The sequence below is a fragment of the Planotetraspora phitsanulokensis genome (genome assembly GCF_016863295.1).
Taxonomy (GTDB): Bacteria; Actinomycetota; Actinomycetes; order Streptosporangiales; family Streptosporangiaceae; genus Planotetraspora; species Planotetraspora phitsanulokensis.
On record NZ_BOOP01000029.1, the window covers coordinates 112,027 to 168,336 of the forward strand.

The following is a 56,310-nucleotide window of genomic DNA, read 5'->3' on the forward strand; positions in this document are numbered from 1 at the left end:
GGCAGACTTGACCTCTGCCGGGCGGATCGCCTCGCAGCGAAACCCCATCCCGGACCGGTTGTTCATCTGCCAGAAGAACGTGACCAGGCCCACCGGACGGACCTGGACACCCTCGGGGATCTGCGGGAAGTCGATCGAGGGGAACGTCACCACGATCACCGGGTTACGCCGGTCGTCGTTCGGCTTGGGCAGCAGCGGAATCGTGTACAGATCCCGGCCTTCGGCGTCCCTCTTCACCTCACCTGTCGCGCGATCCACGATCTTCGGCTCGGGCTCGCCGGCGACCGTGAACGACAGGGCCGAGGTGTCTACCGGAATGTTGCGCATCTCGCCTCCGTTGGACGTTGAATAGAACTAGCTCTATTAAGCCGTACGTGAAGACGGGTGTCAATAGAACCAGCTCTATTGTCTCCAACTATCGCGTCTTAGCAGATAGCGCTAGCCTTATTGGGTACGTCAAGAGGAGGGGATCGCCGTGGGGATCGGGTACCGAGAGCTCGCCAGCGTTCTACGAACGGCCATAGCTGAGGGCGACTACCCGCCAGACACCACGCTGCCGAAGCAGGAGGAGATCGCCACCCGGTATGACGTCAACATCAAGACTGTCCGGCAGGCGATCCAACTCCTTGAGAGCGAAGGCCTAGTAACAGCCATCCGCCGCCGCGGAACCGTTGTCCGTAGCCGGCCTCCCATGAAGCGCCTCGGCGCCGAGCGCTACGCGAAGAGCAAGTGGAAGTTCGGACTCGTAGCCTTCGCAGCAGACCGCGAGGCATCAGGCCGAAGCTGGCAAGCGAGCGACCAGACCAACACCGTCAGAAAGGTCGAGGCTGACGACGATGTTGCAGCCGCCTTGCAGCTCACCCCAGGAGCACCTGTCTACGAACGCGCGCGCCTGGTCAAGGATGGCGAGACACCAACGCACACGCTCACCAGCTACTACCGCCCGGAAGACGTCGAAGGTACGCCGCTCGTTGATTCCGCAGTAGGGCCAGCCGGACGGGGTGGAGGCTTCGCCGTTCTCACCCTGCAAGGGTTGGAACCCGACACCATCACCGAAAGCCTTCATGCACGCATGCCCAGCCCCGAAGAAGCCGAGCAGCTCCAACTGCCTCAGGGGGTGCCAGTCATGGTGCTCACACGCACGACTAGCACTCGCGACGGTCGGGTAGTCGAGTTCGCACGAGGGGTCAATGCCGCCTCGCATTTCGAATGGTCCTACACCTTCAAGATCCCTGACTAAGGGATCAGCTTCGGGAGCTGTGATGTCTGCTGTGATCCCCGACGACCTCAGGACAGACGTGGCAACCCTCTGGGACTACCACGACATGCACCACGAACCGCGGCCATGCGATGTAGGGGTCGGACTTGGCAGTCATGACCTCGGAGTCGCCACCTTCACCGCTGAGCTATTCCAGAAGGACATGTTCCCCCTCGTCGTGTTCAGCGGCGCTAACGCTCCTACGACCGTCGAGCGGTTTCCGCGGGGCGAGGCTGTTCACTACCGCGAGCATGCCATCGCACTGGGCGTCCCCTCAGAGGCGATACTGATCGAACCACGCGCAACCAACACTGGAGAAAACATCCAGTTCACGCGGCGACGCTTGGATGACGAAGGCATACACCCGTCGTTGGTCATGCTGATTTCCCGGCCCTACCAGCAGCGACGTGCCTACGCGACGTGCCGGAAGTTCTGGCCCGAGGTCGAGGTCATCTGCGCATCCCGACCGCTGCCGCTCGACGAGTACGTGCAAGACATCGGCGATGCCGACCGGGTAATCAACATGATCGTTGGTGACACCCAGCGAATCCTTGAGTACCCGAAGCGTGGCTTCGCCATCCCGCAGAAGATGCCCATGGACGTCGAGATTGCTTACAAGAGGCTTGTCGCGGCCGGCTACACCACCAGGCTGATCTAACCGCGATCACCGCGTGCCCAGGACGATGACTGCAGGCAGTACGACGGCGTGCACCTTGTCTAGCTTGCTGTGATCAGGATGGTTCGCCGGATTTAGGTTCGTGCCGGTGCCAAGGCAATTCGCCTCCCGTAGGGAGCCTGATCGCGTAAGTTGTGGCATCTCGAAGATCTGTGCGAAGGAGTGGCAGTGGGCCGGAATCCTCAGATAGCGGCGCTCGCGCAGGTCCTGCCGGCGTCGCAGGGCGTGGATGAGCGGATCGACTGGAGTGAGGTCGAGGAGATCTGGGGGACCCGGTTTCCGGCCGACTATGTCGCCTTCATGGAGGTGTACGGGGCAGGGCAGATCAGCGGGGAAGTCAGGATATTGCTGCCGGTTCCGCGGCCCGACGCATATTCGGACGGGACCGGCCTGCGGCAGGAGACATTGAACGCCCGCGGCAGCTGGGAGATGCGCGGTGGCAGTGGCAGAGCGGCCCTCGACGTGGATCCCGACGCCATCCTGGCCTGGGGCGTTACCACCGGCGCGGACATCTACTGCTGGCTGACCGCAAGCGACGATCCCGACCGATGGCCCGTCCTCGTATACGGGCGGCACACGAATCCCACCCTTCAAGTCCACCCGTTCGGGATGGCGCAGTTCCTGCGCAGACTGCTCACCGACGACGAGTTCCAGGAAGAGACGATCAGTGTCGTCCTTCCGGGAGAACCCTCCTTCGTCAACTGGCGGGAGGAGAAACGGCGGTGGGACGCGGGCCTAGACCCCTCAACAGGGGAGCCCTGGTAACGGCGGCGGAAGTCGAGGCACTTAGCTCGTTCTGATGTCCCGGCCCACCCCCTCCAGAGGACCGGGACCGGTCCATATTCGCCCTATCGCGGGAGCTGTGCAGGACAACCCCGTCCTGTGACGCCAGCCAGCACGTTACGCCGAGTGGCGACCCCTTCATGGGGGAGCTGTTACGACTTTCCATCCGTGGTCAAGCCGCCTTCGGCGGCAAGCACCCGCGCAGGCGCGCTGTGAGAGGTCCGATGGGGCCTATCCAGGATGCCGATCGTGCATCACGCGTACGGGGCTCCCGCCTGCCGCCTCGTACTCCCACCAGTTCGGCTGCCGCCTCAGGCGCCCTCTCGTCACCGTTTGTCGGGATGAAACGAGCGTAGCCCCGGTTGTGGGTCCGATCATTTGGTTTTTGAGGCATGTCGCGACGGGAGACCGCAGCAGGGAGAGGGAGAGAGGAAGGAGCACCGCGGGGAAGACCTGGCGATCGATGCGAGAGGCGGTCCGAGATGGAACGGACGCACCGGAAGAGGAATCGGCGATGTGGCTGGGTGCTTGAGTTGCCTTGCGGGGATACCGCGGAGGGGTCGAGTAGGGGGAAGCACAGCGCAGCCCAGGTTGCCATCACGGCCTGCACTCACGAGAGCACACGGGCGAAGAGTCAATCCGTTGCACCGCGCGCCCGCCCGCCGGCGGGCTGCGGCTCTTCGGCCGGTCCCGCCGTTGGCGGCGCGCACCACGCCGACAAGCGCCGTGGGCGTCAGATGGCGGCATTGCGGCTGGTCCAGATGGGGATCTCTCCCAATTGGTGATTGGTCATGGCCATGAGCAGGCATGAGCCGAATAGACCCGGAAATCAGAGGACGCCACGGGCGAGGAGAGAGAAGGAAGTTAAGAAGGCGGTGAGGGGAAGAGCATTGGGGCGCTGCCCCAAACCCCGGCCAACTTCGGAGATGGGGGGACCCGCGCAAGGGTGCAGGTGGTGGTGTGGGTTCATCTCCTCGCCGGCCCCACAAGGGGTGCCAGACCAGCCACCCACGGTCAAGCCGTCCTGTGCTCGTAGGGCAACCAGCGCGCGAGGAAGGTCACCGGGAGGATGGAACACGCGAAGGACGGCCTGACCCCGGGCGCCCGGCCAGGCATGGCTATGCCCGCCGACGAGGAGATGAACCACCTCTAGAAAGCCGTCAGGCGAGATGCTTCATCAATGCGGAAGTGCTTTTAGCCGCCATTAAGAGGGGTTTTGGTTCGCCGAAAATCTATGTCACAACTCCGTGACATATGCCGTATCCTCTCTACATGTCAGTAGACGGACCGCGTTTACCGCATGCCGAGGTGCAAGCTTGTCTCGGAAGCCAGGCGACCTTCTTAGGCGGAGGCACGTTCGGCGATACATGGCGTTGTGGTAGCGAGGCAGTGAAAGTGTTGTGTGGAGCTGCTTCCGATCCGAGCCAGATTCAACGCGAGATCAACGGGCTGACAAGGGTCAAGCACCCGAACGTGGTCGAGCTTTATGAAGTCAGAATGCTTTCAATTGGTGGCGACTCTTATCCTGCAATGATATTTGAGTATATCGCTGGTGGCGATGTACTTGAGCGTCTACTGCAGGATCAGTGGCCCTCGACGGACGAAGCGGAAGACTTCTTGCGCAATCTCCTGGAGGGAATAAACGCACTCCATGAGACATCTACGATTCATCGGGACATTAAGCCTGCAAACATTGCTCTTCGTAACGGTCGATGGAACGATCCAGTAATTCTCGACCTTGGCCTCTCAAAACAGCTCGACGCGCGGACGATCACAGTGTATCCGAATCTTATCGGAACCCCTTTGTATATGGCACCAGAGCAACTCCGCGGCGAGCGGGCAGTAAAAGCTAGCGACCTATGGGCGGTTGGGCTTGTAACGGCGCAACTTCTCCTACGCGAGCACCCTTTTTATAAGACGGGTGAAAATATAAGCGCGCAGGAATATCTCGATCGTCTTAGAATCGGCCCGCCGTCCTTTCCGCCAAATCTCAAGCAATCAACGTCGGCGGCACTGAAGCGACTTCTCTCCTATGTCGCATATTCGCGAGGAAGTGCACGTAGCAACCTGAGACGCCTCTCGGAAGGAAGGTAGTAGCTGCCGATGACGGACGATCACGAGGACTGGCTGCAGCCACTCTGGGACGATGACGATGAAAGCGACGACAGTTCGGAAGTCTTAGCCGACAATGGCGTGAGCGAAGTAGTCAAGATTCAAACGCCGGACGGCATCGATTTTCTAATTGTTAAAGGTGGAGACTCGGGCGCCATTGTCCACGCGCCGCCGGCCGGCTCCACGACAAGCCCAGGACTCGCTGGTCAAATACCGAACCGTGACGAGGCACTGAGCAGTGGCCGGCCGCTATTTCTGTTCACGGCCGGTCAGCGCAATCATGTCCAAGGGAATGAGGTGCTCAGTCGGCTTTATGCCGAGCATGGCGATCATCTTAGCGTGGGTGTGATAGCCAGCATTCCTCGACACAATGCAAAAAAGATCCACGACACATTCAACTGCGACGTGGCAGCAGTAAGAATCGCGGATCCGGAAGGATTTAAGTCAGATAGAGGTAGTCTCATTCTCGCAAGTGAGAACGCGGATGACTACAACAATGAAGAGACAGGAAAGGCGGCCGAGAAGGAGGCAAAGCGACTTCGTGAAAGGGCGCCCTATCTCGACCGAGTAGGCGACGATGATTACATTGCGCAGGTCCTCGATGCTCAACGTGCTGCGGGAGCAAACCTCTTGCTCACGTCGGGACGCGCTTTGCATGCGGCAGACCTTCGCAAGACGCTCGACGGTGCTGTTGACGAGGGAAACACGGCCCTTGAGTTGCTTAGAGACGGTGAACGGCTCGCCCTCAATCTCACAATTCCGTTCGAATGCATGATAAACGGCAACTATCTGGAGGTACTTCTTAACGAGCTAGTCGAGCAGGATCAGTTTGATATCTGGTACGTTCGAGTGCAGTGGAGGAGATCTACTGATAGCGCTCAGCCTATAGATTCAGAGCTGATAAAAGGCTACAAGGAGCTCTGTAACTTATCTCAGGATGAGGAGCGATTGCTCATCCTGCCGCAGACCGGCCTGACCGGATGGTATTTGATGGCTCACGGTGCAGCCGGTTTTGGTACTGGGACATCCGGAACGGGGCAAGGCTTTTGGGAGCATCGTCCGGTTAGGCGGAGAAAAGGCGCAACAAATGCGGAGCGCCTCTTCGAGTCTTCCCTCCTGCACTCGGTGGAGTACTCTACCCATCAACTGTTGGAGACAGAGCCGGATTATAGGGCTTGCGAATGCCGCTGGTGCGACGCACTTTCCGCATCAGGCGTCTTCAATCAGTCAATCGCAGAGTGGCATGGCGTATACAACCAGGGGATACTTGCGGCTACCATTTCGAGGGATAGTCGCGCAGGCGGATATGCCGGCAGCGTCAGGCGGATTGTGAAGGCAGCGCAGGAGTTCGCCGATGGGAAAGCACTAGCGGGGCGGGAGGAGCCGAAACACATCCCTGTCTGGCGTCAGCATCTATAGAGGAAGTAAGGAATCGACCGAAGACGGGATACACGCCTCCAGTGTTTGAGCCCTGCAAATACAGATTAAACACCCGCTCGACCAATGTCTCCCGATGGATAGATGAGATACGTCCTCTGCGAGGTGCATGAGACTCAATGTTCAGGCTTCCATCACTGACCAGGCCAGCCAGCCCAACTTCTGAGTTCTCAAAGAGATGCTTGTAGGCTATAGCGCTACTGAGCTTCCCATTGCTGAGAACTACCCAGGCATGGTCGGCTCCAGCGCCGTGACGACGGGCTTGCCCAAGCGCTGATTTCCAATCTCGAACTTTGACCTCGACAGTGGCCAATTGGCTTGCCACTGAGGTGAATCGATGTAGCGCGCGCCATTTGCCTCGTCCTCGTCGCTCGATATGACCTAGCCCCTGGAGTCGAGGAAGGATTACGGAGGAGAGGTAGCCGGGCGATACGCCAGCCGTGACTGCTATGTCCGCGGGCGAAAGATGCCCATGTCCCGAGCTACGGTGAAACTCTTGTGAGAGGCTTAGTAGTGCGGCGACATCGGCGGCGTCAACCACTGGAGCAAGGCCATTAGTAAGTCTTTCGTTTAGCGCTCGCTCGTTGAACGCAACAAATACCAGGTCGGGGACTCCCGACATTGACTGGACTTCATAAAAGACCGAAACGGGCAAGCGTGTGCTTGCCAGTCGCCACGCATGCTGGGCCACATAGGCGTACATGTCGGCTTCATACCGGAATGCGAAGTTTGGCATATCGGTCATTTCCTGACCCTACCCATAATCACCGGAAGATCAACCCCGTGGGATGCCTTCAGATTGCTAACGGTGTTGAATCAATTACATTAAGCGACTCTAGCTGTCGCAAGGGTGCGTGTTCGGGTACGGGTTAGGGTCCCAGGTGTGGTCTTGGGTAGCCGCACGGAGCGCTTAGCAGCCGGCTAAAGGCGCGGAATCCCTGCCAGAAACCTTCGCATCGTTCGAGATGGCCAGCCTTGAGGTGTGGATTAGGCAGCTTCTCCGCCTGACCGGGGGCATGCCCGAGCACGCCTCTCCTGCTGACGCCCTCATACTGGGTCGAGGCAGTGAACTCGACGTCGTCACCAGGCAGAGTTCGCTGAAGCTCGGTCTCGAGGACCTGGCGACAGGGTTGAGTGGCCAACTGAGTGACAACCACTGTGAGCTTGCTCCGCTTTGGCGGACACCGTTGGTGTGGTGGTCAGGCGGCCTAGGTGGCTTCGTAGGCGGCGGGGCTGAGCAGCAGAACCGCGCATCATGCAATCACGTCGAATTGGCTTCGCGTCGAAGGGGCTGGGCGCGTCGCCCACGTGTAGGACGCCATGGTGGAGACGTTGCCAAGGGTCACAGGTCATCTGTAGGCAACTTGCTGTGACGCGCACTGTGGTCGGAACGATTCTTAGGCATGAGCAGCGAGATCGACTGGTGGCCGAACCTTCTGCAAGGTGCGCTTAGCGCGGTTGTGGGCGGCGTGGTCGCCGCAGTAACTGCGTGGGCGGTGGTGAGCATCACCGGAAGGCAGGTGCGACGTCAGGCGGCCCACGATAGGGCCATTGCAGCGGCGCAAGCGCTCATTCAGGAGTCGCAGTTCTTGATAGCGGCGGTTGAGATGGTCGAGCCGTGGCGGAGGTGGACATCCCGGGAAAGGCAGTATCAGCGACTCCGTGTGGCCGGCACTCGGTTCTCAACACGGGCCATGTTATATAAGTCAATCATCACAGCGGTTGACCCGGACTTCGGCAGGCGTCTGGATGAGCTATTGGATCCATTGCACAGTGTGCGTCCGATGTACGGGGAGGGGGCTAAGCGCTGGAGTACTGAGGACGGAATGCGGCTCATCCAAGCTGGCGATCTCTTCATCTTTCAGACACGCGGATGGATCGAGGACGAATCTCGAATGAAGAGACGCGACAAGCGAGTGGCAGCCGCTTGAGGTTGCTGTTGTGGCTTCGGAGCAGTCGGCCCAGCAGACCCCGATGTGATGAGGGTGGACGAAGGGGCCCGCGTAGCGCTAGCGCTCCCAAAAGCTGTTATCAGGTAGCAAACCCCAGGTGATTAGTGGAGCAAAAGCGGATTCAAGAATGCTAGCTGTTGGCGTGCTTCGGCCGAGATGTGCCGCCACGACTACTCGCCCAGCTCCAGCGGCTAAGTCGGCTAGCTGGATAGAGGGATGTTCGCTGGATTTTCCTGTTGCGAAAAGTGCAACACGTGCCTTGGGGGCCACCGCCACGAGACTTGGATGCGTCACCCATAGCGCCCGTAGCATTTGCTGAACAAACTCAGGCTTGAATAAAGAGTGCTCATCGTGCAGTAGCCTGAAGTCGCCCGAGATTTGGTACCAGTGGTGGATGCTAAGGGGAATCAGGGCGGCAAGCGGGTCTAGGGACGGTATGGAGGAGGTTCTATCCGCTACGTCGTGCACCAGTCTCTCGGCATAAGGGCGGGTCTCAAGTAATAGGATCAAGATTTCTTCAACGGACCGACGATGGCAGTTCCATCGAGCTTCCTCTAAGCGTCGATAAAATGACGGAACATCTTCCTTGGTGCCCTGCCTTTGTGTCGCTCGGGCAAGACCGACAAAGGCAACAAGTAGTGGTTCCCATGCCTCCCTCAAAGCTCGCGGTCCGTCCTTGAAAAATGTACTGGCCATGCGTCGGGCGGAGCCGTTCCGATACAGGTCAATATCATGGGCATATGCCCATTCTTCAATAAGCAGGTCAATTATCTTCGACACTGCTGTATAGCGCTTCTCTGCAACTACGATATTGGTGCGGTCTGCTAATGGACCGCCTGGCGCAAAAATGTCGGCCAGTTCTCGCGCGGCGCGCTCCTTGCTGAAATGCGAAAATTTTATTTCGGGGGCCTGTGTAATACGCGCTCGCCTTCGTATGTCATCCAGTAGCGGTGCGGCCACGTCGTCGTCGATCTTCAGCGTTGCGTGCGCAATAATCGCCTGCTGATCTACCAAGTTTTCGCCGGTCGCGCCCGACTCGTCCGCAGCTACCCAAGGGAACTTTTGATCATCTTTCGTGGCGGCCTGGTGTGTCACTGGCCAGCTATTAATGTCCCAGTCGTGCCTGCTAGACGCGCGGTCTTCGTAGATAGACATGCACGGATTCTAGCATTGGTCGAGATTTTCTTTGCGATTAATTATCAATAGAAGTGATTTCGCTCTATTGTGGATCTGTCACGTCGCTGTACGTGTTTCTGGCGGCTACCACTGAGTGGAAGTCTCCCTCTTCCAGTTCTCGGCAGTTAGAGTCGTATGACAGAGCGCAAATGCAGGCCCTCGGAGGGAGCTCACATCATGCCACCCAGTTGCTGAATTCTCGCGTCAATGATGGGAATGAGTTTCGAAAGCATGTCCGACGCCTGGAGAAGCACCTTAGACGAGTTATCCAGGTTTAGGTGGGAGAGCGTGTCCGCGGAGACCATGAGGTTATGAGCTGTGCGCTCTTCTACGCCGCCGGGTGCAGTATGCAGAACATCTATGATCTGTCGTAAATCTTGGAGTGCTTCTGCATTAAGTGAACCTGTGCGCTCCAGGCTATCAGCAATTTTTTCGAGTCGGACTACCGGCGGCGTGAAGGCTTCGGCCAGCGCTTCGGTAAGAGCCTCTTCGCTGATGGGGCCTATCGTGTTGAGGGCCGCACCATATTGGCCTTCATGCTTCCTCTTCCATTCATGCAATACCTCTGGTGGGTAGAGTTTTTCGCCCTCTTTCTTGTCGTCGATCTCCGAGTGGTGAGATAGGCAGACTATAATGAGATTCTTGAATGACTCACGCTCGCGCCTCTCTTCCTCGCTGCGACATTCACGAAAGCGGGGAGCGCCGCGTTTTACTCCGCGAATATGCGCTATCTGGGCGTTTTTCTTGAACACTCCGGGCCGAACCTCATTAATCACTGGGAAAGGACAACCGGGCGCGTAGCAACGCCCATTGCTCAGTACCCAGAGAGCAGCCTGAGCGGCAGCAGGAATGGTTAGGCGCTTCTCCATGTGACGAAGGTACGATACCCGTCGCCGATAGCCAAGGTCTCGAGATGGCACTGTTCAGGAGGGAGTGCGTGCCTCGCTCTCGCAGCGCCCGCTGAAGACGAAGGGTAACTTGTGGGGCTAAAGCACCCGAGTGGGGCGAAAAGTCATTAGTGACCGTTCGCGCCTTTTCCTTGTGTGGACGCGGGTGCACGACAGTGGATCACGGGGAGATTGTGCGATACATCCGCAGGCGGCGTATAGGTCCCGGGATCGATGGCCGGGAGAGCGGCGCGTCCGGATTCAACGCGTTCGCCGGCGGCTACGACAGTCGGTCGGGTGAGAGCCTGCGAGTCAGCGAAAAATCAGCAAGACGGCTGACACTGGACCGCGCTAGAGGTCATCTATAAGTATTGTGAGCCGCGGCAGGAGCCCTAGCTAGCAGCCGTCGACACTCCTGATCAAGGCCTTCGGGTATTCACACCGGAGAGGTCTCCGGCCTGATCGCAGTACCGCCGAGTGGCCGATCTTGGCCTGATACGGTGCGGCGAGGCGTGGAGAGGAGACCGGGCTGCGGGAGATGAGCGGCAGTCAGTCCGGCAGCGCGGTTGGCCCGATGGTTGGCCGTCGTCCTCTCCGTCTCCGCGTCAGCCACTCCGTCTCCGCGTCAGCCACTCCGTCTCCGCGTCAGCCACCAGCCACGAACCATGCGTAGATGGCGCCGCAGGTAGAGACAAGAGTCGCTAGTGCGAACATTGCCGACGAAACCCATGTGCTTGACCCAAACGTGCGGGGTCCTCGGCGTTCGATCAATCGGAAGGTATCTAGGTTGAGAGACCGTGCCACTCGATTCTGAATTTCGCGTAGTGGCTCTTCAGCAAGTCGAGCAAGATCACGCTGGCGTCGTCCTGCAAGATATGCCGCCACCGAAACGAAAGCGGCGAGCAGACCGACTGCACCCGCTACAGGTTGTAATTTAGCCTGGAGCGCCGTGACGTATGCTCCGGCCATAACGGCTGTGGCCACTAGATAGAAGTTGAGTACCTGCGTGCCTTGGCCGACTCGGAACTCTAGCCATCTCGAGGCATGCTCCAGAGCTGAGGTCAACAGTGCGGAGTCTTGGGGTTCCAATTGAGTCACACACAGATGATGGCATGGTCCGCGCACTTTGCGGGGCGGGCGAGTGCGGCTGGCTGAAGTCAGCGAAAAGTCAGCAAGACGGCTGATACTGGATCGCGAGAGAGGTCACCCACAAGGACTGCGAGCCGGGGCAAGAGCATGAATTCGCAGCCGTTGACACTCATGATCAGTGCCTTCGGGTATTCACACCGAAGAGGTCACTGGTTCGATCCCAGTATCGCCCACCACGTTTTCGCAGTTCAGAGGCCGTTTCCCTCCCGGAGGGCAGCGGCCTTTCGCGTCTTCTGAGTGACTACCGTTCCAAGGTGAGCTGGGGTCTCTGCCAGCCGTGGTGGCCTGAGCGCTATCCCCGTCGATGCCATGCGAGGTAGCGCGGGCGCTGCCGAAGCGTGCGGGCTGCTCATCGATCTTCGGGACAGCGCTCAGGAGGCGTGGGCGGTCACCTATTTCGGAGCCCAGACTCACCGGCTGCTACGGGTCGCGGTGTGCAGGCAGTAGGTCGCCAGTTCCTTGGACGGAACGTCGGCGCGGGCCCGCCCTGCGTGGATGGCTTCGGTCAGTGCCGCGCGTACTTATTTAAGGCGTTTGACCGGGCCACTACGCATCCGGCTGTCACGACGAGTCGTGGCAGCCGGATGTCGTTCGGTGTTATCCGTCCAGGAGGCCGGCGGGGACGACGGTTTCATGCCGATTCCGCTTGGCGTGCATGTCCCAGAGGATGTCGGCCAGCTCGCCGGGGTCGGCGGCAGCCATGTCGGGCATGGGTTCGCCCTGGGCCCGGCGCCGCTCGTAATCCGCCTCGAAGGGGGTGCCCACGATGCGGGCGCCGATGTAGAGCATGCCGACGTAGACGCCCTTGCGGGCGACCTCGGCCGCGAGCGACTGAAGGTAGTTCCGCTGCGCGGCCAGGGCCACGGGCCAGCCACTCATGTTCGGCCGGCCCCGGACGGCGGCGGCCCCCTGGGCACTGAGGATGGCGCCGTCTCTCCGTTCGACCATGGCGGGCAGGAACTCCCGAACCAGGGCCAGGAGCGTGTGCAACGTGATCGGCATACGGTCCTGAAGCTGCTCCGGGGTGAGGTCGGCGGCGGGAACGAATGCCAGGTTCGAGGGCACCGGGCCGTAGTAGAGGGCCGTGGGGTCCCCGACGCTCTCGCGGATCCGGTCGGCGAGCGCCGGGACGGCGTCGGTCTGGTCGAGGTCGGCGGTGATCACATGGGCGGTGATGCCCTCGGCGGACAGATCCTGGGCGAGCAGATCCAGGGGCGCCTGGCGGCGGGCGACCAGGACGGCATCGTACCCTTCCCTTCCGTATCGGCGGGCGACGGCCTGGCCGACACCCGGACCGGTTCCGAACACTGCGATGGATTTCGTCATGCCGTCCAGCCAACCCCATCGGCGCTCAGACGATCCATGGGGGAACATCCGAAATGCCTTTGCGAACGTCTAAGGTGATTGTGTGGACGTGCTGACAGACCTGCTGCACCGAGCCCGCGCGCAGAACGCCCTGGTCAGGCAGCTGATCCAGCGGCCACCGTGGGGGATGACGTACGCAGACGCGCCGCCGCTCACGGTCGCGGCCACACTCGGCGGCCATGCCACGATCCGGCTCGGGGATCTCGTTCCCACGCGTCTTGCCGCAGGTGACATCGCCCTTATTACTGCCCCTTGCGGGTACACGATCGCGGACGACCCGGCGACCTCACCCCAATTCGTGATCCGCGACGGACGCAAGTACCTCCCCACCGGCGCACCGGCGGACCCACACCCGATGTCGGCACCCCGCACGTACGGTGCCGGCCTATCCGGAGCCACCATCATGCTTCGTGGCGTGTACGAGCTGCATGGCGACGTGGCTTCCCGGCTACTGGACCTGCTTCCGCCGCTGGCGGTCGTGCCCGCGGGGCCACGCACCCAGACGACCCTCGATCTGCTCTCCGCCGAGGCCGCCCGCGACGAGCCGGGCCAGGACGCGGTCCTCGCCCGGCTTTTGGATCTGGTCCTTGTGATCGCGTTGCGGGCCTGGTGCACCAGGCCGGAGGCGACGCCGCCCGCTTGGTACCGGGCGCTGACCGACCCGGCGATCGGCGAGGCGCTGCGCTTCCTGCACGAGGATCCCACCCACAGGTGGACGGTCGCCTCGCTGGCCGCCAAGGTCGGCATGTCCCGCGCCGCCTTCGCCCAGCGCTTCGCCGCCCTGGTCGGCCAGCCGCCGCTCGCCTATCTCACCGACTGGCGCATGACCCTCGCCGCCGACCTGCTCCGCGACACCCGGCAGACCGTCGCCACCGTGGCCCGCCAGGTCGGCTACCAGGACCCGTTCGCGTTCAGCGTGGCGTTCAAACGCGCCCGCGGACGCACGCCCTCGGCCTGGCGCGGCTCCTCCTGGCCGGCCTTACGGTCAGCGGGCACTGCTCGCCCTCGCGCGACGGGGGGTTGATCAGGCGGCGCCATGACGGGCGACGGTAGCCTGGCAGCATGACTGCTGAGCTGCTGCATCACGCCGAGGAAGACTCGGCGGAGATCTTGCGTGTGCTGCCGGAGCGGTGGCACGAGCAGTTCCTCGGCGAGGAACACAGCGCCTTGGACGCAGCCCACGAGGTGTCGCGGTTCCAGCAACTTCGGGAGCTTTTGCGCGTATCCAGGCTGCATGCGGCCACGGTTTCCGATCCCGACTTCGACCGGGCTGAGCAAGCGGTTCACGAGGGTCGGCGCGAGGAGTTCGTGTCGATGGAGGATGCCTTCCCTGGTTGGGCCGATCGTCGATGAGCTACCGCGTGGATCTCCATGTGGCGGCGCTGTCGGCGTCCTGTACTTCAAGGTCGATGAGACCGACGAGCTGATCACCATCTTCAACGTGACATGGGCGGGCTGACGGAAAAGGTCGAGGTACGCACTGCCGCGGGCCTGCACACAGTGTGAGTGACTACTTGAGTGACAACGGCGACGGACGCCTGCAGAGAGAGACGGACGTCCGTGGATGGTTGGCGCAGGTCAGGACCGCTTTCTGACCACGTGGGCGACCTCACTCAGGTGTTTCACACCGAAGAGGTCACTGGTTCGATCCCAGTATCGCCCACCACGTTTCCGCAGTTCAGAGGCCGTTTCCCTGGCAGAGGGAAGCGGCCTTTCGCGTCCCCTGAGTGACTACCGATTCAGGTAGGCCAGTGTTCTAACGGTCGCGTGATCAGTCTCTCCAGTGGAACCAGACGTCGAAGATCGAGTGCGGCTGACCATCACCGAGATTCGTGTCGATCGTGAGATGCGGCAGGGCCTGCTGGCTCACCAGGTGAGGGCCGACGATGGCGATGTGATGTCGATCCAGGACGTGGGAGATCTGCTCACAGCCTCTCTCCCACGCGGGGATCGGCAGTTCAGTGACGGCGTCGAGCCATGGCATTGAGTGCGTCCCGCGACCATCGGGGTGAGTGGAGCGCTCGCCGGGGGACAGGACACATGCGATCGGGGCCAGACGGCACAACACCACCGTGAATCCTTCGACCGTGACATAGCCGTCTGGTTCAAGGTGCCGGGCGGATCCGTCTCGCCTGGTTAGGAAGACGTCGACGTACGATGCATAGCCGGCGTCGTAGTGTGCGAATTCCGCGTGCTCAACGACAAGTTCAGGGATCCGATTAAGGTCGGCGACGACCCGGCGAAGGTAACCCTCTACTGCTTCAGACCCTCCGGCCCAGGGGCCTTCGCCGGCGACCAGTTTGTTCTGAGCGGCGCGTACCTGTGAGTCAGGATCGAGAAGCAGGGCCTCGATATCCGCGGACACATGATCGTGGTCGTGCATGCCGACAGTCTCTCCGATGCTGATGACCAATTCAGGGTTGTGGATATCCGGAGGCCGCTGTGGGAGGCGGCGGTAGCCTGATGGCATGACTGCTGAGCCGCTGCATCACGCCGAGGATGACCCGGCGGAGATCTTGCGTGTGCTGCCGGAGCGGTGGCACGAGCAGTTCCTGAGCGAGTATCACAGTGCGTTGGACGCGGCCCACGAGGTGTGGCGGTTCCAGCAACTGCGGGAGCTTCTGCGCGTGTGGCGGCTGCACGCGGCCGCGGTCTCCGATCCCGACTTCGACCGGGCCGAGCAGGCGGTTAGAGAGGGCCGGCGCGAGGAGTTCGTGTCGATGGAGGATGCTTTTCCCGGTTGGGCCGACCGTCGATGAGCTACCGCGTGGATCTCAGCGCTGTCCCAGATGAAAGGTCTTCCAGAAGAAGCGCTCGACGCGTTGATCTCTCGGACAGTGGACCTCGTCGAGAAGCCTTGGGACGCGCGGGTCCTGTACAAGGATGATCCCGATTTCCGCATGACGACCTTCGGCGATTTCGGTGTCCTGTACTTCAAAGTCGATGAGGCCGACGAGCTGATCACCATCTTCAACGTGACATGGGCGGGCTGACGGAGGGATTGGGGAACGCTATCCCTCCGGGCCCGCTCTCGATCTGAGTGACCATGTGAGTGACAACGGTGGCGGTCGCCCGCAGACCGAGACGGACATCCGTGGATGGTTGGCGCAGGTAAGGATGCTTTCGGCCCACGTGGGCGAACCGGCCAAGACGCTTCACACCGAAGAGGTCACTGGTTCGATCCCAGTATCGCCCACCACGTTTCTGCAGTTCAGAGGCCGTTTCCCTGGCAGAGGGAAGCGGCCTTTTGCATCCCCTGAGTGACTATGACTTCGCGTGAGCAGGGCGACCCCGAGGCCAGTGGCGCCAGTGATCTCCTCTTCGCCGAGGGAGGCGTGGGTGAGGCGGATGGGGGGTGCCTTGAGGAAACCGGTCATGCGATGCGGCGGTGCGCTATCCGTTGGTGTCTTTGAGCGGCCGGCCGTTCTGCAGGTAGACAGTCTGGTTGGCGTTGGCGGCGTCCGCACACGCGGTGATGCGCCGTGCGAGGTGGGGGGCCAGGCGATCGGTCCACTCTTGGCGGGAGGTCCAGGCGACGGCGGTCAGTTCGTCGTCGTGGGGGTGGACAATGGCGGCTTCGGTCGAGGGCTCTCCATGCGGCATCAGGCAGGGCTGGCAAGGAAGACGGGCTGCGTTGCTATTGCAGGCCGACATGACCGAGGCAGCGGGCCCTGGGGTCATGCTCGGCCGGCCGCTTCCCGCCTTATGTCAGTGGTGGCGTCAGGACGGTGGCAGGTCGGTATCAGCGTGGTCGGTGATGGTTGAGCCATGAACGGTTCAGCGATCGCGGCCACGGGGTTGCGAACTGGGCCACACCAGCACAAGGAGTACACGATGCAGAAGTTCGACACCCCCGCCCCGATCTCCGCCGTCCTGGACATCCCCGCGGGGCGCGTCCGGTTCATCGCGGCCGACCGGGCCGACACCGCGGTCGAGGTCCTGCCCGTGGACGCCGCGAAGACCCGAGACATGAAGGCGGCGGAGCAGACCACGGTCGACTACGCCGACGGCGTCCTGCGGATCGAGACCCCGGTGAAGAACCAGTACTTCGGCCCCTCCGGATCCATCGAGGTGACGGTCGAGCTGCCCACCGGCTCCCGCGTCGAGGCCAAGGCGGGCTGCGCCGAGCTCCGGACCGTCGGCCGACTCGGCGACATCGCCTTCGAAGGCGCCTACAAGCAGATCAAGATCGATGAGGCCGCGAGCGTCCGCCTCACCGCGGTCGACGGCAACGTCGAGGTCGGCCGGCTGGGCGGCCCCGCGGAGATCAGCACCGCGATCAGCACCGCAAGGGGCGACATCCGGATCGCCGAGGCCACGGGCGGCACGGTCGTGCTCCGCACCCAGTCCGGCGACATCTCGATCGCCGCCGCAGGGGGAGTCTCGGCCGCGCTGGACGCCGGCACCAGTCACGGCCGCATCCACAACGCCCTCAAGAACAACGGCACCGCCGAACTCGACATCCACGCGACCACCTCCAACGGCGACATCACCGCCCGCAGCCTGTGACCCGCGACCTCCGAAGGGGAGGTGGACCAAGACGGGGAGAATCTGCTGCCCGCCGGACTGACCACGAAAGATCAGACCGGCGGCAGCACGCGGGCGGCCGTCGGCTTTCAGTCGGCGTCGCCCGGTCCCACCAGGCCGGTCATGTTTCCTAGGATGCCGTCAAGTATGTGGTGGGACAGAAGCCTCAAGCATCTCGTGGAATAGACAAATATGCTGCGGACGACCGGAGCCGGCGAGGGTGGGGATTGTGGCAAACGAGGGAGAATCACGGGCTCGTCGCATTGGGGCCAGCGCTCGGATCGGTGTGATCCTGGCTGCGTCGTCTTTTGTAAACTACGCGGCTTGGCTTGGGTGGGACCATGAATGGGATGTCGAGCCGGACGGCAGTCTCAGCGGGCCCTATCAGCCTTGGCAGGTAGCGGGGCTGGTCGTCGGTCTGGGACTCCTCGCCGGACTTGCCGGTCGGCGCGGTCACCCCCGGATCGGCACGCTCGGTATCGCGGGTGTGATGTGGTTGTCCTGGTCGGTCAATGCCGCCATTTCGGACGATAGCGGCTTGTGGGCCGTGGGTGCTGTGATGTTGCTTCCTGCCGTCTTCTTGGGTGTCGGTCTCGTCGCATTTCTTACACCTTTAAGCAAATCCTCTAGTCATGGAGTTCGCCGCGCCGAGTGATCCAGGCGCGCCGTGCCGCTAGATAGCGCTCATGGACCTCATGGACCTCATGGACCTCATGGACCTCATGGACCTCATGGACAGGTCTTCTGGGTGACTACCGTTTCGGTAGGGCAGTGTTCTGCGGGCGACATGCAGATCAGTCAGCCCAGTGGAACCAGACGTCGAAGATCGAGTGGGGCGGCCCATCGCCGAGATTCGTATCGATCTTGAGGCCTGGCAAGGCTCGTCGGCTGAGAAGATCGGGGCCGATGAGGGCGATGCGATGACGATCCAGGACGTGGGAGATCTGCTCACTGCCTCGTTCCCATCCGGGAATCGGCATCTCGCGGACATCGCTCAGCCATGGCAGGGACCACGCCCCCCGACCATCGGGGTGATGGGAGCGCTCGCCAGGAGATAGAACGCAGGCGATCGGGGCCAGACGGCACAACACGACCGTGATCCCTTCGACGGTGATATAGCCGTCTGGTTCGACGCGGCGGGTGGAGCCGTCTCGTTTGGTCAGGAAGACATCGACGTTGGACGCATAACCGGAGCCGTAGTGTCTGAACTCCGCGTGCTCAACGACCAGCTCGGGGATCCGGTTGAGATCGGCGACGACCTCGCGCAGATGACCCTCTACAGCCTCAGGCCCACCAGCCCAGGGGCCTTCGTCGGCGACTAACTCGTTCTGCGAGGCGCGTATTTGTGAATCGGGATCGAGGAGGAGGGCCTCGATGCCCGCAGATGCATGATCGTGGTCGTGCATGCCGACAGTCTCTCCGATGCTGATGACCAATTCGGCGTTGTGGATATCCGGAGGCCGCCATGGCGGGCGGCGGTAGCCTGATGGCATGACTGCTGAGCCGCTGCATCACGCCGAGGACGACCCGGCGGAGATCTTGCGTGTGCTGCCGGAGCGGTGGCATGAGCAGTTCCTGAGTGAGTATCACAGCGCCTTGGACGCGGCCCACGAGGTGTGGCGGTTCCAGCAACTTCGAGAGCTCCTGCGCGTGTGGCGGCTGCATGCGGCTGCGGTCTCCGATCCTGATTTCGATCGGGCCGAGCAGGCGGTTAGAGAGGGCCGGCGCGAGGAGTTCGTTTCGATGGAAGATGCTTTCCCGGGTTGGGCCGATCGTCGATGAGCTACCGCGTGGATCTCCACGTGGCGGCGCTGTCCCAGATGAAGGGCCTTCCAGAGGAAGCGCTCGACGCGTTGATCTCCCGGACGGTGGACCTCGTCGAGAAGCCTTGGGACGCGCGAGTCCTGTACAAGGATGATCCGGACTTCCGCATGACGACCTTCGGTGATTTTGGTGTTCTGTACTTCAAGGTCGATGAGGTCGCCGAGTTGATCACCATCTTCAACGTGACATGGGCGGGCTGACGGCAAAGGTCGAGGGACGCATCGCCGCGGGCCCGCACACAGTCTGAGTGACTATTTGAGTGACAACGGCGACGGACGCCCGCAGATGGAGATGGACGTCCGTGCATGGTTGGCGCAGGTCACGGCAGCTTTTGACCCACGTGGGCGATCGGGCCAAGACGCTTCACACCGAAGAGGTCACTGGTTCGATCCCAGTATCGCCCACCACGTTCCCGCAGTTCAGAGGTCAGATGCCGCGTCAGCGGGTCTGGCCTTCTCTTCGTTTGGACCGTGGTTGGATCGTGGGACCAGACGTCACCCACCGCCCTGGACCGTCACTGAGCCGCTCTTTCCGGCACCTGGTTCCGTGGGGGTGGCGGACCGCTGTGTTCGATCGGAACGTCGACGGGCGCCGTCCGGGTGTCAGCTTGGTTGGTCCACTGCCTTCGGGCCTGTGACGTGGGGAACGGCGCATTCGGCCCACCGGGGAGATCGGGCACATACGGGCGTTACCGGTCATCGATGATCGAGCTGACGCGCCGGGTGATCAAGCGGCGTCAATCGGATTCGGTCCGAACATGTAGCCACTCATACGGAAAACGGTCAGTTGGAATCTGATGTCCAGTGTCCGAAGATTCGGCACCGCGATGGCCGCCGACCGACTCCTGTTGATCAGAAGGTCGCGGGCCGGCCCCGAGGATGCTCCGGCTCGATGAAGCCTGGGCGGCGCCGAGAGCCCTCGTTAGGAGCCTCTGGAGGCGAGGAGCAGGTCTCGCCCCTCCCCTCGCGAGCGGGACTCGTGGCCCAGCTGTACAGCTTCGACCGATTTGAATCAGTCGGCCAAACCTGGGGGTCAAGGGGTCGCAGGTTCAAATCCTGTCGTCCCGACACTGTCGTCCCGACACTGTTTCGGCAGGTCGGAGCCACAGTTTCCATGATCGGATACTGTGGCCTTTTCTTTGTGCCACCCAGGTGTCACCCAAGCTCGACGTCTCGGCGGCTGCCGTCGGGTGACAAATTTCTCTCCAGCGTGTCACCGCGTTCGCCGATTCCTGGCCTGATGGCCGCAGCGGAGTTCAAACGCACGGCGAATCTACGTTGTTAAGGATGGCGCTCGGGTGCGGTACTCGAAAGATCGTGGGTCGTGCTGAAGACGTTCCGGACACTCCCCGCCCAAGCAGGAACCCCATGGAGCCGCTACGCGCCCGGCGACCACACACAGTGACTCAGACAGACGGGAGCATCGCTATTCAGACCACTCGATCAGCGGGCCATCCCAGTAAACTGACCCCTACATGGCGCGGCGTTGCTGGGTGGCGGGGTAGTGGAGGATTTCGACAGGTTCGAGGGTGGCCAGGCCGCCTGGGATGAGCTCGTCGAGCTGGGGGAGGAACGCCTCGATCTTCGCGCGGGTGTCGACGATGATGACGATGATCGGGAGTTCGTCAGCCAGGGACAGGATGCGGGTCGTGTGGATCCGGCCGGTGGCGCCGTAGCCTTCGATGCCGCGGACGGCGCTGGCGCCGGCGAGCCCCGCCTTCTGCGCCCGACGCACGATCTCGTGGTAGACGGGCTTGTGGTGCCAAAGATCGCTGTCGCCGACGAAGACCGTCAGCCTGAGTCCATCGCTCATGTCTTCACCGTTTCGGGCTCGGTGACCCTGCGGAACGTGCGGTCGAGCCAGTAGCCGGCGATCTGGGACGTCACGATCGACAGCAGCACGAGGATCGTGAAGAACGTCTCGTTGATGATCCCGGCGGCGAAGGTGACGGTGGCCAGCACGATGCCGGGACCGCCGCGTGCGTTCATCGCCACGGCCAGCTGGACGGCCGACTTGCTGTCCTCCCCTGCGAGACGGGCCGCGACCCAGACCGAAGCGGCCTTGGTGACGCAGGCCAAGGTGAAGAACCAGACGAGGAACAGGAGGTCGATGTTGTGCAGGAGGTCGAGCTTCAGCCCGACGATCGCGAAGTAGACGGGGATGAAGAAGGCCTGGGCGAACTGCTTCAGCGACACCCAGGTCTCGGACGTGGCCCGGTCGCCGCCGTCCGCCCGTGAGCAGGCGATGCCGGCGAGCAGTGCGCCGAAGATCGGGTTGATGCCGAGACCTGTGCAGGCCAGGACAGCGACGAACAGCACCAGCAGCCGGAACGCGGCCGGGTTGCGCAGTTCGACCAGGTTGAACCGGCTGTTGGCGAGGGAGAAGACCGTCCGCGCGCCGCCGACGAGGGCGACCGCGAGGAACGCCAGGCTGGCGAGCACGTAGTAAAGCGCGGTGAGTGGCACGTCGTCGGTGTCGCCCAGCGACCACAGGCCGAAGACCCCCTGGCCTCCGGTGTTCGCGAGCCCGAGAACGACAGCGAGCACCACGTACAGGGCGACGTCTTCGAGGACGGCGACGGTCAGGACGACCCGGGCGAACGCGGTCTCGAGGATGCCCAGATCCATCAGGATCCGTGAGATGACCGGGATGCTGGTGACCGCGACCGCGATCCCGAAGATCAGGCCGGTGGTCAGCGGGGTGCCGTGCGGCCCGGAGTAGTGCTTGGTGCTGAGCACGCTGGCAACGCCTATTCCGATGGCGAACGGCACAGCCAGCCCGATGCCGGTGATCAGAGCGACCTTCCGGCGTTCGCGGCGGGTCGCCCGAAGCTGCAGCTCGGCACCGACCAGGAACATCAGCAGCAGCAGACCGATCTGGTACATCGCGCCGAGGACGCTCGTGGTCACCTTGCTGGAGCCGAAGACCCAGTTGGCGAAGCCAGGGGCGACAGCGCCGAGAAGGGTCGGGCCCAGCAGGAGACCGCCGATGATCTCGCCGATGACCGCCGGTTGTCTCATCCTGGCGAACAGCTGCCCGCAGGCGTGGGCGGCCACGAGCAGTAGCGTCAGCGCGATCAGGACATGGGTGACATCCGCTGTGCTCAGCGACATGAGTTCCCCGGGGCTAGAGGTGTACGAGTCAGCCAATACCTCCCGAATGTGACTGACTGATTGCCCTCTGTCATCTATCTATCCAGTGATATCGGACGACCGGCTCGGCTGGAAACTGTGGCACTGTGCGGGTGCCAACTAATCATGCGTCCGGGTCAAGCTGCATGTTGATACTCCCTGAGAACGCCGCCGAGTCGATCATGCCGGTGGATGTCGAGGCGGGTGATCTGCACTTAGTCGGTGCTCGGATCGGGGAGTGAACGGAGCGGGCTGCCTGTTCGAGAGTTCGGTGTGGTCGGTGTTGGTTGTAGAAGGTCTCGAACTCGCGCAGGGCGTGTAGAAGGTGGCGCTGGTTTCAGATCAGGGTGTGGTCTAACAACTCGCGTCGGCAGGTCTGGATCCAGCGTTCCATGATCGAGTTCATTCGGGGTATCCGAATACCGGTCTTGACGACCTGCAGTCTGGCGTCGGCCAGCGCAGCGTCGAAGGCCGCGGTGAATTTGGCATCGCGGTCGCGGATGAGGAATCTGGCCTTGCTGCCCGCGTTCTGCATGTCCCTGAGGAGGTTGCGGCCGAGCGGGGTGACCCACTGCTCCGTGGGGTGTGTGGAGGCGCCGAGGATCCGGATGCGGCGGGTGGCGTGCTCGATGACGGCGAAGACGTACAGTCGCGCCCCGGTCAGCGTGCGGACCTCGAAGAAGTCACACGCCGGTACCGCGTCGGCCTGGTTGCGCAGGAAGTCGGGCCAGGTGGTGTGCGCCCGCCCGGGAGACGGGTCGATCCCGTGAGCTTTCAGGATCTCCCACACGGTGAGGCGGCGACGGTGATGCCGAGCGCGGCCAGTTCGCCGTGGATACGCCGGTAACCCCATGAAGGAGTTCTCGCGGGCCAGTCGCAGCACCAGGAGGCGGATGGACTGGATGGTGCGCTGGCGTCCCCGCCGCCGGGGTGCGCAGGCCGCGGCGTGGCGGTATCTCAGCAGGTCACAGTGCCAGCGCAGGACGGTGTCCGGGCGTACCAGCAACGTGAGGTGTCGGAGCTTGTCGGTCGGCAGGTGGTGGAGCAGCCCGGCGAGCACGAAGCGGTCGCCGGGTGTGAAAACGGGGTTGGCCACACTGGCACTGCAAGGTCGTCAGCTGATGCCGCAACACCAGAATCTCGATTTCCTTGTCGCGATCGCTCCTTGGCAGCAGCCGCATGAACGCGAAGGTGTTCGTCACGGTGAGGTAGGCCAGACGCAGCAGCACGACAGACCATCATGCCGTGGCGGCCCAGCCCTCACGCCTCCTGGATTCACAACGCATGATCATCGATCAGTGCTGCGACCTGCGCGGATGAATTATCGGCACCCACAGGTCTACACCCGGACATTGATGGCGGCGGGCATGCGTAGCCTTGTGTTGGCCGAGAAGATCGGCTGTGGTTTGAGCGGATGTCGGTGGTGTGCGTTACCTTGAGGTCGTGATCGCGTAGAGCCCCGGGCAAGTGAAGCAGGTACCTACCGAATGTCCTTTGAGCAGTCCGGCCCGTCCCGCCGTGTTTTGCTGGTAGCCGCAGCTCTCCTGCCACTGGCGGGGTGCGACGCAGGTGATCGCTCAGCCTCCGGGGCATCCCCGGCGCCGGTTCGCCGCTCTGCTAGTTCCCCGGACAGTTCGCGGTTCGCGGCGCTCGAACGCAAGCACGGTGCCCGTCTGGGCGTGTACGCCCTGGCAACCGGTACCGGCGCCACGGTGGCCTATCGTGCGGACGAGCGTTTCGCGTTCTGCTCCACCTTCAAGACACTTGCCGCGGCGGCGGTCTTGCACCGAAACCCACTCAGTCACCTGGACAAGCGCGTCACCTACACCGGGGCCGACGTCAACTCCATCTCGCCGATCACCAAGGAGCACGTCGCGACTGGAATGACCATCAGGCAACTGTGTGATGCCGCCATCCGCTACAGCGACGGCACGGCCGGCAACCTGCTGATGCGCGACATCGGCGGTCCGGCGCAGTTGACCGCCTACCTGCGCGGACTCGGAGACACCATCAGCCGCATGGACAACTACGAGCCCGAGCTGAACAGAGACCGCCCTCAGGACCCGCACGACACCACCACTCCCCGCTCGATCGCCGCCGACTACCACAAGCTCGTGCTTGGTGACGCGCTGACCGCCGACAAACGCGCCCTGCTCAAAGAGTGGCTCGAACGCAACACCACCGGCGCCAAACGCATCCGGGCCGGGCTTCCCAAGGGATGGACGGTGGCTGACAAGACCGGAACCGGCGACTACGGCAGGGCCAACGACATCGCCATCGTGTGGCCGCCTCATACCGCCCCGCTCGTGGTGGCCATCATGTCCGACCGATCCGGATACAACACCCCGCCCAAAGACGCCCTGATCGCCGCAACCACAACGCAGATCGTCTCCGCTCTCAACTAACCTGCATCACCACCTCCAGGCAGGAGACGAATCGGGCCGTGATCCCCAAGCATTCAAGCCGATTCGACAACGGCCGGCCTGGGTCGTTCATCGTCGAGATCTTCGACAGCACGGAGCCCGGTTGGGATCTTCGCTGCCACTGACCCTTAGAGGGCATCTGATCTTGACTGCCGAAGGCGCTACGTGTGCATCGGCTGGTGACGCCAGGCACACTGTTGCGCTGGCACCAGCGACTGGTCGCCCGCCAGTGGACCTATCCTCAGCGAAACCGGGCAGGCCACCGACCGACCCGACGATCGTGGCGCTAGTGCTGAGGCTGGCCCGGGGGAACTCCTCGTGGGGGTACGAGCGGATACGCGGCGAGCTGACGAGTCTCGGGTACAGGGTCAGCAGTGCGACGATCCGCCGGATCTTGAAGCGGGCGGGCCTGGAGCCTGCACCTCGGCGCGGCAATGACCAGTGGCGCGATTTCATCCGCGCCCACGCAGCCAGCACGCTGGCGTGTGACTTCTTCTCGGTCGACACCGTTACGCTGCGCCGCTTGTACGTCTTCTTCGTGGTCGAGGTCGGGACCCGGTTCGTTCACGTCCTGGGCGTGACCGCCAGACCAGACGGAGCATGGGTCGCCCAGCAGGCCCGCAACCTCCTGGTCGATCTAGGGGACCGGGCTGGCGAGTTTTGGTTCCTTGTCCGCGACCGGGACGCCAAGTTCACGCGGGCCTTCGATGAGGTCATGGCCGGGAATGGCACAAGAGTGATCAAAATCCCGCCCCGGTCGCCTCGCGCGAATGCGTTCACGGAGCGGTGGGTGTGGACAGCGCGTTGCGAGTGCACTGATCGGATGTTGATCTTCGGGGAGTGGCACCTGCGGATGATGCTGACCGAATACGCGGTCCACTACAACCAGCACAGGCCACACCGATCCTTGGATCTTCGACCTCCCGCCGACGGCGCAGACCTGATCCGCATCCCGGTCGGCTGGATCGAACGCCGCCAAGTCCTCGGCGGTCTGATCAACGAGTACAAGAGAGCAGGCTGACCAAGGACAGGCTCGGCTGCGAAGGCCGCAGGTGGACACTCATGGCCGGATTTTGACACCCTTCAAGGTGCCAGACGATGGCGAGGATGGAGCGGCCGACGGCGACGATGGCTCTCTTCTTGCCGCGGCGTCGGGCGATGCGGCGGTAGCGTTCGCCGAGGAAGGTGTTGGTCTTGCCGGCGGAGACGGCGGCTTCGCCCAGGACGCGAGCCAGGTAGGGGTTGCCGTAGCCGGTGGCACCGCGGCCTTTCTTCCTGCCCGCGGATTCCTTCACCCGAGGAACAGCGGAACGCCGCTCGTGCCATCGCGCAGTGCGCGGTGGCGCCGAGGATCCGAATGCGCCTCGTGGAGTGCTCGATGACCGCGAAGACGTACAGCCGTGTGCCGGTCAGCGTGCGGACCTCGAAGAGATCGCAGGCAAGCAGGGCGTCGGCCTGGCTGCGCAGGAAGTCTGCCCAGGTCGTGCTCTGCCTTTGGGGTGCGGGTGGGATGCCGTGCTCGCGAAGGATCTCCCGGACGGTGGAGGCGGCGACCGTGATGCCCAGCGCCGCGAGCTCACCGTGGATCCGGCGATATCCCCACGAGGCATCTCAATCTCGGCCTGCGCACCTGCTGGCGTTGCAGCACGGCGAGCTGGTGACACAACAGCACAATCTCCGCGTCCTTCCACGCACCCTGCCGGCGGGCCAACCGCATCCAGGAGAACACGCTGACGACGAAGAGATAGACGAACCGCAGACACATGACCGTCCATCATGCAGCACCACACGCACATCCCTCGTCCACGAACAGATCCGCATCATTGCAGGTCACACCAGGTGGATGAGGTTATAGGCACCCATAGCATGAACAGTGCCATCGCAGTCACCTCCTGTAGCTAAGTGATTACATAGCAACCATGAGGGGCGAGGATCACCTCCGAAAGCGATTGGGGGCAATCGACGTGCGCAACTCGAACGAGCTACACGAGCTTCTGATTCCACGAGTGCGGGTCGAGCTCCGGCCCCTGAGGCCAGGGCTCGAGGCGTACCTGCGGCGATCCCGTTCGCTGACCCCCGGGCACCCGCGGCACAACCATCATGGTCAGCCGGGCGTGTTCGGGTGGGTCAGGCCCAGGTCGTAGGCGAAGATCACGGCCTGGACGCGGTCGCGGGCTCCGATCTTCGCCAGCACCCGGCCGGCATGTGTCTTCACGGTGGATTCCGAGAGCACCAGATGCTTGGCGATCTCGCCGTTGGTCCAGCCCTGCCCGATGGCGACCAGGATTTCCCGCTCGCGGTCGGTCAGTGCTCGCCAACGGGGATCCATGCTGCCCTCTCGGCCCTGTGGCGCTCCGGGCAGGTGGTGAGCGTAGGTGTCGAGAAGCCGTCGGGTGAGGGCAGGGGCGATGACGGCGTCGCCCTCGGCGACGGCGCGGATGCCGGCCAGTAGCTCCTCTGGGCGTGCGTCCTTGAGGAGGAAGCCGCTGGCTCCCGCGCGCAGCACTGCATGGGCGTATTCGTCCAGGTCGAAGGTGGTCAGGACGAGGATGCGGGAGCGTCCTCCGGTGGCGATGATGCGGCGGGTGGCCTCGATGCCGTCCATGCCGGGCATGCGGATGTCCATAAGGACGACATCGGGCCGTAGTTCGGCTGCCATACGGACGGCCTCGGCTCCATGCGCCGCCTCGCCGACCACCTCGGTGTCGGGCGCGGTCTCCAGCAGCATGCGGAAGCCGTAGCGCTGCAGGGACTGGTCGTCCACGATGAGCACGGTGGTCACGCCGAGCCGCCTGATGTGTGGGGGATCGGGGTGAGGTCGAGGCCGGCCTCCACGATCCATCCTCCACCGGGCGCGGGTCCTGCGGTGACGGTACCGCCGTACAGGGCTGCGCGCTCTCTCATGCCGGCGAGCCCGTGGCCGTCCTCGTGCGACGGCCTGGGCTGCCCGGTGCCGTGGGGCGGGCCGGTGTCGTGGACGCGCACGCGCAGCTGTGAGCCTGCGACGGTGAGCATCACGTGGGCCCGCGTGTCGCGGCCGGCGTGTTTGAGGGCGTTGGTGAGCGCCTCCTGGACGATGCGGTAGACCATCAGCTGGACCCCGCGGTCCAGGGCATTGAGTTCGCCGCCGGAGCGGTAGACGATCTGCGGTCCGGCCGCCCGGATACGGGCGCACAGCGCGTCGAGGTCGGAGATTCCGGGCTGCGGGTTGAGTTCGGGCGCCCCCGTCCGCTCGCGCAGGATGCCGAGCATGCGTCGCAGCTCGCCCAATGCCTGGCGGCCGGTGTCGCCGATCAGCCGGAGAGCCTCGTTGCCCCGGTCGGGGCTGACGTCGGCCGCGTACCCCCCGGCGTCGGCGAGGGTGATGATGACGGACAGGTTGTGTCCGATGATGTCGTGCATTTCGCGGGCCACGCGGGTGCGTTCGGTAGCGGCGGCCAGCCTACTGCGCTGGTCGCGTTCGATTTCGAGGCGGGCGGCGCGGTCGCGCAGGACGGCGAGTTGGGCGCGTCGGATCCGCACCGCCAGGCCCAGGGCGACGGCCGCGGTGGCGGCGCTGACCAGAAAGAACATGGCGTCCCAGACGGACACCGCGGTGGAGACGCGCACGGCGACCAAGGCCAGCGCTCCGGCCATGGCCGCGCAGGCCCAGGGCAGATGCCGCAGGCGTCCGTGCAGCACCAGGCTGTAGAGAGCGACGAGCAGAGCGACATCGGCGCGCAGTAAAGCCCCCAGGGACCACTGCAGCATGAACACCGCCGCGATCAGGGCGAACGCCACGGACGGTGTCCTGCGCCGCCAGAGCAGGGGAAGCAGCAAGCCGGCCTGCAGTGCCAGCGTGCCGGCCACGGGCAAGTGCGTGAACGTGATCCGCAGCTCACGCGGATCGCCGTCGTCCACGAGGTCTGGTACGCAGAACATCAAGAAGACGCCGGCCACCACTGCCGTATCCAGTACCCACGGGTGGTCCCGGTCCGCCTGTCGCATCAGCTGGCCGACCCGGGCCAGCCGCGCGACCAGCGGGTGACCCTGCAGGGGGTCCGGCCCGTGGTGCGGCAGGCCGGCAGGCACTTCCACTCCGGCGGTGTCGCCGCTGCTCACAGGTGTCACCTGTCCATGATGTGCGAAGGAACGCCGGCGCGGCGCCAGGCCGAGGCCGGGCACCGCGCGGGCGGTATGCGAGGACTGTGTCAGGCGTCGGTGCGCGCCAGGCGCCAGGCGGCACCGGCCAGCGCCAGCACGGTCCAGGCGAGGAAGACCAGCATCCCGGCCGTGGGCGACAGCGTGGTGGCGTCGTGGTGCAGGGCGAACATCGACTCGCCGGCGTTGCTGGGAAGGTACGGGCTGATGTTGTCCTGCCAGGCGCTGGGCAGCAGAGAGATTAGGCCGGGGATCAGCATCAAGGCGCCGACCAGCACCGAGATGCCGCCTGCCACCGAGCGCAGCAGGGCACCCAGGGCGGTACCGATCACTGCGACCAGGCCGAGGTAGAGTCCCGCACCCAGAAGGCTGCGGACCACCCCGGCGTCCGAGAGCGTCATCGCCGCCCTGGTGCCGGAGACGATGCCGCCGGCGAACAAGAAGGTGACGAATACACCCGCGGTGCTGACCACGAGGGCGACCAGGCCGAACACGGCGGACTTGGACCACAGCACCGGCAGGCGGCGCGGGACCGCGGCGAGCGTGGAGCGGATCATGCCGGTGGAGTACTCGCCCGCGGTGACCAGCACGCCCAGGACGCCCAGCGCCAGCTGCGCGAACCTCGTGCCGAACAGGGAGAGGCTGACGGCCGTGGCGTCGGCGAAGTCCGGGTCCATGTGGTGGCCGGAGGAGATCCTGGACTTGTACTGCGCCGCGGCGATGAGGCCGATGCCGATCAGGAACAGCAGGCCCAGACCGAGGGTGATCCATGTGGAGCGCAGGGACCACAGCTTGGCCCACTCCGAGCGCAGCACCCGCAGTCCGGTCACCTTGTAGGACGGGCGTGTGGACTGCGAAGGGGCGGGTGCGGAGGTATGGGCCGGGGCGATGGTGCTCATCAGGCGGCCCTCCCGAGGGTCTGGATGCCCGTGGTGCCGTGGTACTCGACGGCGTCCCGGGTCAGCTCCATGAACGCCTCCTCCAGGGAGACGGTCATCGGGGTGAGCTCGAACAACGGGATGCCGTGCTCGGCGGCGCAGACCCCGATGGAGCGCGCGGACAGGCCGGTCACCTGCAGCTCCTCCGAGCCGGCCTGGCCGGTGATCTCGACGCCGGGCTTCGTCAGGATTTCGCGCAGGCGGGCCGGATCGCCGGTGGCCACCTTCACGGTGTCACCACCGGCCTGGCGAACCAGGTCCCGTACGGTGGTGTCGGCCAGCAGACGGCCACGGCCGACGATGATGAGGTGGTCCGCGACCAGCGCCATCTCACTCATGAGGTGGGAGGACACGAAGACCGTGCGGCCGTCGGCCGCCAGCCCGGTCAGCAAGTTGCGGATCCACAACACGCCCTCGGGGTCCAGTCCGTTGACCGGCTCGTCGAGCATGACGGTCTGCGGGTCGCCGAGCAGTGCCGCGGCGATGCCGAGGCGCTGGCCCATTCCCAACGAGAACGACCCGGCGCGCTTCTTCGCCACAGACTGCAGCCCGGTGAGCGCGACCACCTCCTCCACCCGGCGTCGCGGGATGCCGTGGGTGTAGGCCTGCGCCATGAGGTGGTCGAAGGCCGACCTGCCGGGGTGGATGGACTTGGCCTCCAACAGCGCGCCGACCTCCTGCAGCGGGGCCCTGTGCTGGGCGTAACGGCGGCCGTTGACAATGACCGAGCCACTGGTCGGGGCGTCCAGACCGACGATCATCCGCATCGTGGTGGACTTGCCCGCGCCGTTCGGCCCCAGGAATCCGGTGACGGTGCCGGGCCGAACGGTGAAGTCCAGCTGGTCGACCGCCGTCTTATCCCCGTACCGCTTCGTCAGCTGGTGTGCCTCGATCATCAGTCATCCCTACGTGCGCACGGACCAGCCTTCCCGGCCCGCCTCACCTGCAACGCTAGGACCGGGACCAGCGGGATCCGTGGTACCGCGGAGCCGAGATCCGAGGAGCGAGTGGTACCGGGGTACCATCCCGCGGCGGTTCTGGCAGGCTTCGGACGAGCGCCCGGACAAGGGCGGCACGCTCACCCTGCTCCTGGACGGTGGCGAGCAAGGCGGGTGAGAGGCAGGGCACGTGCTGTGATGTGCCCTGCCCCCGTCGGGTCAGGAGGGCACGGGGAAGCTGACGGGGCTGCGGTGCCCAGCTTTGTCGATGGCCCGTACGCCGAAGAAGACATTGTCCTTGGACAAGTCGATGCGCACTTCGGTGACGTCGCCGACAGGGATGACGTGGGTCCAGTCCGGGCTGGTGGTCTCGCGCCAGACGATTTCGTAGCCGGCAAGGTCGGGTTCGGTGCCGCGGGTCCAGACGAGGTCGGTGTCGTTGCTGAGTTGGTCGGTGCGGACCTTGGCGTTCTTGGGCGTGCCGGGGGCCTGGGCAAGTGACCAGATGGTGGCAGCGTTGACGCGGGCGACGCGGGCGATGTAGGCGAAGTCGCAGAATTCCGGGAGGTCGCCGAACTGTTTGCCGTTCTCGACGCGTACGTCCTGGTGCTGGTGGTCGAAGTTCTCGTTGGGTTCGGTGAAGCGGGCGGCGGGATAACCCTGTTCGAGGAAGCCGATGTGGTCCCCGCCGCGCAGGTAGCGGTCGCGGCGGTAGATGATCCGGATGTTCATGCCGGTGGCGTCGTTGTCGGCGACGTTCGTGACGAAGCGGGCGAGCTGGCGGGCGGGCGAGTCGTTCTCGCCGCCGACCGAGCGGCGGGTGTTGGCCTCGGCGGGGGTCTCGGCGGTGGGCACGCCCTCGGCGAAGAGCCGGACGGTGCGAGGATCTCGGGTGCCGTCGTCGGCGGTGCTGCTGCCGATGATGTCGTTGGTGAACATCGCCTGCACGTCGGCGGCTACGGCCTTGTACTGTGCGGCCATGTACCGCGCGCCGTACAGGTTTTGCTCTTCCCCCGCGACGGCGGCGAAGACGATGGTGGCCTTCGGCCGGCGGAGGGCCATGACTCGGGCGAGTTCCATGGCGACGGCCACGCCCGAGGCGTCGTCGTTGGCGCCTGGCGCGTCCGCGGTGGCGTTCATGATGTCGGTGACCCGTGAGTCGTAGTGACCTGACACCACGTATATCCGGTCAGGGGTGACGGAGCCGCGCAGTGTGGCGACGACGTTGGTGATGCGGGTGGCGGTGGGTATCCGGGAGGCGGGCTGCTGGATGTAGGACTGCAGTTCGACGGTCATGCGCCCGCCGGACGCCGCGGCGTACTGCTCCATCTCGGCGAAGATCCAGTCACGGGCGGCGCCGATACCACGGTCCGGATCTTCCTGGGTCGAGAGGGTGTGCCTGGTCCCGAAGCTCACGAGCTTGCGGACGGTGGCCTCGACGCGTCGCTGGTCGATGTCGCGCAGCAGAGCGCGCAGTTCGGCGTCGGGGTGCTGGTCGGTGGCGGGCCGGCCGGGACCGGTCGGCCGGGTTGAGTCCGCTGCCGCCGCCGGACGGCCGTCGATGGTTACCGCGGTCGCGGCGGCTGCGGCCGCCGAAATGGAGAGGAAGGTACGACGACTGGCCTTACTGGGGAGTTGAGAATCTTTGTCATCCACATAGTCGGTTTATCCAGAGACGAAAACTTTGTCCATGGTCGAATGTGTCCCGTTTGAGCTTCCCCGGCCGTTCGTTCTCGCCGTTTGCGGATGCTCATCGCGGTGGGAGGGGGCGGCTGGAGGGCGCCGCCCACGTCTTCGCGCGCTCGTTCAGGACCGCGCCGAGCGGTCCCGTGTCGCAGCGACCGTGGCGCGCCAGGCTCACGACTGGCAGCGCTTCAGGCCGTCCGGCGTGTTGCACGGCAGGTGCCCGAAGGCTCTCAGCACGTCCTGGCCGTTGCCTCTGATCACGTAATTCATGAAGCTCGAGGTCAGGGAGTCGGAGACCGGTGCGCCGTGGCGATCGATTCCGCCGGTGACGTCTATGTTGCCGAGGTCTGCAACAGTTGGCTCGAGACCTTGGACGGAGCACCGCCACTGGGTGAGTGGCCTTCATTACGCAAGTGGCGCCGGGTCAGCAGATAGCATCCAGCCGGTCTGCTCGACCCAGCCGCCCGGCTTCCGGTCGTGTGGTACCAGTTCCGGAGTGTCATGTGCACCTGCTTGGACAGGTCCACCTCCATCAAGCCGGTAACGAACGTCCTTCGCTTGATCGATACGTGCGCGAGGCCTCAGCCGCCTCGCAGTCCCAGCCAGACGAAGCCGCCGATGTCCCCTGTCGCCATTCCGCCTACGCGACTCGACGGCACCAAGTGGCACGCCTGCGGGACAGGAGCGGGAGGATATTCGTAATGTCCCATTACCACTGAATCCGGCGGGCTTCAGAGGGGGACAAAGTTGATCAGAACGGCCCACTTTCCGCAGATTGTGCGGGTGGGTCCTGATCAACTGGGACCGGGCGCGGTCGTCGGGGGAGCGGTCGAGAGCATGTCCGATGGGGAAGAGGACACAGGGTCCAGGAAGGTGCGGCAGCGCCGGCGAGAGCGCCAGGCTGTGCCGAGGCCTTTCGTCGTGAAGTTCGTGCTGACTGAGCAGGAGTACGCCGACTTCCGTAAGGCGGCGGAGCGGCTCGGCATGGCACATGGGGCGTACGCGGCCGAGGCGGCATTGGCAGCGGCGCGGAGTGCGGTCGAAATTCATTTGAGAAGGAGTGGCTAGTCGATGATTGCTTCCCAAGGAGATCGTCCCATAATCGAACGGTGCGTATTGCTCGCCGGCAGCCTTATCCTCCGATACGGACTCGTGGTGGTCGTCGCTTGGATCGGCGCCCTGAAATACACTGACTCGGAGGCTGTGCGTATTCAACAGTACATTACGCACAGCCCGTTCATGAGCTGGATGGCCGACGCCCTCAACGTCCGGGCATTGTCCAATGTCCTGGGTACTGTTGAGATCATCGCGGCTCTTCTTGTCGCCCTCGGGCCATGGCTTCCGCATTTCTCCGCCGTAGGCAGCGCCGCGGCATCTTTGCTGTTCCTCACCACATTGAGTTTCCTGTTCACCACTCCTGGCATCGGCGATCCCACCGCCGGAGGATTTCCAGCACTGTCGCCTTTGGGGCAATTTCTGCTCAAAGACTTGGTGCTGCTAGGTGCGTCCCTATGGACATTGGGCGAATCTATCGCTGCGGCCCGACTGGGAAGATCGACACGGACACCTGGCCGGATCGCTTGACCTGCGCGGGGCGTTGCCGGGTTGACCATGGCTAACCCCGCGCTTTCGCGCCGGGTGAGGGTGATCTGATCGTTTACATGAAGACGAGCGACGCGCCGGCATCGCGCATGCTGATCAACCGCGCAGGCTCCACACCGAAAAGTTCCCCCTGCTGGCTGGCGCGGTCGGCGAAGCCCTTACGGGCAGACCACGGGCACAGGGGCGCAGAAGTACGAAAATGACCAGGCCAGCACGCTGCATGCCGCACACTTTCCCACAAGTGAGGACCGCAGCCAGCGAGGTCGCGTTCACCGATGGCGACCTGGTCTGTTCCATCATCGACTGGGAGATGGACCCGCTGCCCGACACCCTGACCACCGCCGAACTCCTCCGCGTCCACGACGGAAAGATCATCTCTGGCGAGCTCATCTACGACGCCGAAGACCTGCGCCGCGCCATCACCTCCGTCCGGTCGCCCGCCATCGCGACCCTGCTGGAACGCAGTTACACCCATGTCGCCCACGTACTGGGCCAGATCGGCGGCCAACCACCTGGCCGGTGCTCTGGTGCTGCTCACCCGCATCGTCGAAGGCGAACAGGTGGACCTGGCCGAACTCGACGCCCAGCGGCAAGCCGACACCGACCACCTTGGCCCCGACCCCATCAATGCCTTCCGCGCAATCGCTGACCGGTCGGTGGCGGCCTTCACCGCCCACGACACGCTGGAACGCACGTACGCCTTCATGGGAGCCACCGTGCCCGGCTCCGTCCTTGCTTCAATCAGCCTGCACGAATCGCTGATCCACGGCTGGGACATCGCCACCAGCGCCCACCTGCCCTACCCCGTCGACGACGACATCGTGGACACGGTGTGGCAGTACGCCGAAGCCGGCATCACCGACGTCCAGCGTTGCGCCTGCCAGTTCGCCGACGCGATCCCCATTCTGCCTGCGGCCCCGCCGCTGGTCCGGCTGCTCCCGCGTCTCGGGGTCGGTGATCGCCTGCCACAGCCGCTGCGGCGTGGTGCGGATGTAGATCTCGAACACCTTCTCCACGCATGTCTCCAGATCGCGTTTCAGGTCGACGAGGCCAGCGGCCCACGTCTCGGTGTATTTGCTGACCCAGCGGTCGTGGATGAGACGGATCGGTACGGGGTTCAGGAAGTGCAGTTTCTCCCTGCCCCGCCGGTCCGACACGACCAGTCCGGCCTCCTCCAGCAGGCGAAGGTGCTTCGCCACGGCGACCCTCGTCATCGCGAACCTGCCCGCCAGCGCGTTCAGCGACTGCCCGTTCTGCCGGAACAGCTCGTCGAGCAGCTCCCGGCGCGTCGGATCCGCCAGCGCCCTGAACACCTCTTCCACGCACCTGAGAATAGGAAACCAAAAGGTTTCACCACCGCAGATGAACGAGCGCGCGTTGCCGCCATGGCGAATTCGCTGTTCGACACCACCGGTCGGGCCTGGCCGGCCGCACAAGACGGCGGCCCCTGACCAGGCACGGACGGTGACGGGTTCAGGCAGCCGGCACGGCCTTCACGAACTCGGTGGTGTAGGTCTTGGACAGGTCGACGGTGTCCTTCTTGCCCTTGACGTTCGGCGAGAACGAGCTGAGCACCTCAAGGACGTTTTTCGCTCCGTCCGCGTCCATGACGCCGTCGGGAGTGAAGATGCTCTTGGTGTCGCCGATCGACTTGGCGTAAAGCGCGGGGTCGTCTCCGGCGTAGTCGGTGGGCATATTGGCCGCGATCTCCTCAGCCGAGTGGCCGTTGACATACCGCAGCGTCTTCACCAGGGCGTTCGCCAGCTTCTGCACGGCTTGCTTGTTGTTCTGGATCCAGTCGCAGTCCATGTAAAGGGAGCTGGCGGGGTAGAGCCCGCCGAGCGCGGCCCGGGTGCCCTCCTCGGTGCGCATGTCCACGATGACCTTGCCCTTGCCCGTGGAGACCAGCTTGGCGGCGGTGGGGTCGGTGGTCATCCCGGCGTCGATGCCGCCGTTGTCGAGCGCGGCGATGAACGTCGCGCCCGCGCCGGCCTTGACCGATGTGTAGTCCTGGGTGGCGACGCCGTTCTTCACTGCGAGCGCCTGGGTCAGGAAGTCCGTCGAGGACCCCGGGCTCGTGATGCCGAGACGCTTGCCCTTGAAGTCCTTCGCGGAGGCGATCGTGCCCGCCTTGGTCGAGGCGACGATCTCCACCTCGCCCGGGACGTCGGCGAACTGCACGACGCTCTGGATGCACTTGCCTTTGGTCTGCAGGTCGATGGTGTGGTCGTAGAAGCCGACCACACCTTGGACGTCTCCGCTGATCAGGACGTTCTCGGCCTGAGCGCCCGACGGTTCGGTGAGCAGCTGGACGTTGAGGCCCTCCTGCTTGAAGTAGCCGAGCTGTTCGGTCAGCTTCATCGGCAGGTAGATGACCTTGTCGATGCCGCCAATCATGATCTTGACCTGGGGGGCGCCGCCCGCGGAGGTCGTGGCCGTACGGGAGTCACGGCAACCGGTGGCGGCGGCGACCAGGCATAGACCGGCGGCGGCGGTGGCCAGCAGGCGAGAGGTGGCTTTCATGTCGGGAGCTCCGATCAGATCTGCGCTTCGAGGGCGCTGGACGGGGGCCGCCAGGCGAGGAGCCGGCGTTCGAGGAGGGTGAGCAGCCATTCGGCCAGCAGCGCCATGACCGTGATGATGATCATCCCGGCGTAGATGCCCGCCGAGTCGAAGGTGCCCTGGGCGTGATTGATGAGCAGGCCGAGGCCCTTGTCCGCGCCGGTGTACTCGCCGACGATCGCGCCGATCAGAGCGAAGCCGAACGCGACGTGCAGGCTCGCGAGGATCCACGAGGTCGCACTGGGCAGCACGATCGTGAGAAGGATCTGGCGGGGTCCGGCGCCGAGGATGCGGGCGTTGTCGATGATGGTCTTATCGACCTCGCGCGCGCCCTGGAAGGCGTTGAAGAACACCGCGAAGAACACGAGGACGACCGCTGTGGCGATCTTGGACGACATGCCGAGGCCGAACCAGATGACGAACAGCGATGCCAGCACGATGCGCGGGATGGCGTTGGCGGCCTTGATGAAGGGTGCGCAGACCTCGGCGAGGAAGCGGCCCCTGCCCAGCAGGACGCCGAGGACCACCCCGGTGACAGAGCCGATGACGAACCCGACGACCGCTTCCTCGAGGGTGACGGCCATCTGCTCCCATATCGACCCGAAGGCCGTCCCGTTGGTGAACCAGTCGACGATCCGTACCCCGATGGCAGTCGGCTTGGAGTAGTAGAAGGGATCCAGGAACGTGCTGGCCGACAGCTCCCAGCTACCGAGCCAGAGCACGACCAGCAGGAGCCGCGTGGCGGTGATCTTCGGAGCGCGGAGCAGGCGCCGTCGTGGCCGTACGGGCTGGGAGGCCCGCGTGCCTGACGGAGCGTCGAGGGTGGTGACGTCAGGCGACACGGCCGGCCCCCCGCGAGCGAGTGATCTCCACCTCTTCGCGCAGCGAGTCCCAGACCCGCCGATATACCTCGAGGAACGCCTCTTCGAGCCGGATCTCCTCGACCCGGCGCGGCCGTTCGAGTTCGACGGGGACGACGTCCTTGACCGTCGCCGGCGCCGCGGTCATGACGACGACCGTGTCGGCGAGGGCGATGGCCTCGGTCAGGTCGTGCGTGACGAACACGACGGCCGCGCTCGTGCCCGACCACAGGTCGAGCAGCAGGTCCTGCATGTGCTCGCGAGTCTGCACGTCGAGCGCACCGAACGGCTCGTCCATGAGCAGGATCGACGGCTCGTTGATTAGGGTCTGGGCCAGTGCGACGCGCTTTCGCATGCCGCCGGAGAGTTGGTGCGGGTAGTAACGCTCGAAACCGGCCAAGCCGACCCGCGCGACCCAGTCCTTCGCCTGGTCCCTGGCCGCCTGCTTGCTCGCCCCCTGGTACCGGGGGCCGGCCGCGACGTTGTCCAGCACCGTACGCCACGGGAGCACGGCGTCCTGCTGGAACATGTAGCCGAGCCGGTCCGGGATGCCGGTCACCGGACTGCCCTGGACGAGAACCGCCCCGTCGCCCGCGGCGGCCAGCCCGGAGATCAGCGAGAGGCTGGTGGACTTGCCGCAGCCCGTGGGCCCCACGACGCTGACGAACTCGCCCTGGCGTACGGTGAAGGACATGTCGCGCGTAGCGGTGTGTCCCCCGCCGTCGCGCGTCTCGAAGCGTTTGGTCACGCCGCGCAGTTCGATGGCCGGTGGTGCTTCGGGCACGGAAATCACCCCTTCTGAAAGTCGGTTGTGCGGGAAGCTCTCCGGACCGTAGGGCGGGGTGGTCGGCCTCACCAGGCTTGTGCCAGTTGTGGGAGCAATGCGCGTAGTTCGCTTTCTGCGCGTTGTGCTCACGCTGTTTTCGCCGGGTTTGACGGGTATCGTGCTGCCATGTCCTGGCCCGGCAAGAGGCCGTACCCCCGCTTCGCGACTCAGGCACTGCTGGTGCAGGTCGCAGTCCTCATGCTGATTCTGGGCGTGGGGTTCACGCTGGTGGCCCTCCTGCTACGCGCGGAGCTGATGCGTCAGTACGAGGAGCGCGCCCTCGGCGTCGCCCGTTCAGTCGCGGCCGACGACGTGATCGTCAAGGACGTCGCCGCGCACGACCACACCCCCGAGGTGCAGCGGCGGGCCGAGGCCGTGCGCCGCCGTACGGGCGTGCTCTTCGTCGTCGTGGCCGACGACCACGGCATCCGCTACTCCCACCCCGACCCCGAACGCATCGGCCAGAGGGTGAGCACCGAGCCTGCGGCCCTCAGCGGCACCGAGGTGGTGACCTTTGAGCGTGGAACGCTTGGCCTGTCCGCCCGGGGCAAGGTGCCGCTGTTGACCGACGCCGGCAAGGTGGCAGGGCAGGTAAGCGTGGGGATCGGCGCCGACCAGGTGTCCCGCAGGGTCACCGGGCTGCTGCGCGGCGCCGCGGGCTTCGCCGGGACCGCGGTGGTGCTCGGAGTGGCCGCGTCCGTGCTGCTCGCCCGGCGTCTCAAGCGCCAGACGCTCGGGCTTGAACCCGCCGACCTCGCCGATCTGCTCCGAGAGCGCGAAGCCGTGCTGCACGGCATCGACGAAGGCGTGCTGGCCGTCGATCCGGCTGGACGAGTCACGATCTGGAACGACGCCGCAGCCCGGCTCGTCGGATGCCTTCCCACGCCGGGCACCCCGATCGCCGACGCCGGGCTGCCGCCCGGGCTGAGGACGCTCCTCACCGAGCGGCGCGCCGCGCGTGGTGTGCTGGTTGCCACCGAAGACCGCATGCTCGTGGTCACCGCCGGGCCCGTACGGCGCGGCGACCACGACCTGGGCCACGTGGTCACCCTGCGGGACCGGACGGACCTCGACGAGATGGCCCGCGAACTGGACGTCGTCCGCGCATTGTCCGACGCCCTGCGTGCCCAGGCCCACGAGTACACCAACCGGTTGCACACACTCTCCGGCCTGCTGGGCCTCGGGCACAGGGACGAGGCCGAGGCCTACCTGCGGGAACTGGCCGACGACCCGCTCGCCACCGAATACAGCGACGGCGGCCGGGCGCGCGACCCGTACATCCGCGGCCTGCTCGCCGCCAAGACCGCGGTCGCCTCGGAGCAGGGAGTCGACCTGCGGCTGAGCGCGGACTCCTTCCTGCCCGGCCAGCTGCGCTTCCCCCTCGACGTGGTCACGATCGTCGGCAACCTCATCGACAACGCCATCGCGGCGGCGCGTGCCGGTGCCCGGCGCCCGGCCTGGGTGGAGCTGTCGCTGGTCGCCGAGGCGGACATCCTCCACCTGGTGGTCGTCGACAGCGGCGACGGCGTGGCGGCCGAGGCCGTCGACCGGCTGTTCGATCAGGACTTCACGACCAGCGCCGACGACGCCCGCCCGCACGGCGTGGGCCTCGCCCTTGCGCGACGGCTGACCCGACGCAGGGGCGGCGACCTGACCCTGACCCGCGCCTCGGGGGCCGATTGCGGCGCGGTCTTCGTGGTACGGCTGCCGGGCTCGATCGAGCCGCCGCCCGCCACGCGCGAGGCCGCCCGCCTGTCCGCCGCGGTTTCCGCAGGTCCGTCATGAAACGCTTCTTCGTGTTCTCTGGCGGTTCATCGTGATCCGCGTTCTAGTGGTCGACGACGACTTCCGGGTGGCCGACCTGCACGCCCGTTATGTCGGGAGGGTCCCCGGGTTCGAGGTCGGAGGGGTCGCGCACACGGCGGCCGAGGCGGTCGAGCTCGCCGCGCGGCTGCGGCCCCATCTCGTGCTGCTCGACCAGTATCTCCCTGACGCCTCCGGGACGGCGATCGTGCCCAGGCTCGGTGGCCACATCATCATGCTGACCGCGGCGGCCGAGAGCGCGGTCGTACGTGAGGCCCTCGGCTACGGGGTGGTCAACTACCTGGTCAAACCATTCAGCGAAGCCGACCTGGCCGAACGGCTCAGGGCCTACGCGCGTTTCCACGCACGGCTGGACCGCGCCCCGTCGCTCAGCCAGTCCGAGATCGACCGCGCCATGCGCACGCTGCGGGAGGGCGACCGCGTCGACGCGGCCGTCAGGAAGGGCCGCTCGAGCCACACCGCCCAGCTGGTCATCGACGCCGTACGCGACGCGGGCGAGCCCGTCACCGCGGTCGATGTCGCCACGCGGCTCGGATTGTCGCGGGCGACCGCGCAGCGCTACCTGTCCGACCTCGCGGCCGACGGCCGGGTGACCGTCGGGCTGCGGTACGGCACCACCGGGCGGCCCGAGCATCTCTACAGGTGGCCCGCGCAGACCTAGAAGGTCAAGCCCGGGACCCAGGCGGTGCCATGGTTCACCGGATCCCCTCCGCAAGGGGACCAAGGGCGAAGGCGGGCAGGAACGTCAGCCCGACGAGCACGATCGTCACTCCCACGAGCAGGGTCACGAACTGGGGCCCGTGGGTGGGCAGCGTTCCCGACGACACCGGTGTCCTGCGCTGTACGGCGAGCGACCCGGCCAGCGCAAGGGCCAGCAGCATCGGCAGGAACCGGCCGAGCGTGAGGGTCAGGCCGAGCGCGGTGTTGTACCAGGTGGTGTTGACCGTGATCCCGGCGAAGGCAGAGCCGTTGTTGTTGGCCGCCGATGTGAAGGCGTACAGGACCTCGCTGAAGCCATGGGCTCCGTCGTTGGCCATACCGGCCCGCTGGTCGGGCAGCGACATGGCCACGGCCGTACCGATCAGCGCCAGCAGGGGCGTGACCAGGAAGGACAGCGAGGCAAGCTTGATCTGCGTGGCCCCGATGCGCTTGCCGAGGTACTCCGGGGTGCGCCCGACCATGAGCCCGGCCACGAACACAGTGATCACGGCCAGGATGAGCATGCCGTACATGCCGGAGCCGACGCCGCCGGGGGCGACCTCGCCCGTCACGATGTTGTAGATCAGCAGGCCGCCGCCCAGGGCGGTGAAGCTGTCGTGGAAGCCGATCACCGAGCCCGTCGAGGTGATCGTGGTGAGCGCGCCGTAGGTGGCCGAGTCGGACACGCCGAAGCGCAGGTCCTTGCCCTCCATCGCGGCGCCGATCGCCTGGGGAACGGTTCCGTGGGCGGTGAGCTCGGCCGCGTTGACCAGGCCAACGCTGACCAGGGCGAGCGTCGCCATGACGGCGACGATCGCGTAGCCCTGACGATTGTCACCCGCCATCCGGCCGAAGACGCGAGGCAGAGCGAGCGGGATCATCATGAACAGGAAGATCTGGAACCAGTTGGTCCAGGTCGTCGGGTTCTCGAAGGGGTGGGCGGAGTTGACGTTGAAGAAACCGCCGCCGTTGCTGCCGAACTCCTTGATTGATTCCATGCTGGCCACCGGGCCGCCGGTGATCACCTGCTGGCCGCCGGTGAGCGTAGTGATGGTGTGCGGTTCCGCGAAGTTCTGCACGACACCGCCGGCGACCATGATCAGCGCACCGACGAAGGCGACGGGGACCAGCACACGGACAATGCCGCGGACGAGGTCGACCCAGAAGTTGCCCAGTGCGTTCGTACGGTTCCTAGTGAATCCACGGATCACCGCGATCGCGACCGCCAGGGCCACAGCGGTGGAGATGAAGTGCTGCACCACCAGGCCGGCCATCTGAACCAGGTGGCCCATGGTGGACTCACCGGAGTAGGCCTGCCAGTTGGTGTTGGTGACGAAGCTGAGCGCGGTGTTCCAGGCCAGGTCGGGCTTGAGCGGAGGGAAGCCCAGCGACAGCCACAGCTTGTCCTGCAAGCGCAGGAAGGCGTACAGCAGCACGGCGGAAACTGCGGACAGAGCCAGCAGGCTGCGGGCGTACTGCCCCCATCGTTGCTCGCGGCCGGGATCGACGCCGATCAGCCGGTAGACGACCCGCTCGACGCGGAGATGATGCTGGCTCGTATAGACCCGGTAAAGGTAGTCACCCACCGGCCGGTAGACGAGGGCGAGGGCGATGACCAGGGATGCGATGAAGATGACCCCGGCCATGATGGTGCTCATGATTACCGCTCCAAGATGTGGACCACGGAGCAGTAGATCAGGCCACCTATCCAGAAATTGCCTCTCTTGACGGCATATGAATGAACTTGCTACGTGAATGATGTGCGTCCTCTTGGTCGCCCTCTCGGCGGTGCCTGACTGGTCTGGCGGGGCGTGCGGAAGCAGCGGGGAGCCTGGTTCGTAGGCTTGGGGATCATCGCGCTCGGCCTGTACGGGCGTTCAGATGGCCGTGTCGCTGTGCGACCGACAGTGATCGTTTACGCCTGGGTCGTAGTCGTGGCCCGCCCCGTGTCAGTGGTGGCCGGTGAGGATGGCGCGGGCCTCGCGGACGGCGTAGTAGACCAGTACGTAGCCGGCGGCGGGGTCGGCCGGCCACCAGCCGAACACGGTGTTCAGCAGCAGGCCTGTCGGGACTGCGGCGGCCAGGATGCCGTCGATGAGGGTGACCCGGCCCTCGGTACGCAGGACAGGGTTGCCCAGGGCGGCGCCGGTACGGGCCTTGCCGGCCGCGAGGGCGAACATGACCGCGGCGGTGATGGCGGTCCAACCGATCCCGGCGGGACTGTGCGCGGCGCGATGATCGGAGGCCAGGACCCAAGTGGATTGGATCAGCAGGTAGACCGCCAGGGCGATGAAGGCGTAGGCGATCAGCCGTAGCGCCCGGCGCTGCTGGCACTCGCCGGTGCCCGACAGCTCCCACACCACCACCGCCGAGGCACCGATCTCGATCAACGAGTCCAAGCCGAACCCGGCCAGCGCCACCGACCTGGCCTTGATTGCGGTGATGGCCAGGACCACCACACCGATCATGTTCCAGCCGATGCTCGGTCGTTGGCGAGTGTGCGTGGGCCGTCGATGTCCGACAGCGGTAGCCGTACGCCGTGGAAGTCCTGCCACGTCAGCCTCGGCTCTGGTGGTGTTGTCGCAGTCTGCGTTGCGCATCCGGCCACCAGGGCGAGCACCAGGAGTGCTGCCCTCATCGCAGGAACATTCCGACAATGCCGGACGCGGTCGCGGCCAGACTGAGCCCGCCGAGCACCCCGCCGTCACGGGTGTGGATGGGCCGGACGACCATAGCCCCGGGGACGATCTCCCCGGGTGTCGCCGTGAACGTTAACCGCGCCCTTGCCGCACGCACGCCAGACGCTGGCTGCACGGTTCGTAGCGTCGTCGGGAACAGAGGCGGACGAATCCGCCGCCTCGTCATCGCTGCGGGTGAACACCATGCGTCGACTACTCACCGTTCTCGCGATCGGGCTCGTCGTCACCACCGGGGTGGCGGCCTGTTCCTCTTCCGCCACGACCGCTTCTCCATCGTCGCCGGCGACCGCACAGCCGCCAGTTGCTCCTGAGACGGCCGCGCCTGGCGACATACCCGACACCCAGGTGTACGTTCCGTGGTCACCGTCCGGGGGCGGTTTCACGGTGAAGGTGCCCGAGGGCTGGTCCCGGTTGGCGCAGGGTTCCGCGACGATCTTCACCGACAAGTTCAACAGCGTCCGGATTGAACGCGTTGCCGCGTCCACCGCTCCGACCGTGAACTCCGTACGCTCCGCTGAAATCCCCGCGATCCAGCGCGGGGCTGCGGGTTTCAGTCTGAAAAGGGTCACCGTTGTGCCGCGCAAGGGCGGCAGCGCCGTGCTCGCCGAATACCGTGCCGATTCCGCGCCCGATCAGGTGACCGGGAAGAGCGTCGCGTTGGACGTGGAACGGTACGTCTTCTTCAAGCAGGGCAGCGAGGTCGTGTTGACCCTGTCGGGTGCGGTGGGGGCGGACAACGTCGACCCGTGGCGAATCGTGACCGACTCGTTCAGGTGGGCCTGATGACCGCAGTCGTGCTCAGCGCTCATTCTCTTTACCGGTTCTTCCGGGCCGGGGAGGAAGAGACTCTCGCGCTTCAGGGCGTCACATTGGAGGCGGAGCCCGGAGAGATCGTCGCCGTGACCGGCCCGTCGGGATCAGGTAAGACGACCTTGCTCAACTGCCTTGCGGGGCTGGACGAGCCGGACGGCGGCACTGTACGGGTCGCCGGTGAACGAATCAGCCATCGCGCCGAACGTGAGCGCAGTGCCCTCCGCTCACGGCATATCGGGGTCCTCCTCCAGTCGAAGAACCTTGTGGACCACCTCAGCGTGCGGGACAACATCGCCCTCGTCCAGCGACTGGTGCGCGGCCGACGGCCCGTACCGGCCGAAGACCTGCTGGAGCAGGTGGGCATCCGCGACCGGGCAGGCGCTCTTCCGCGGCAGTTGTCCGGCGGCGAGGCCGCTCGCGCCGGTCTCGCGGTCGCCCTCGCCAACGCGCCCGCGCTGGTGCTGGCTGACGAGCCCACCGGTGAGGTGGACGGCGAGACCGAGCGGAGGGTGCTGGCGCTGCTACGCGAGCACGCCTCCACCGGAACGGCGGTCGTGGTGATCTCCCACAGCCGCGCCGTGGCCGCGGCCGCCGATCGGGTCCTGCGGATGCGTGACGGGCGGTGGGTGTGATGTCGGCCTCAGATCTTCTCGTGAGTTGCGAGGACGCGGCCCGTACGTACGGCAGGGGAAGTGGTGCCGTCGTCGCGGTGCACGGCGCGAACTGTGCGGTGAAGCGGGGTGACCGGATCGCCGTGGTCGGGCCCTCCGGCTCGGGCAAGTCGACGCTGCTGCACCTGATGGCGGGTCTTGATCGGCCTACGGCAGGCAGGGTAAGCCATCCGGGCCTGACGGGAGGCACCCTCTCACAGCTCATCGGCATCGTCTTCCAGGGCCCCAGCCTGCTGCCGCCGCTGACTGCCGCCGAGAACGTCGCGCTGCCCTTGCGGATCGACGGTATATCGGAGGAGGAGGCCGCCGCCCGGGCGCTGGCCGCACTGGACAGTCTGGCGCTGCACGGCCTGGCCGACAGGTTGCCGGACGAGCTGTCCGCTGGTCAGGCACAACGAGTGGCGGTGGCGCGGGTGTTGGCGCGCAGGCCCCGGCTTGTCCTGGCCGACGAGCCGACCGGCCAGCTGGACAGCGAAACCGGTCGTCAGGTGATGACGGTGCTGCTCGCCGCCGCGGACGAGATCGGTGCCGGAGTCGTGGTGACCACGCATGACCTCCAGATCGCCCAAGAGTTGGATACCCGTTGGCACATGGCGGATGGGCGCCTTGTGCCGTCTGATGCGGAAGGAGACGGCGCCCAATGATCCGCATCTGGCTTGCGGGACTAGTGCGCGTGCGCAGCGGCCGGCTGCTCGGCGTCGCGGCGGGAGTGGCCACGGCGGTGGCGCTGCTGGCCGCACTAGGCAGCTTCCTCGCCGCCACCCGGGCGACGATGACCGCACAGTCTGTTCGCAGGGTCAGCGTGGATTGGCAGGTGCAGGTTGCCGCCGGCGCGGACCCGCAGTCGGTCCTGACGACCGTGCAGAACACGCAGGGCACCCGGGCCGCCCTTCCTGTCGGATACGCCGACACCAGCGGTCTGACCGCGGCGACCGGTGGTACGACGCAGACCACCGGGCCCGGTGCGGTGCTCGGAATCCCACCCGGATACCGGTTCTCCTTCCCCGGAGAGATCCGGGTGCTGTCCGGGGTCGGCGACGGCGTGCTCCTCGCCCAGCAGACCGCCTCCAACCTGCACGCCGCGCCCGGAGACACGGTGGTCATTGGCCGGGCGGGCCTGCCCCCGGTCACGATTCGCGTCGACGGCGTGGTGGAGCTGCCGCTGGCGGACTCGCTGTTCCAGAAGGTCGGAGCACCTCCGCAGTCTCAGCCGTCCGCGCCACCGGACAACGTCGTGCTATTGCCGCAGGATCGCTGGCACACCCTTTTCGACCCGCTGGCCGCAAGCCGTCCCGACCTGGTCCGCACGCAGATCCACGCATTGCGAAGCCACACCCTGCCACCGGACCCTGCCGCCGCTTACGCCGCCGAGACGGGTAAGGCCCACAACACCGAGGCACGGCTGACCGGTGCAGGTATGGTCGGCGACAATCTCGGCTCCGTCCTGGACGCCGCCCGTACGGACGCCCTGTATGCGCAACTGCTCTTCCTCTTCCTCGGCCTACCCGGCGCACTGCTCGCCGGGGCCCTGACCGCCGCCGTCGCCTCGGCGGGCGCGTCCCGGCGGCGTATGGAGCAGGCACTCCTGCGCACGCGTGGTGCCACGGCGGGCAAACTCCTGGCGATGGCCGCCGCGGAGGCGGCGATGGTCGCCGTCGTAGGCGGGGTGGCAGGTCTCACGGTCGCGGCTCTGGTGGGGAGGTCCGTGTTCGGCGCATCAGGCTTCTCATTCACCTGGGCGCTGGCCGCGCTCGCCATGGGGGCGGTCATCGCGTTCGCGACCGTGCTGGTGCCCGGTCGCCGGGATGTGCGAAGTGTCACGGTCGTCGCCGGTCGCGCCGCGCTGGAGCGCCGCCGGGTGCCCCGGGCCACGTGGTGGGCGCTGACCGCCGGACTCCTGGCGATCTCGCTCGTGATCTTCAACATCACCAGCCAGACGAACTACGCGCTGGTGCTCGCTCCGGAGGGGACACCGACGTTGTCTGTGGACTACTGGGCATTCGCCGGTCCGGCTCTGCTGTGGGCGAGCGGCGCCATGCTTGCCTGGCTGCTGGTAGACCTGCTTTTGCGGCGCGGCCGGCCGTTCCTGGCCCGGCTGTTGCGCCCCGCAGCAGGGTCACTCGCGGACACGGTCGCCGCGAGTCTGTCCCGGCAAGGCACCACGGTGGTCCGGGCGGTGGTGCTGCTCGCCCTCGCCGGGGCATTCGCGACCTCGACCGCCGTCTTCAACTCCAGCTACCGCCAGCAGGCCGAGGTCGACGCCGTCCTGACGAACGGCGCGGATGTCACGGTCACCGAGCCGCCGGCCTCCACAGCAGGACAGGCGGACGCGGCGAGAGTGGCCGCGTTGCCCGGCGTTCAGCATGTCGAGCCAGTACAGCACCGCTTCGCGTACGTCGGTGCGGACCTGCAGGACCTGTACGGCGTGCGACCGTCGACCGTCGTCGCCGCGGGCCGGCTGCAGAACGCCTACTTCGCCGGCGGTACAGCGCGGCAACTGATGGATCGCCTCGCGCGGCAGCCCGACGACCTGCTGGTCAGTGCAGAGACCGCGAGCGACTTCCAGCTCCACCCAGGTGATCAGATCCGGCTGCGCCTTCAGGACGGCCGCACACACCAGTTGCACACCGTGGCGTTCCGTTTCGCAGGGGTGGCCAAGGAGTTCCCGACCGCTCCCAAGGACAGCTTTATGATCGCCAACGCCGACTACGTCGCCCGTATGACCGGCAGCGACGCGATCGGCACGCTCCTGGTCGACACCGGCGGCACCGGGCAGCAGGAGGTGGCCCGGCGCGTGCAGACAGCTCTCGGCCCGGTCGCGCACGTCACCGATCTGCCGTCGGCCCGGACTGTCACCGGTTCAAGCCTCACTGCCGTGGATCTCAGTGGACTCACCCGGGTCGAGCTGAGCTTCGCGCTGGTCATCGGGGCATCGGCCGGCGGCCTCGTGCTCGCGCTCGGCCTGGCGGAGCGGCGCCGGACGCTGGCGCTGGCATCCGTCCTGGGTGCTCGAGGAAGGCAACTGTCGGGGTTCGTCTGGAGTGAGGCGGCTCTGGTGGCCGTGGTGGGCGGGGTCTGCGGTGCGGTGCTGGGCTGGGCGCTGTCGGAGATGCTGGTGAAGGTCCTGTCCGGTGTCTTCGATCCGCCCCCCGACCAGCTCTCCGTGCCATGGAGCTACCTTGCCGCGTTGACCGCCGCCGTCATCGCAGCTCTTGCCGCCGCGGCATCGGCCGCGGCCCGGCATGCCCGCCGCCCGCCGCTCACCGAGCTGCAGGAACTGTGACGTCGCGGGAGCTGTGACCGGCGGTCGCGGCGCGTCACGGATCGGAGTCGCCGGCCCCGGTCGAGGTCGCGACGAGCCAGGTGAATCGAGGGTGCGGGGACTGGCGGGACAAAAAGAGTCTTCCCCCCTCCGCCTCCACCAGGGATCGGGCGAGCGCCAGCCCGATCCCCAGGCCCCCGCCCGTCGCCTGCCGCCTGGCGAAGATGTCCACGTCGTCAGGCAGTTCAGAGCCTTCGTCCTCGACGTCGACCGCGACGACCCCGGCTGTCTCCCTCGCCCGGACGGTGACGGTGCCCTTCCCATGGGCGGCGGCGTTCGAGAGCAGGACGTCGAGCACCTGCCGGGCGGCCCGGGATGACCCGACCGTCTCCGGCAGGTCGTCCTCCGCGACGATCCGCAAGGGTCGGCCGGAGGCCGCCAGCTCCCCGTGCCAGCGCCGCTCGGCCTCCGCGAGCAGCGTCCCGATGTCGAGCGGCGCCCGCTCGGGGTCGTCGCGGGCCAAAGCCAGCAGGTCGTCGAGCGTCGCCTGCATGTCGTTCAGCGACTCCAGGGCCGAGCGCATCGCGGCGTACGGACCTTGCGCGGGCACCCGCAACCCCTGATCCGCCAAGGAGCTCTCCAGATCCAGGCGCGTCCTGGTCAGCGCGGTGCGCAACTGGTGCGAGGCGTCCGCGCTGAAAGCACGTTCACGCTGGAGGAGCCGGTGAATGCGTCCGGCGGCTCGGTTCAATGTGGTCGCGACCTCGTCCGCCTCCGGCAATCCCGAGGTAGCGGCACGCGCGGACAGATCGCCCGTCTCCAGCCGCCCGGCCGTCGCCGCCAGCGCCTCAAGCGGGCGGGCCAGGCGCCTGCTCGATCGTAGAGCGATCAGCACGCCGACGCCGACGGCGAAGGCCGCGAGCACCAGCATGCCGGCCCAGGTTAGGGCGGCTCGGCGCAGCGGCTCCGCCGTCTTGGAACCGACCCGGACCACCGCCCTGACCTGCTCTCCCGAACCAACGGGAACCGCGACCACCAGCCCGCCGCCAGTCTGCTGCGACGACGCCCGGCCAGCGGAGGCCGCACGCACCGATTCATCTCCACTGGCCGGACCGGCCCCGATCATCCGCCGTAGACCACTGTCGTACACCGCGATCTGGGTGCCCGGTTCGGTGCGGGGCAACTCCATCGGATCGGCGGGCGAATGCACCTGCGCGGGGACGCTCACCGCCACCTGCTCGGCGAGCTGCTGCAGCTCACGTACCTCGTCCTGTTCGTACAGGCGCAGTGCCGCGAACCCCAGAGGCATGGCGAACAGCAGCACCGCGCACACCACGGCGGCGACGGTCGCCCGCAGAATACGGCGACGCATCGATCCTCCTGCCTCGGCCTTTGTCTCAGCCGCTGGGGGATTCAAGCCGGTACCCGAAATGCCGCAACGTCGTGATCCGCACGCGGTCGCCCAGCTTGCGGCGCAACGCCGCGACGTGCACGTCAAGGGTCTTGGTGGAACCGAACCAGTTCTCGTCCCAGACCTCGCTCATCAGATCCTCACGGCTGACGGCCTGTCCCGATGAGGCGGCCAGCCGGGCCAGCAGGTCGAATTCCCGGGGGCGTAACTCCACATCGCCCGAAGGGGTGGAGCAGCGCCTCGCAGCAAGGTCGATCAGCAACGAACCCAGGTGAACCCGATCGGCATCATCGTGTCCGGCAGGCGCGGCACGGCGCAGGTGCGCCGCGATCCGGGCCTGCAACTCGGCGAGCCGGAACGGTTTGGTCAGGTAATCGTCTGCGCCGGACTCCAACGCCTGGATAACGTCCATCTCCTCGGTACGCGCGGTCAGGACGACAAGCACGGCAGTTGGCGCGCTTCCACGAAGGCGATGGCACAGCCTGAAGCCGTCGACGTCGGGCAGCCCAAGATCGACCAAAATCAACTCGGCCGGCTCGCGGGTGACCCTGGCCACGGCCGTGGCGCCGTCGGGGCACCATTCAGCCTCATGACCCAGCCCGCGTAGCATCCCGGCAAGTCTGTCCCCGATGGCGGCGTCGTCCTCGACGATCACGATGCGTGCCATGCCACCAGGTTACGGCCGCGTATGTCCGCTTTCTGTCAGACCGTGGCGGCCACGTCAGCGAACCAGCGGCGCTGGTGGCGCTCGCGCGGCCGTCTGGACTACCCGGACGCCAGGATCAGTGTTGTGCTGATGGAGGTGCGTTCGCCGTTGACGTTTATGAGTTGCTCGATCTGGTGGCCGTGCCAGCCGAAGGCGTCAGATTCATAGATCTGAGGGGTGGAGACGCCGCTGATCCGCCTTGTCGCGTCCAAGTGACCCTGATCGGCGTCGCGGATGGTCTGCAAGCTGTGCATGATCACCAGTTCGGAAGCAGTACGTGTGTGCGTGACAGCATGCCGAGGCTGGGGAGTCTCACCCGGAGCCCGGGGTGATCAGGCCGACCTCGTAGGCCAGGATCACCGCGTGTACGCGGTCGCGCAGGAACAGCTTCGACAGGACGTTGCTCACGTGGGTTTTCACCGTCTCCTCTCCGATCACCAGCCGGGCGGCGATCTCCGCGTTGGAACAGCCTCTCGCCAGCAGTTCGAGCACCTCGCGTTCTCTCCCCGTGAGGGTCTCGACGGCGGCCGGTGCCTTCTCCGGCGGGCGTGGGCGGGCGGCGAACTCCCCGATCAGCCGTTTGGTGATCGAGGGAGCGAGCAGTGCCTCCCCAGAGGCGACGACCCGTACGGCGCTGACCAGATCGTCACGGCGCACATCCTTGAGCAGGAAGCCGCTGGCGCCCGCTCGTAGCGCGTCGTACACGTAGTCGTCGAGGTCGAAGGTGGTCAACATCAGCACCTTGACGGGATCGGCCACGTCGGGGCCGGCGAGCCTACGGGTGGCCTCCAAGCCGTCCATCCCAGGCATACGGATGTCCATCAGCACCACGTCGGGGCGCAGTCTGCGGGCGGCCTCGACCGCCTCCACCCCGTCGGCCGCCTCCCCGACCACCTCCATGTCCGGCTGGGCCCCAAGGATCATGCGAAAGCCGTCCCTGACGATCCCGTGGTCGTCGGCGACCATGATCCTGATGCTCACTGTGCGCCTTCTCTCGGTGCTCGTCCGCCATGGTAAAGAATGGCGATCATCATCCCGTGCTTCCGAGTGGCAGCCGGGCCCTTACGGTGAAGCCCCCCTCGGGATCCGGCCCTGCGGTCAGCTCGCCACCGAACAGGTGCGCCCTCTCCCGCATACCGATCAGGCCGTGGCCGTTCCCCCCGTGCGGTGCGCCGTCGTCTCCGCCGGTGGGCCTCGCCCTTGCGGCGGGCCCGTCGTCGCGCACCTCGATGCGCAGGTCCTGCCTGTCGTAGCGGACATGGACGCGAACCGGCACCTTGCCCGCGTGCTTGACCGCGTTGGTGAGCGCCTCCTGCACGATTCGGTAGGCCGACAGCTCGACTCCGGCGGACAACGGGACGGGTTCGCCCTCGACGTGGAGCGTCGCCGCCAGACCGGTCTGCCGTACCCGTTCGACGAGACCGGGCAGCTGTGCCACCCCCGGCTGCGGCACAAGGCTCGGCTCGGGTCCGTCCGTCTCCTTGCGCAGCACGCTGAGCAGGCGGCGCATCTCGACCAAAGCCTGCCTGCCCGTGCCGGCGATCGTGTCGAAAGCCCGCACCGCCTCCGGCATGTCGTGCTCCGCCGCCACCGGCCCCGCCTCAGCCTGGATCACCATCATGCTGACGTGGTGGGCCACCACGTCGTGCAGCTCCCGGGCGATGCGGGCTCGCTCTGCGGTCACCGCGCGAGTGGCCTCGAAGTCACGTTCCCGCGCCAGCCAGACCGCTCTCGCCTCCAGGCCGGCGGTGTGCAGACGGCGGACACGCGCACTGTCGCCGAGCACCCACGCGCTGCCGAGCAGCAACACGACGAAAGAGAAGTCGAGGAGGTCGCTGTCGGTCGCGGGAAGCACGGTGATGACCACGACACTGATCGCGGTGAACACGCCCACGATCATTGAGGTACGTCTCCCGCACCACGCGGCGATGCTGTAAAAGGCGACCACGCCGCTAAGTGGCACGGGCGTCACCAGGTCAGGCAACGCCGTGGCCCCGTAGGCGGCGGCCGCCACGCCGATCGCCAGGTTGACGCCGAGGGGGTAGGCCCGCCGCCAGGCCAACGGCAAATTGATCAGTAGAACGAACGCCGCCGCAAGCGGTCCCGGAGCAGGCAGATGCTCGCTGCGCGACTGGAAGACCAGCGCGATGAGCGAGACCACAGCCAGCAGTACGGCGAGCAGCGCGTCGGCGATCAGCGGGCGGCCCCTGATCCACGCCACGAGACGGGGGAGCGGACTCGTCTGCATGGGCTCAAGTATCCGGCCCGTGCCCCTCAGGAGGCCTCCCCAGTGAGAGGGATCGGCGGTCGTTCGGTATTCGGCGCCGGCTGCTCCACCAACGTCCCAACAGACACCCGGCCGATCGGGGCAGACGCCTGGACCCCCTCCCTCTCATGAGGGAGCCCGGTCGGTGGCTCCCCCCAACGGGGGAGGCCAGAGTTGGCGGGCGCAGGGGATCCGGCAGCCGTGGCCCGCCGTCTACTTTCCTCGTGTCGGCATCCCGCCGATGACCTGTGAACTCCCGGGCCACGACGCCCTCGCGCCGGCCCGGCACCCCTCGGAGGCCGTTACGTTGATCGATTCTGACCTGAGCAGCCCGCGGCCCGGCGGCGTCTCCACGCCCGCCACAGGCCCGGCGAAGTCGGTGGCGGCGTTCGCCCTTGTCCCGGTGGTGGTGGTCGTGACGGCGCTGGCCGGGCTGCTGACCGCGTTCTCCTGGCGGTACGGCTTCCACCGCGACGAGCTGTACTTCCTGGTCGCCGGGGATCATCCAGCGTGGGGATACGTGGACCAGCCCCCGCTGACTCCGATCGTGGCCAGGGCGGCCACTGCCGTCTTCGGGGTCACCCCGGCCGGGCTGCGGGTCGCCTCGACGCTGGCCTCCGCGGTGACGGTCCTGGTGGTCGCCCTGGTGGCCAGGGAGTTGGGCGGACGGCGCCGGGCCCAGGTGATCGCCGCGTTCTGTGCGGCGACATCGGGGTTCGTCCTGGCGGTCGGCCACATGGTGTCCACGTCCACATTCGACCTGCTGGCCTGGGTGGTGATCGCCTGGCTCGCGTTGCGGCTGCTGCGCACCGGGGACGGTCGCCTCTGGGTCGCGATGGGCGCCGCCGTCGGCCTCGCCGTACAGAACAAGTACCTGGTCGGCGCACTGGTGGTGGCGCTGTTCGTGGCTCAGTTGGCGCTGGGACCACGCCGGGTGCTGCGGAGCCGGTGGCTGGTCGCCGGAGTGGCCGTCGCGGTCGTGGTGGCCGGGCCCAACCTGTTGTGGCAGGCCGCGCACGGGTGGCCGCAGTTGACCGTCGCAGATGGAATCAGCGCCGATGACGGGCTGGAGAACCGGCTGTTGTTCGTCCCCATGCAGATCGTGTACCTGTCGCCGTTGTTCGTGCCGATCTGGATCGCGGGGTTCGTGCGTTTGTGGCGCGACCCCGCACTGCGGTGGGCGCGTGCGATGGCGCTGGCCTATCCGGTGCTGTGCGTCCTGGTGCTGCTGGCCGGCGGCAAGTCGTACTATGCGCTTCCGCTGCTCCTGGTGCTGACGGCGGCCGGCTGTGAACCGGTGGCCAGATGGATGCGAGACCGGCGGCGAGTGGGGACGGCCGTCGCCGCCGGCGCCGTCACAGTCGTGATGAGCGGTCTGATCTCGCTTCCGGTACTGCCGCCGAACGCGCTGTCGGCGGTGAACGCGATCAACAAGGAGCAGGGCGAACAGGTCGGGTGGCCCGAGCTCACCTCCGCGGTAGCGGCCCAATGGGCCGCCATCCCCGTCCAGGAGCGCCCACGAGCCGTGATTTTCACCGCCAACTACGGCGAGGCGAGTGCGCTGGTCCGGTACGGCTCCCAGTACGAACTGCCGATGCCCTACTCCGGCCATATGAACTACGCCGGCTGGGGGCCACCTCCTGACTCCGCCGACGGGCCGGTGCTGCTGGTGGGCCGGCAGGGCGACCAGTCCAGCGGACAGTTTTTCACCGGCTGCCGGCAGGTGGGCCGCGTGGACAATGGAGAGGGCGTGGACAACGAGGAGCAGAATGCTCCGATCGCACTGTGCTCCGGCACCGCCCAGCCCTGGTCGGCGCTGTGGCCTAGATTGCGGCACTATTGAGTGTTTCCCGCCGGAGGCCGCTGGGCGCGGAAACGGTTCAAGTCTCGCCGCCGGAGGCCGGCTTCGGCTGGATTGAGGAAGAGCGCGGTGACGTCCTCGGGTCTTCCAGGTCGCGCTGAGTACGCGCGCCTCCTCGGGCGAGCCGCCGAGGCAAGCCACGGTGACAACGTGCGGATTGGGCACGCTGCGCGTCGTCCACGGCTCTCGCCATCTCATCCAGACCTGGCCCGACCACGCGATGCACGACCAATGCAGAGAGCAGGAATGCGACAGCCAGCGCGGACAAAATCGGCCGGCTGTAGTACCAGCCGGAGCAAGGGGTGGCCGTACGGGATACAGCCCCGTCCGGGCTGCTCATGGTCGGTGCCGTGTCTGACGCCGGCGATCAGGAGGGGCGAGAGACTCGTCGGATGCAATTCTTTGGACTGCCCTCGATCGCTTGGCAGGTGCGGATCTACAGCAAAGCCCTGTAGGCGCCCAGGCCGTTCTCGACTGGCGATGTGATGCGCGGCCGCCAGCTCAGGGACGCCAGCCGACAGTTGGCCCCGCATGCCATCCCCCTGGGACCGGACGCGCCGGTCCGCTTACGGGTTCCCCGCCGTAGCCGCCGCCGAGCGCGCAGCGGCTACGGCCGGGGTGTCATGCCGCCGGGACGGTCTCCTGCTCCCAGGAGAAGACCTCGGGCGACTTCGGCTTGACCGTGACTCGCAGCCACTGGCTGGCGGTGTCGCCGAACGTCTCCAGCCGGGTCAGGTTGGGAACACCGGCGTAGTTCGGCTCCACCTCCTGGACATGCTCGTCACCGTGTACAAGCAGCACCGGCTTGCCGTACGCGCGAGAACGTTCGACGATGCGCTCGCGGATTTCGGTGAACCCCGCGGACTGCGTGGGCTCGGCCTGGAGCAGGAGCAGGACACCAGGGGCGTGGGTGCGCCGGGCGGTGTCGAAGGCGTTGTCGATCCAGTCGAGCGCGGCGGCCTTCCGAGCCTCGTACTCGGCCGTTCGCAGCTCGGGCTGGTCCCCGCCGGGCAGCTGAGCCCACGGGGCCAGGTCGTTCGCGCTGCCGACCACATGCACCGTGGCGAAGACGACGCGCTTCTCAGTGAAGAGCACGTTCTCGACGTAGTCGCGGTGCTGCGGGTTGCGGGCCTGGGTCTCGACCTTCATGGGGTGGCGGCCGAGGGTACGGCCGGCGACCGGGTAGAAGATCCGGCGGAAGGCGTCGAGCCGTTCCGTGGGGAGGAAGCCGCCCGCAGCGGTGCGATGGCAGTCGGTCCAGTCGTTGTCGCCGGGAGTCAGCACGAACGGGTCGTCGAAGGTCTGGTACTGCTTCGCCGTCGCGGTCAGGTGCGCGTCGTCACAGGAGGTAGAGCCGCTCTTGACGTCGCCCGCGTGCAGGACGAGCTTGACGTCCCTGTCGGAGTTGATGTCCTCGACCAGGGTGGGGAACGCGGCTTCCTGTGCTTCTCCGTAGGGCGTGTCGCCCAGCAGGGCGAAGGTGAAGGAAGGTCCGCGGCCGGAGTGACCGGAGTCGGCGCCGGCGATGCCGGGTGAGGCGATACCGGCGGCCAGTGATGTGGCGATCATGGTGGCGGCGAGAAGGTACTTACGCATAAGGAATTCATCGCCGCTCCGGGCCACCGTTCGATGACGCCCAGCCGACACCACGTGTAACCCCGGCTGACAACTTTGATCATCCACGTCTCCCCGGCCGGTGTGGGACGGCCCGGCCGGGGAGTTCATTTGGTGAGGCGGATGCACTCGTTGCAGGTGAGTTCCCGGCGGCTGAGAGGAACTCGATGTAGACGGACCCGCCGACGCCGTGGAGACCACCCGCGGCCCCTACGCGCATCCACTCTTCATG

The 56,310-nt window shown here is 65.8% G+C and carries 55 protein-coding genes and 1 tRNA gene (2 of these 56 cut by a window edge); 26 read left to right on the plus strand and 30 right to left on the minus strand.

Annotated elements, in window-relative coordinates; all coding sequences use genetic code 11:
- Nucleotides 1-327: the 5' portion of an SCO3933 family regulatory protein gene (locus Pph01_RS29470; protein WP_204076413.1), read on the minus strand. It extends 3 nt beyond the left edge of the window; the window shows 327 of its 330 coding nt (coding positions 1-327); it begins with the start codon at nt 325-327; its stop codon lies off the left edge, out of view.
- Nucleotides 328-475: 148 nt separating this feature from the next.
- Here Pph01_RS29470 and Pph01_RS29475 point away from each other — a divergent pair, with 148 nt between their 5' ends.
- From Pph01_RS29475 to Pph01_RS29500, 6 genes are all read left to right on the plus strand, one after another.
- Nucleotides 476-1,240 (plus strand): GntR family transcriptional regulator, encoded by a 765-nt coding sequence (locus Pph01_RS29475; protein WP_204076414.1) that lies wholly within the window; start codon nt 476-478, stop codon nt 1,238-1,240.
- A 22-nt stretch (nt 1,241-1,262) separates the two neighbouring features.
- Complete coding sequence (locus tag Pph01_RS29480) at nt 1,263-1,916, plus strand: YdcF family protein (RefSeq protein ID WP_204076415.1); 654 nt, start codon at nt 1,263-1,265, stop codon at nt 1,914-1,916.
- Between the two features lie 186 nt (nt 1,917-2,102).
- On the plus strand, nt 2,103-2,699 hold the full coding sequence (locus Pph01_RS29485; protein WP_204076416.1) for an SMI1/KNR4 family protein: 597 nt from the start codon (nt 2,103-2,105) through the stop codon (nt 2,697-2,699).
- A gap of 1,290 nt (nt 2,700-3,989) precedes the next feature.
- Nucleotides 3,990-4,811, plus strand: a complete 822-nt coding sequence (locus Pph01_RS29490; RefSeq protein ID WP_204076417.1) for a serine/threonine-protein kinase — start codon at nt 3,990-3,992, stop codon at nt 4,809-4,811.
- 9 nt (nt 4,812-4,820) lie between these two features.
- A complete protein-coding gene (locus Pph01_RS29495; protein WP_204076418.1) occupies nt 4,821-6,248 on the plus strand; it encodes a hypothetical protein in 1,428 nt (475 codons plus the stop codon).
- A gap of 1,421 nt (nt 6,249-7,669) precedes the next feature.
- Nucleotides 7,670-8,197, plus strand: coding sequence for a hypothetical protein (locus tag Pph01_RS29500; RefSeq protein ID WP_204076419.1), 528 nt, complete (start codon nt 7,670-7,672; stop codon nt 8,195-8,197).
- A 78-nt stretch (nt 8,198-8,275) separates the two neighbouring features.
- Here the strand turns inward: Pph01_RS29500 and Pph01_RS29505 are convergent, their stop codons facing one another.
- The 3 genes from Pph01_RS29505 to Pph01_RS29515 form a co-directional block, all read right to left on the minus strand.
- On the minus strand, nt 8,276-9,373 hold the full coding sequence (locus Pph01_RS29505) for a hypothetical protein (protein ID WP_204076420.1): 1,098 nt from the start codon (nt 9,371-9,373) through the stop codon (nt 8,276-8,278).
- Nucleotides 9,374-9,564: 191 nt separating this feature from the next.
- On the minus strand, nt 9,565-10,263 hold the full coding sequence (locus Pph01_RS29510) for a hypothetical protein (RefSeq protein WP_204076421.1): 699 nt from the start codon (nt 10,261-10,263) through the stop codon (nt 9,565-9,567).
- A 1,764-nt stretch (nt 10,264-12,027) separates the two neighbouring features.
- Nucleotides 12,028-12,756, minus strand: coding sequence for an SDR family NAD(P)-dependent oxidoreductase (locus tag Pph01_RS29515; protein ID WP_204076422.1), 729 nt, complete (start codon nt 12,754-12,756; stop codon nt 12,028-12,030).
- 82 nt (nt 12,757-12,838) lie between these two features.
- Here Pph01_RS29515 and Pph01_RS29520 point away from each other — a divergent pair, with 82 nt between their 5' ends.
- A complete protein-coding gene (locus Pph01_RS29520; protein WP_204076423.1) occupies nt 12,839-13,819 on the plus strand; it encodes an AraC family transcriptional regulator in 981 nt (326 codons plus the stop codon).
- A gap of 38 nt (nt 13,820-13,857) precedes the next feature.
- Entirely contained in the window at nt 13,858-14,148 is a 291-nt protein-coding gene (locus tag Pph01_RS29525; RefSeq protein ID WP_204076424.1) for a DUF6247 family protein, read from the plus strand.
- A gap of 418 nt (nt 14,149-14,566) precedes the next feature.
- Here the strand turns inward: Pph01_RS29525 and Pph01_RS29530 are convergent, their stop codons facing one another.
- Nucleotides 14,567-15,178, minus strand: coding sequence for a hypothetical protein (locus Pph01_RS29530; RefSeq protein ID WP_204076425.1), 612 nt, complete (start codon nt 15,176-15,178; stop codon nt 14,567-14,569).
- Between the two features lie 85 nt (nt 15,179-15,263).
- On the opposite strand from Pph01_RS29530, the gene Pph01_RS29535 reads away from it, so the two are divergent.
- On the plus strand, nt 15,264-15,554 hold the full coding sequence (locus tag Pph01_RS29535; protein ID WP_204076426.1) for a DUF6247 family protein: 291 nt from the start codon (nt 15,264-15,266) through the stop codon (nt 15,552-15,554).
- A 30-nt stretch (nt 15,555-15,584) separates the two neighbouring features.
- Nucleotides 15,585-15,788, plus strand: coding sequence for a hypothetical protein (locus Pph01_RS29540; protein WP_204076427.1), 204 nt, complete (start codon nt 15,585-15,587; stop codon nt 15,786-15,788).
- Between the two features lie 400 nt (nt 15,789-16,188).
- Here Pph01_RS29540 and Pph01_RS29545 read toward each other — a convergent pair whose 3' ends face one another.
- Nucleotides 16,189-16,398 carry an NUDIX hydrolase gene (locus tag Pph01_RS29545; protein ID WP_204076428.1) on the minus strand — a complete coding sequence of 70 codons (210 nt, stop codon included), beginning with the start codon at nt 16,396-16,398 and terminating at the stop codon, nt 16,189-16,191.
- A 231-nt stretch (nt 16,399-16,629) separates the two neighbouring features.
- Between Pph01_RS29545 and Pph01_RS29550 the strand changes: the two genes are divergently transcribed.
- A complete protein-coding gene (locus Pph01_RS29550) occupies nt 16,630-17,304 on the plus strand; it encodes a DUF4097 family beta strand repeat-containing protein (protein ID WP_204076488.1) in 675 nt (224 codons plus the stop codon).
- Between the two features lie 247 nt (nt 17,305-17,551).
- On the plus strand, nt 17,552-17,977 hold the full coding sequence (locus Pph01_RS29555; RefSeq protein ID WP_204076429.1) for a hypothetical protein: 426 nt from the start codon (nt 17,552-17,554) through the stop codon (nt 17,975-17,977).
- A 139-nt stretch (nt 17,978-18,116) separates the two neighbouring features.
- On the opposite strand, the gene Pph01_RS29560 is transcribed toward Pph01_RS29555, so the two are convergent.
- Complete coding sequence (locus Pph01_RS29560; protein ID WP_204076430.1) at nt 18,117-18,728, minus strand: hypothetical protein; 612 nt, start codon at nt 18,726-18,728, stop codon at nt 18,117-18,119.
- 85 nt (nt 18,729-18,813) lie between these two features.
- On the opposite strand from Pph01_RS29560, the gene Pph01_RS29565 reads away from it, so the two are divergent.
- The 3 genes from Pph01_RS29565 to Pph01_RS29575 all read left to right on the plus strand — a co-directional run bounded on the left by Pph01_RS29565 (nt 18,814) and on the right by Pph01_RS29575 (nt 19,553).
- Nucleotides 18,814-19,104 carry a DUF6247 family protein gene (locus Pph01_RS29565; RefSeq protein WP_204076426.1) on the plus strand — a complete coding sequence of 97 codons (291 nt, stop codon included), beginning with the start codon at nt 18,814-18,816 and terminating at the stop codon, nt 19,102-19,104.
- Nucleotides 19,105-19,112: 8 nt separating this feature from the next.
- A complete protein-coding gene (locus Pph01_RS29570) occupies nt 19,113-19,346 on the plus strand; it encodes a hypothetical protein (RefSeq protein WP_204076431.1) in 234 nt (77 codons plus the stop codon).
- 142 nt (nt 19,347-19,488) lie between these two features.
- Nucleotides 19,489-19,553, plus strand: a tRNA-OTHER gene (locus tag Pph01_RS29575).
- Between the two features lie 1,063 nt (nt 19,554-20,616).
- Here Pph01_RS29575 and Pph01_RS29580 read toward each other — a convergent pair.
- From Pph01_RS29580 to Pph01_RS29590, 3 genes are all read right to left on the minus strand, one after another.
- Nucleotides 20,617-20,958 carry a DUF190 domain-containing protein gene (locus Pph01_RS29580; RefSeq protein WP_204076432.1) on the minus strand — a complete coding sequence of 114 codons (342 nt, stop codon included), beginning with the start codon at nt 20,956-20,958 and terminating at the stop codon, nt 20,617-20,619.
- Nucleotides 20,955-22,259 carry a cation:proton antiporter gene (locus tag Pph01_RS29585; RefSeq protein ID WP_204076433.1) on the minus strand — a complete coding sequence of 435 codons (1,305 nt, stop codon included), beginning with the start codon at nt 22,257-22,259 and terminating at the stop codon, nt 20,955-20,957. The genes Pph01_RS29580 and Pph01_RS29585 overlap by 4 nt, the downstream gene beginning before the upstream one ends.
- Before the next feature lie 355 nt (nt 22,260-22,614).
- On the minus strand, nt 22,615-23,373 hold the full coding sequence (locus tag Pph01_RS29590) for a hypothetical protein (protein ID WP_204076434.1): 759 nt from the start codon (nt 23,371-23,373) through the stop codon (nt 22,615-22,617).
- A gap of 391 nt (nt 23,374-23,764) precedes the next feature.
- Here Pph01_RS29590 and bla point away from each other — a divergent pair, with 391 nt between their 5' ends.
- Entirely contained in the window at nt 23,765-24,682 is a 918-nt protein-coding gene (gene bla / locus Pph01_RS29595) for a class A beta-lactamase (protein ID WP_204076435.1), read from the plus strand.
- Nucleotides 24,683-24,980: 298 nt separating this feature from the next.
- Nucleotides 24,981-25,721: an integrase core domain-containing protein gene (locus Pph01_RS29600; protein ID WP_204076436.1), complete on the plus strand. Its 741-nt coding sequence runs from the start codon at nt 24,981-24,983 to the stop codon at nt 25,719-25,721.
- On the opposite strand, the gene Pph01_RS29605 is transcribed toward Pph01_RS29600, so the two are convergent.
- The 6 genes from Pph01_RS29605 to Pph01_RS29630 all read right to left on the minus strand — a co-directional run bounded on the left by Pph01_RS29605 (nt 25,696) and on the right by Pph01_RS29630 (nt 32,372).
- Nucleotides 25,696-25,995, minus strand: coding sequence for a hypothetical protein (locus tag Pph01_RS29605; RefSeq protein WP_204076437.1), 300 nt, complete (start codon nt 25,993-25,995; stop codon nt 25,696-25,698). The genes Pph01_RS29600 and Pph01_RS29605 overlap by 26 nt on opposite strands.
- A gap of 809 nt (nt 25,996-26,804) precedes the next feature.
- Complete coding sequence (locus Pph01_RS29610) at nt 26,805-27,473, minus strand: response regulator (RefSeq protein ID WP_373315692.1); 669 nt, start codon at nt 27,471-27,473, stop codon at nt 26,805-26,807.
- A 5-nt stretch (nt 27,474-27,478) separates the two neighbouring features.
- Complete coding sequence (locus Pph01_RS29615) at nt 27,479-28,810, minus strand: sensor histidine kinase (protein ID WP_204076439.1); 1,332 nt, start codon at nt 28,808-28,810, stop codon at nt 27,479-27,481.
- Nucleotides 28,811-28,890: 80 nt separating this feature from the next.
- Nucleotides 28,891-29,739, minus strand: coding sequence for a hypothetical protein (locus tag Pph01_RS29620; protein WP_204076440.1), 849 nt, complete (start codon nt 29,737-29,739; stop codon nt 28,891-28,893).
- Nucleotides 29,739-30,674, minus strand: coding sequence for an ABC transporter ATP-binding protein (locus tag Pph01_RS29625; protein ID WP_204076441.1), 936 nt, complete (start codon nt 30,672-30,674; stop codon nt 29,739-29,741). The genes Pph01_RS29620 and Pph01_RS29625 overlap by 1 nt, the downstream gene beginning before the upstream one ends.
- A gap of 261 nt (nt 30,675-30,935) precedes the next feature.
- Complete coding sequence (locus tag Pph01_RS29630; protein WP_204076442.1) at nt 30,936-32,372, minus strand: M28 family metallopeptidase; 1,437 nt, start codon at nt 32,370-32,372, stop codon at nt 30,936-30,938.
- Between the two features lie 951 nt (nt 32,373-33,323).
- Here Pph01_RS29630 and Pph01_RS29635 point away from each other — a divergent pair.
- Together Pph01_RS29635 and Pph01_RS29640 are read left to right on the plus strand one after the other, a co-directional pair.
- Complete coding sequence (locus Pph01_RS29635; RefSeq protein WP_204076443.1) at nt 33,324-33,470, plus strand: hypothetical protein; 147 nt, start codon at nt 33,324-33,326, stop codon at nt 33,468-33,470.
- A gap of 3 nt (nt 33,471-33,473) precedes the next feature.
- On the plus strand, nt 33,474-33,986 hold the full coding sequence (locus tag Pph01_RS29640) for a YkgB family protein (RefSeq protein WP_204076444.1): 513 nt from the start codon (nt 33,474-33,476) through the stop codon (nt 33,984-33,986).
- A gap of 73 nt (nt 33,987-34,059) precedes the next feature.
- Here the strand turns inward: Pph01_RS29640 and Pph01_RS29645 are convergent, their stop codons facing one another.
- From Pph01_RS29645 to Pph01_RS29665, 5 genes are all read right to left on the minus strand, one after another.
- On the minus strand, nt 34,060-34,710 hold the full coding sequence (locus Pph01_RS29645; protein ID WP_204076445.1) for a hypothetical protein: 651 nt from the start codon (nt 34,708-34,710) through the stop codon (nt 34,060-34,062).
- Nucleotides 34,711-34,741: 31 nt separating this feature from the next.
- Nucleotides 34,742-35,326: an ArsR/SmtB family transcription factor gene (locus Pph01_RS29650; RefSeq protein WP_204076446.1), complete on the minus strand. Its 585-nt coding sequence runs from the start codon at nt 35,324-35,326 to the stop codon at nt 34,742-34,744.
- A gap of 151 nt (nt 35,327-35,477) precedes the next feature.
- Nucleotides 35,478-36,527 (minus strand): ABC transporter substrate-binding protein, encoded by a 1,050-nt coding sequence (locus Pph01_RS29655; RefSeq protein WP_204076447.1) that lies wholly within the window; start codon nt 36,525-36,527, stop codon nt 35,478-35,480.
- Nucleotides 36,528-36,541: 14 nt separating this feature from the next.
- The gene (locus tag Pph01_RS29660) at nt 36,542-37,408 is read right to left on the minus strand and encodes an ABC transporter permease (RefSeq protein ID WP_204076448.1); all 867 of its coding nucleotides are present in this window, start codon (nt 37,406-37,408) and stop codon (nt 36,542-36,544) included.
- Nucleotides 37,398-38,210, minus strand: coding sequence for an ABC transporter ATP-binding protein (locus Pph01_RS29665; protein ID WP_204076449.1), 813 nt, complete (start codon nt 38,208-38,210; stop codon nt 37,398-37,400). The genes Pph01_RS29660 and Pph01_RS29665 overlap by 11 nt, the downstream gene beginning before the upstream one ends.
- A 168-nt stretch (nt 38,211-38,378) precedes the next feature.
- On the opposite strand from Pph01_RS29665, the gene Pph01_RS29670 reads away from it, so the two are divergent.
- Nucleotides 38,379-40,037: an ATP-binding protein gene (locus Pph01_RS29670; RefSeq protein WP_204076450.1), complete on the plus strand. Its 1,659-nt coding sequence runs from the start codon at nt 38,379-38,381 to the stop codon at nt 40,035-40,037.
- A 31-nt stretch (nt 40,038-40,068) separates the two neighbouring features.
- On the plus strand, nt 40,069-40,737 hold the full coding sequence (locus Pph01_RS29675) for a response regulator (RefSeq protein ID WP_239117107.1): 669 nt from the start codon (nt 40,069-40,071) through the stop codon (nt 40,735-40,737).
- Between the two features lie 34 nt (nt 40,738-40,771).
- Here Pph01_RS29675 and kdpA read toward each other — a convergent pair whose 3' ends face one another.
- Both kdpA and Pph01_RS29685 read right to left on the minus strand, forming a co-directional pair.
- Nucleotides 40,772-42,433, minus strand: a complete 1,662-nt coding sequence (gene kdpA, locus Pph01_RS29680) for a potassium-transporting ATPase subunit KdpA (RefSeq protein WP_204076451.1) — start codon at nt 42,431-42,433, stop codon at nt 40,772-40,774.
- Between the two features lie 291 nt (nt 42,434-42,724).
- Complete coding sequence (locus tag Pph01_RS29685) at nt 42,725-43,243, minus strand: cation diffusion facilitator family transporter (protein WP_204076452.1); 519 nt, start codon at nt 43,241-43,243, stop codon at nt 42,725-42,727.
- A gap of 315 nt (nt 43,244-43,558) precedes the next feature.
- Between Pph01_RS29685 and Pph01_RS29690 the strand changes: the two genes are divergently transcribed.
- Genes Pph01_RS29690 through Pph01_RS29705 form a run of 4 tightly spaced genes read left to right on the plus strand, consistent with a single transcriptional unit; the run spans nt 43,559 to nt 48,241 of the window.
- On the plus strand, nt 43,559-44,257 hold the full coding sequence (locus tag Pph01_RS29690) for a hypothetical protein (RefSeq protein ID WP_204076453.1): 699 nt from the start codon (nt 43,559-43,561) through the stop codon (nt 44,255-44,257).
- Nucleotides 44,257-44,919, plus strand: a complete 663-nt coding sequence (locus Pph01_RS29695) for an ABC transporter ATP-binding protein (protein WP_204076454.1) — start codon at nt 44,257-44,259, stop codon at nt 44,917-44,919. Before Pph01_RS29690 ends, Pph01_RS29695 begins: the two co-directional genes overlap by 1 nt.
- A gap of 20 nt (nt 44,920-44,939) precedes the next feature.
- Nucleotides 44,940-45,602 (plus strand): ABC transporter ATP-binding protein, encoded by a 663-nt coding sequence (locus tag Pph01_RS29700; protein WP_204076455.1) that lies wholly within the window; start codon nt 44,940-44,942, stop codon nt 45,600-45,602.
- Entirely contained in the window at nt 45,599-48,241 is a 2,643-nt protein-coding gene (locus Pph01_RS29705; RefSeq protein ID WP_204076456.1) for an ABC transporter permease, read from the plus strand. The genes Pph01_RS29700 and Pph01_RS29705 overlap by 4 nt, the downstream gene beginning before the upstream one ends.
- Nucleotides 48,242-48,275: 34 nt before the next feature.
- On the opposite strand, the gene Pph01_RS29710 is transcribed toward Pph01_RS29705, so the two are convergent.
- The 5 genes from Pph01_RS29710 to Pph01_RS29730 all read right to left on the minus strand — a co-directional run bounded on the left by Pph01_RS29710 (nt 48,276) and on the right by Pph01_RS29730 (nt 52,585).
- The gene (locus Pph01_RS29710) at nt 48,276-49,592 is read right to left on the minus strand and encodes a HAMP domain-containing sensor histidine kinase (RefSeq protein WP_204076457.1); all 1,317 of its coding nucleotides are present in this window, start codon (nt 49,590-49,592) and stop codon (nt 48,276-48,278) included.
- Nucleotides 49,593-49,617: 25 nt separating this feature from the next.
- Complete coding sequence (locus tag Pph01_RS29715; RefSeq protein WP_204076458.1) at nt 49,618-50,298, minus strand: response regulator transcription factor; 681 nt, start codon at nt 50,296-50,298, stop codon at nt 49,618-49,620.
- 98 nt (nt 50,299-50,396) lie between these two features.
- Nucleotides 50,397-50,582: a hypothetical protein gene (locus Pph01_RS29720; RefSeq protein ID WP_204076459.1), complete on the minus strand. Its 186-nt coding sequence runs from the start codon at nt 50,580-50,582 to the stop codon at nt 50,397-50,399.
- Nucleotides 50,583-50,649: 67 nt separating this feature from the next.
- Nucleotides 50,650-51,303 carry a response regulator gene (locus tag Pph01_RS29725; protein ID WP_239117114.1) on the minus strand — a complete coding sequence of 218 codons (654 nt, stop codon included), beginning with the start codon at nt 51,301-51,303 and terminating at the stop codon, nt 50,650-50,652.
- A gap of 64 nt (nt 51,304-51,367) precedes the next feature.
- On the minus strand, nt 51,368-52,585 hold the full coding sequence (locus Pph01_RS29730) for a sensor histidine kinase (protein WP_204076461.1): 1,218 nt from the start codon (nt 52,583-52,585) through the stop codon (nt 51,368-51,370).
- Nucleotides 52,586-52,748: 163 nt separating this feature from the next.
- On the opposite strand from Pph01_RS29730, the gene Pph01_RS29735 reads away from it, so the two are divergent.
- Nucleotides 52,749-54,446 (plus strand): ArnT family glycosyltransferase, encoded by a 1,698-nt coding sequence (locus tag Pph01_RS29735; protein WP_204076462.1) that lies wholly within the window; start codon nt 52,749-52,751, stop codon nt 54,444-54,446.
- A 639-nt stretch (nt 54,447-55,085) separates the two neighbouring features.
- On the opposite strand, the gene Pph01_RS29740 is transcribed toward Pph01_RS29735, so the two are convergent.
- Together Pph01_RS29740 and Pph01_RS43745 are read right to left on the minus strand one after the other, a co-directional pair.
- Nucleotides 55,086-56,060, minus strand: coding sequence for a metallophosphoesterase (locus tag Pph01_RS29740; RefSeq protein WP_204076463.1), 975 nt, complete (start codon nt 56,058-56,060; stop codon nt 55,086-55,088).
- Nucleotides 56,061-56,139: 79 nt separating this feature from the next.
- On the minus strand, nt 56,140-56,310 hold the end of the coding sequence (locus Pph01_RS43745) for a PIN domain-containing protein (protein ID WP_373315691.1). 228 nt of this gene lie beyond the right edge of the window; only the last 171 of its 399 coding nucleotides appear in the window; the start codon falls outside the window, past its right edge; the stop codon is at nt 56,140-56,142.

What these genes read in the sequence shown, in the direction of transcription:
- Pph01_RS29515 (WP_204076422.1), bottom strand. Translation starts at nt 12,756, where the DNA reads ATGACGAAATCCATCGCAGTGTTCGGAACCGGTCCGGGTGTCGGCCAG.
- Pph01_RS29655 (WP_204076447.1), bottom strand. Translation starts at nt 36,527, where the DNA reads ATGAAAGCCACCTCTCGCCTGCTGGCCACCGCCGCCGCCGGTCTATGC.
- Pph01_RS29695 (WP_204076454.1), top strand. Translation starts at nt 44,257, where the DNA reads ATGACCGCAGTCGTGCTCAGCGCTCATTCTCTTTACCGGTTCTTCCGG.
- Pph01_RS29495 (WP_204076418.1), top strand. Translation starts at nt 4,821, where the DNA reads ATGACGGACGATCACGAGGACTGGCTGCAGCCACTCTGGGACGATGAC.
- bla (WP_204076435.1), top strand. Translation starts at nt 23,765, where the DNA reads ATGTCCTTTGAGCAGTCCGGCCCGTCCCGCCGTGTTTTGCTGGTAGCC.
- Pph01_RS29480 (WP_204076415.1), top strand. Translation starts at nt 1,263, where the DNA reads ATGTCTGCTGTGATCCCCGACGACCTCAGGACAGACGTGGCAACCCTC.
- Pph01_RS29710 (WP_204076457.1), bottom strand. Translation starts at nt 49,592, where the DNA reads ATGCGTCGCCGTATTCTGCGGGCGACCGTCGCCGCCGTGGTGTGCGCG.
- Pph01_RS29625 (WP_204076441.1), bottom strand. Translation starts at nt 30,674, where the DNA reads ATGATCGAGGCACACCAGCTGACGAAGCGGTACGGGGATAAGACGGCG.
- Pph01_RS29505 (WP_204076420.1), bottom strand. Translation starts at nt 9,373, where the DNA reads ATGTCTATCTACGAAGACCGCGCGTCTAGCAGGCACGACTGGGACATT.
- Pph01_RS29540 (WP_204076427.1), top strand. Translation starts at nt 15,585, where the DNA reads ATGAAAGGTCTTCCAGAAGAAGCGCTCGACGCGTTGATCTCTCGGACA.
- Pph01_RS29585 (WP_204076433.1), bottom strand. Translation starts at nt 22,259, where the DNA reads ATGTCGCTGAGCACAGCGGATGTCACCCATGTCCTGATCGCGCTGACG.
- Pph01_RS29620 (WP_204076440.1), bottom strand. Translation starts at nt 29,739, where the DNA reads ATGAGCACCATCGCCCCGGCCCATACCTCCGCACCCGCCCCTTCGCAG.
- Pph01_RS29740 (WP_204076463.1), bottom strand. Translation starts at nt 56,060, where the DNA reads ATGCGTAAGTACCTTCTCGCCGCCACCATGATCGCCACATCACTGGCC.
- Pph01_RS29550 (WP_204076488.1), top strand. Translation starts at nt 16,630, where the DNA reads ATGCAGAAGTTCGACACCCCCGCCCCGATCTCCGCCGTCCTGGACATC.
- Pph01_RS29545 (WP_204076428.1), bottom strand. Translation starts at nt 16,398, where the DNA reads ATGCCGCATGGAGAGCCCTCGACCGAAGCCGCCATTGTCCACCCCCAC.
- Pph01_RS29525 (WP_204076424.1), top strand. Translation starts at nt 13,858, where the DNA reads ATGACTGCTGAGCTGCTGCATCACGCCGAGGAAGACTCGGCGGAGATC.
- Pph01_RS29535 (WP_204076426.1), top strand. Translation starts at nt 15,264, where the DNA reads ATGACTGCTGAGCCGCTGCATCACGCCGAGGATGACCCGGCGGAGATC.
- Pph01_RS29685 (WP_204076452.1), bottom strand. Translation starts at nt 43,243, where the DNA reads ATGATCGGTGTGGTGGTCCTGGCCATCACCGCAATCAAGGCCAGGTCG.
- Pph01_RS29560 (WP_204076430.1), bottom strand. Translation starts at nt 18,728, where the DNA reads ATGCACGACCACGATCATGCATCTGCGGGCATCGAGGCCCTCCTCCTC.
- Pph01_RS29565 (WP_204076426.1), top strand. Translation starts at nt 18,814, where the DNA reads ATGACTGCTGAGCCGCTGCATCACGCCGAGGACGACCCGGCGGAGATC.
- Pph01_RS29490 (WP_204076417.1), top strand. Translation starts at nt 3,990, where the DNA reads ATGTCAGTAGACGGACCGCGTTTACCGCATGCCGAGGTGCAAGCTTGT.
- Pph01_RS29500 (WP_204076419.1), top strand. Translation starts at nt 7,670, where the DNA reads ATGAGCAGCGAGATCGACTGGTGGCCGAACCTTCTGCAAGGTGCGCTT.
- Pph01_RS29715 (WP_204076458.1), bottom strand. Translation starts at nt 50,298, where the DNA reads ATGGCACGCATCGTGATCGTCGAGGACGACGCCGCCATCGGGGACAGA.
- Pph01_RS29580 (WP_204076432.1), bottom strand. Translation starts at nt 20,958, where the DNA reads ATGAGCGATGGACTCAGGCTGACGGTCTTCGTCGGCGACAGCGATCTT.
- Pph01_RS29645 (WP_204076445.1), bottom strand. Translation starts at nt 34,710, where the DNA reads ATGAAGGCGTACGTGCGTTCCAGCGTGTCGTGGGCGGTGAAGGCCGCC.
- Pph01_RS29705 (WP_204076456.1), top strand. Translation starts at nt 45,599, where the DNA reads ATGATCCGCATCTGGCTTGCGGGACTAGTGCGCGTGCGCAGCGGCCGG.
- Pph01_RS29530 (WP_204076425.1), bottom strand. Translation starts at nt 15,178, where the DNA reads ATGCACGACCACGATCATGTGTCCGCGGATATCGAGGCCCTGCTTCTC.
- Pph01_RS29670 (WP_204076450.1), top strand. Translation starts at nt 38,379, where the DNA reads ATGTCCTGGCCCGGCAAGAGGCCGTACCCCCGCTTCGCGACTCAGGCA.
- Pph01_RS29730 (WP_204076461.1), bottom strand. Translation starts at nt 52,585, where the DNA reads ATGCAGACGAGTCCGCTCCCCCGTCTCGTGGCGTGGATCAGGGGCCGC.
- kdpA (WP_204076451.1), bottom strand. Translation starts at nt 42,433, where the DNA reads ATGAGCACCATCATGGCCGGGGTCATCTTCATCGCATCCCTGGTCATC.
- Pph01_RS29510 (WP_204076421.1), bottom strand. Translation starts at nt 10,263, where the DNA reads ATGGAGAAGCGCCTAACCATTCCTGCTGCCGCTCAGGCTGCTCTCTGG.
- Pph01_RS29725 (WP_239117114.1), bottom strand. Translation starts at nt 51,303, where the DNA reads ATGGTCGCCGACGACCACGGGATCGTCAGGGACGGCTTTCGCATGATC.
- Pph01_RS29640 (WP_204076444.1), top strand. Translation starts at nt 33,474, where the DNA reads ATGATTGCTTCCCAAGGAGATCGTCCCATAATCGAACGGTGCGTATTG.